Raw genomic sequence first — 48,682 nt, forward strand, 5'->3', positions numbered from 1 at the left:
CGCCGTCCGGTCGCCGGCCCCCCGGACCTCCCCGCGCGGGAAGTCCGGGGGGCCGGCGGGTTTCTGTTATCCCCCTGGTCGTGGCAGCGTCTCCTGTCCGAGGGCAGATACGTGTCACCCGGCCGGAGTCCGGGCCAGGACGGAGTGTGAGCAGCATGCGCGCAGGCGACCGGGTCGGTCCCGACCCCGCGTTGGTGAGTGCCGCGCGGGCGGGCGACCAGGCGGCACTCGACCGGCTGGTCGCGGAGTGCCTGCCGCTGGTCTACAACATCGTCGGGCGCGCCCTGGACGGGCACGACGACGTGGACGACGTGGTGCAGGAGACGCTGCTGCGGGTGGTCCGCGGCCTGTCCGACCTGCGCGACCCGGCGGCGTTCCGCTCCTGGCTGGTGGCCATCGCGGTCCGCCAGGTGCGCGACCGCGAGCAGGCGCGCAAGGCGGCGTGGCACCAGCAGACCGCCCTGGACGCGGCGGAGCTGATACCGGACCCGGCCTCGGACTTCGCCGCCGTGACGATCCTGCGGCTCGGGCTGACCGACCAGCGCCGGGAGATCGCGGAGGCCACCCGCTGGCTGGACCGCGACGACCGTACACTGCTCGCGCTGTGGTGGCTGGAGGAGACCGGCGACCTCGGCCGCTCGGAGCTGGCCGACGCCCTGGGCCTGACCCGGCAGCACGCCGCGGTGAAGGTCCAGCGGATGAAGGAACAGCTCGAAACCTCGCGCACGGTGGTGCGGGCGCTCGGCGACGCGGGCGGCTGCGCGGGTCTCACGCATGTGACCGGCGGCTGGGACGGTGTGCCGAGCCCGCTGTGGCGCAAGCGCTTCGCGCGGCACATCCGCGGCTGCCCGGACTGCGGGCAGCGCGGCCGGACGCTGCTGCCGATGGACCGGCTGCTCAGCGGGCTGCCGCTGCTGCCGGTGCCGCTCGGGATGCCGTTCAGCGCGCCCTTCGGCGGGCACGCCCCGGCGGCGCCCCCGCACACCGGCCCCGCGGGCCCGCCGCCCGCGCACTCCCCGATACCCCCCTCCCAGGCCGCTCCCCAAGCGGCGGCCCCGCGCACCGCTCCGCGACACCGCCCCCCACGGCGGAGCGGTGCGCCCCGGGGAATCCGCGGCAGGCTGCTGCACGGTCCGCTGAGCGTCCCGGCCGCCGCGATGGGCGCGGTCGCGGCGGTGGCGGCCGGAGCGCTGCTGGCCGTGCACCTGTCGGCCGACCGGTCCCCCGGCACCCCGGCCGCCGACAGCACGCCGATCCGTCCTTCGGTGACGATCTCGGCGCCCGCCACGACCGCCTCCCCCTCCCCCACGCCGTCCGCGACGAGGACCGGCGCCAAGCCGACGACGAAGCCGCCGCGCAAGCCCACGCCGACGACCCACGCGCCGCCGCCCGCGGCGCCGCCGCCGGTCGCGCCGGTCTCCTCGGTCCGCAAGGGCGTCGGGGTGTGGTCCTTCCCCGGTGTGAACACCGCGCTCGACCGGTCGGGCGCGGGCTGGTACTACACGTGGTCCACGACGCACGGCGGCATCAGCGGACCCGGCTTCGTGCCGATGATCTGGGGCGGTGACAGCGCGAGTCCGACGGCGCTGGCGCAGGCGAAGGCGGCGGGTCCGTACCTGCTGGGCTTCAACGAGCCGGACATGGGCGGCCAGGCGAACATGACGGTCAATCAGGCGCTGTCGCTGTGGCCGAAGTTGATGGCGAACGGCAAGGTGCTCGGCAGTCCCGCGGTCGCCTACGGCGGCGACACGGCCGGCGGCTGGCTCGACCGGTTCATGTCGGGGGCTCAACAGCGCGGCTACCGCGTCGACTTCATCGCCCTGCACTGGTACGGCGGGGACTTCACGACGCCGAACGCGGTCTCCCAGCTCAAGTCGTATCTGACGGCGGTCCACAACCGGTACAACAAGCCGATCTGGCTCACCGAATTCGCGCTGATCGACTTCGCCAACGGCGTCCGCTTCCCGACCGACAGCCAGCAGGCCGCCTTCGTGACGGCCGCGACGAAGATGCTCGACGGACTGCCGTGGCTCCAGCGGTACGCCTGGTTCGGGCTGCCCGCCGACGACAACAAGCCGAGCAGCGGGCTGTTCCACAGCGGTCCGGTGGAGACGGCGGCGGGGCGGGCGTTCGAGGCGGCGCGCTGAGCGGTCGCAGCGCGCCGCCTCACCCGGCGGGCCGCTCGAACCGCACCTCGGGCGTCCGCGCCCGCGGGTCGGAGGCGGCCAGCAGCCGCAGACCCTCCGCGTCGAGCGCGTCCCGGTCGGCCGGGCGCAGCGGCGCGAAGGGCGCGACGACGACGGCCGCGGTGTCCTTGGCACGCTCGAACCGCCAGGTGCCGCCGACGAATCCGTCGACCAGGACCGTGCCGCGGATGATGCCGTTGACGGTCATCACCCGCGGCCGGTGCTCGTCGGCGAGGACGCGGGTGCGGTCGGCGTGCGAGAGCAGCAGATTGTCGAAGTCGGCGACGAAGCGCGCGGAGACCTCGGTGGCGGGGTCGGTGAGTTCCGCGTCCGGCAGGTCGTACAGCTCCTTGCCGTCCTCGGCGGTGTAGGTCCGGCAGTCCAGCGCGGTGAAGACCTTCTTGAGGCCGGTGAGTCCGCACCACTTCTGCATGTCGGCGGGGGTGGCGGGGCCGTACGCGGCCAGGTAGCGGCGGACCAGCGCGGCCGGTTCCGCGGCGGTCGCGGCGGGGTCGGCCATCGGCTGTCCCAGCCAGTCGTCCAGCAGGGTGTAGGCGGGCTGGGCGCTCGCGCCCCACAGCCCGCGCGGCGGCACCTGTGCCAGCGGCGCCCACACCCGTAGCGCGTTGACCAGCGAGGCGGGGTCCGCGTCGGGCCAGCGGGCGCTCAGCGCGGTACGCAACTCGGCGGGTCCCAGCGGCCGTTCGGCCAGCGCCTCGCGGCCGTGCGCGACCAGTTCCGCGCGGTCGACGCCCGCGGCCCCGGCCGCCCACTGCGAGCCGCGAAATCCTCGGTCCAGCATCGGCTGGATCCACGGCCGCAGCCGCAGCGCGTCCGCGGCCGTCACCAGATGCACGGTGCCGCGCATCAAGACGACGCGCACCACCGCGCGTTCGGTGAGCAGCGTGCCCAACTCGTCGAAGCGGAAGCCGTTCAGCCGGGTCCACAGGCCCGGATAGGGCGAGGTGGGGTGCTGCGACTGGAGTCCGAGCAGATGGGCGACGGCGTCCTCGGCGGCTGAACGCCGCCGGTCCAGCAGAAGCTGGCGCGCGAGCAGGGTCCGGTTGAGAGTGCGGCGGTCGAGCGGCGTGAGCATGGCTCCTACGCTAGGGCCCGTCGCGGACAGTTGCTGTCCGCGACGGCGGGCGGGCGGTGCGGGCGGTGCGCGCGACGGCCGAGCCACTGGCCACCCTGACCTGCGGGAAGAAACGGTTTTCGGTCCCCGAACCAAGTGATGGGTGACAGGTGGCAGACAGCACAGGAGGTCCCCGCGTGCAGATACCCACGCACGAGCCCGGACGGAACCGAACCCCGTTCGGCGAGGTGTACGAGGCGCACTTCGACGCCGTTCTCGGCTTCATTACCCGGAGAACCACCGACCGGCACTTGGCCGCCGACCTGACCGCCGACGTCTTCGTGGCCGCGCTGGAGGCATTCGAGGGTTACGACCCCAGGCGCGGCACGCACCTCATGTGGCTCTACGGGATCGCCCGCAACACCACGGCCGCGCATGCCCGCCGCGCGGTACGTGAGCGGGACGCGGTGGCCGCGGTCAGCGGTCGGCGGCTGCTGGACGAGCAGGACATGCAGCGCTTCGAGGAGCGCATCGACGCCGAATGGGCGGCCAGGGAGTTGCTCGCCCGGCACGCCGGGCTCTCCGAGCCGCTGCGCGCGGTGATCGACCTCGTCGCTGTCGACGGTCTCACGACCAAGGAGGCCGCGAAGGTGCTCCGGATCTCCCAGGCGACCGCCCGGGTCCGCCTGCACCGCGCCCGCGCCGCCCTGCGTGCCGAATCCACCACCCCGTCCGCCGCATTCGATTCCCCCCTCACGGAGGTCACCCGATGAACACCCCGGTCGGATTCAAGCAACGCCTCGGTGCCGAGCTGGCCCTACTGGAACAGGTACGAGCCGAACAGCGGGAAACAGAGCGGGCATCCCGACCAAAGCCGCCGGTGGCCGCCCGCGGGATGCTCGCACGTCCCGCCGTACGTCGGACCGCGTTCGCGGGCCTGGCCGCGGGCGTGGCGGCCACCACGATCGTCGCGACCTCCTCCGTCCGGGGAGCGCAGCCCCGGCCGGTACACGCCATGACGGTCGCCCAGGTGCTGGACGCCGCCGCGGACAACGCCGCGAAGGGTCCGGGCAAGGAGCCGGGTCTCCACCAGTGGTTGTACACGGACGATGTTGTCTGCGTGACGACGTGCGGGCACGAGCGGTCCTGGTACCGGTACGACGGTCTCAAGAGCGCGTCGGTCGGCAAGTCCTTGGCGTCAGGAAACCGCACTGCCGTCCAGGTGCGCGATGTCTTCACCCCCTTCCGCTCGGGGAAGGTCGGGGACCATCCGCGGGAGACCCGCGAGGTTCTGTCCCGACTGCCCACCGATCCCCACGAGCTCCTCAGGCGGGTGAGTACTGACCCCTTCTTCAACAGTTCAGGAGAAGAGCCGGGCGCGGCCCCCACCAACGGAATATTCCACAGCCTGGGTGAACGGCCCCCGGCCGTCACACCCGCAGCGCAGTTCACCAGGATCCTCCACATTCTGCGGACCGCATCGACCGTCCCGCCCCGGATCAACGCCGCGCTGTACCACGCGCTGGCGCTGATCCCCGGAACCACGCTGGTCAGCACGCCGATGCGAGACGCGGCCGGTCGGCCGGGACTCGCCATCGCCTTCGATTTCCACGATCGGCAACGAACGCACGAGTACCTCATCCTGGACCCGAGCACGTACACCTACCGCGGCGACCGCGTCGACTGGCACGGAGAGAGCGACTTCTCCGATTCCTTCGCCCGCGTGACGACCGGCGTCGTCGACCATCCCGGCCAGATGCCCGGCGGCCCCGCCCCGGACCCCTCGGACATCGTGGAACTGCCCCCGGTCGTCCAGGCGCCGCTCAAAACACGCTGACCGACACCGCCAACAGGAGTTCGGGTCGCCCTGGACCCGGGCCCCGCAACGGCGGTGCGGCGAGGTCCGGGTGCGGGTCCCGATCGGGACCCGCACCCGGTCTCGGCGGGCCGGTGGCCGCTACGCGGCCGGGGAGCCCAGGCGGCGGGACGGGGTCTTGGGCTCGTGGTGGATCGGGGTGCGGGCGCCGGTGAGGGGGGCGCCGGAGCCGCCGCGCGAGTGGGCGACGATCTCGGCGGCGATCGACAGGGCGGTCTCCTCGGGCGTGCGGGCGCCGAGGTCGAGGCCGATCGGCGAGTGGAGCCTGGCCAGGTCGAGTTCGGTCACCCCGGTGTCGCGCAGCCGGTCCAGGCGCGCGAGATGGGTGCGGCGCGAGCCCATCGCGCCGATGTAGGCCAGCGGCAGCCGCAGCGCCCGCTCCAGCAGGGGGATGTCGAACTTGGCGTCGTGGGTGAGGACGCAGACCGCCGTACGGCCGTCCAGCCGCCGCTGCCGCGCCTCTGCCTCCAGGTAGCGGTGCGGCCAGTCGACGACCACCTCGTCGGCCTCGGGGAAGCGGCGGGCGGTGGCGAAGACCGGCCGCGCGTCGCAGATCGTCACGTGGTAGCCGAGGAACTTGCCCGCCCGTACCAGCGCAGACGCGAAGTCGATCGCCCCGAAGACCAGCATCCGCGGCGGCGGCACGCTGGCCTCGACCAGCAGGGTGAGCGGCGCGCCGCAGCGGCTGCCGTCCGCGCCGATCACGACGGTCCCGGTGCGCCCGGCGGCCAGCAGCGCGCGGGTCTCGGCCGCCGCCGTACGGTCCCGCTCGTCGTCACCGAGCGAGCCCGCGTACGCACCGGCGCCTTCGGCCTCGGACACCAGCAGCGCCCGGCCCAGCAGCTCCGCCGGGCCCTCGACCACACGGGCCACCGCCGCCGCCTCGCCGGAGACGGCCGCGGCCAGCGCCGCGACGACCTCGGGCCGTACCGCGGGGTCGATCCGCTGCACGAAGATGTCGATCGCGCCGCCGCAGGTCAGGCCGACGGCGAAGGCGTCCTCGTCGGAGTAGCCGAAGTGCTGGAGGACCGCGGCCGCGTCGGGGCCCGCGGCCAGCACCTCCCGGCACAGCTCGTAGACCGCGCCTTCCACGCACCCGCCGGACACGCTGCCGATGGCGTCGCCGCCGCCGTCGACGGCGAGCGCCGCACCGGGCTGGCGGGGGGCGCTGCCGCCGGTCGCGACGACCGTCGCGACGGCGAACGGACGCCCGAGACCGCACCAGCGGTACAACTCGTCAGCGATGTCCAGCATGGCGTTCCAGCTCCTTCTTCCTACAACTCACTCTTCCCGGCGGTCACTTGACGCCGAGCCAGCCCTCGATCGGGTGCAGGGCGAAATAGACGACGAAGACGGCCGTGAGAATCCACATGAACAGCCCCGGCTCGCGCCATTTGCCCTGCGCGGCCTTGATGGCGGTGTACGAGACGACCCCGGCGCCGACTCCCGCGGTGATGGAGTAGGTGAACGGCATGAGGGCGACGGTCATGAAGACCGGTACGGCCACGGCGCGGTCGGACCAGTCGACGTGCCGTGCGTTGCTCATCATCATCGCGCCGATCACGACGAGCGCGGCGGCGGCGACCTGGCCGGGCACGATCTGAGCCAGTGGGGTGAAGAACAGGCCGAGCGCGAAGAGGACGCCGGTGACGACCGAGGACAGGCCGGTGCGGGCGCCCTCGCCGACGCCGGTCGCGGACTCGATGAAGACGGTCTGCCCCGACGCTCCCGCGACGCCGCCGATCGCGCCGCCCGCGCCGTCGATGAACAGCGCCTTCGACAGGCCCGGCATCCGGCCCTTGTCGTCGGCGAGCCCGGCCTCGGTGCCGACGCCGATGATGGTGGCCATCGCGTCGAAGAACCCGGCGAGCACCAGAGTGAAAACGATGACGCCGACGGTCATACCGCCGATCGAGCCCCAGCCGCCGAACTCGACATGGCCGAAGAGCCCGAAGTCCGGCATCGAGACCGCGCTGCCCTCCAGCTTGGGCGCGCTGCCTCCCCAGTCGGCCGCCGTGAGGTCGCCCGCCGCGTTGACGATCACGGACAGGACGGTGCCGGCCACGATGCCGATCAGGATCGCGCCCGGCAGATTCCTGGCCTGGAGCATGAAGATCAGCAGCAGGGTCACGCAGAAGAGCAGCACGGGCCAGCCGCGCAGCTGGCCGCCGGCGCCGAGGGCGACCGGGGCCGTGCCGTGCGGGTCGCCCTTGCCGACGAAACCGGCGTTGACCAGGCCGATCATCGCGATGAACATGCCGATGCCGATGGTGATGCCGTGCTTGAGCGCCAGCGGTATCGCGTTCATGACGATCTCGCGCAGCCCGGTGACCACCAGCAGCACGATGACGCCGCCGTAGATCACGCACATACCCATAGCCTGCGGCCAGGTCATGTTCGGAGCCACTTGGGTGGAGATCACCCCGGCCACGCTCAGCCCCGCCGCGAGCGCGAGCGGCACCTTGCCGACGAAGCCCATCAGCAGGGTGGAGACAGCGGCGGCCAGCGCCGTCGCGGTGATCAGCGCGGCGTGGCTGAGCTTGTGCCCCGCCACGTCGGGTCCCGACAGCAGCAGCGGGTTGAGGAGCAGGATGTAGCACATCGCCATGAAGGTCGTGATGCCGCCGCGGACCTCGCGGGGGATCGACGAGCCTCGGGCCGAGATGTGGAAGTACCGGTCGAGCCAGGATCTCCCGGCGGGCTGTCGCGAGCCTTCGCCCGCGTCCTCCGCCGCCGTCCGCGGCTCTACTGGCGTCTGGGTCATGGTGCCAACTCCCAAGGTTCACAGGGGCACTCGTACGCGGTGTACGGGATTTGGGATCTGCGTGGCCTGCACGACCCGGGGGACGGCCCGAGACGAACAAGAAAGGGGGACCGGGGGGCGGGAGCCCCCCGGCCGCCTAGGTTCCGGTCAGGTGCTCCGGCCGGATCGGGGTCCGGTTCAACTCCAGCCCCGTCGCGTTCCTGATCGCCGCGAGGACCGCGGGAGTGGACGACAACGTGGGCGCCTCGCCGACGCCGCGCAGGCCGTAGGGCGCGTGCTCGTCGGCGAGTTCGAGCACGTCGACCGGGATGGTCGGCGTGTCGAGGATCGTGGGGATCAGGTAGTCCGTGAAGGACGGGTTGCGGACCTTGGCGGTCCTGGGGTCGACGATGATCTCCTCCATCACCGCCACGCCCAGGCCCTGCGTGGTGCCGCCCTGGATCTGGCCGACGACCGACAGCGGGTTGAGCGCCTTGCCGACGTCCTGGGCGCAGGCGAGTTCGACCACCTTGACCAGGCCCAGTTCGGTGTCGACCTCGACCACCGCGCGGTGCGCGGCGAAGCTGTACTGGACGTGGCCGTTGCCCTGTCCGGTGCGCAGGTCGAACGCGACGGTCGGGCGGTGCCTGAACTCCAGTTCCAGGTCGACGGCTTCGTCCTCCAGGACGTCCGCGATGTCGGCCAGCGCCTCGCCGCCGTCGGTGACGACCTTGCCGCCCTCCAGCAGGAGTTCGGCGGTGGCCCACGCCGGGTGGTAGGTGCCGAATTTGCGGCGGCCGGTCTCCAGCACCTTCTCGCGTACGGCTTCGCAGGTGTTCTTCACCGCGCCGCCGGTCATGTACGTCTGCCGGGAGGCGGAGGTGGAACCGGCCGAGCCGACCTGGGTGTCGGCGGGCTGGATGGTGACCTGGGTGACGCCGAGTTCGGTGCGGGCGATCTGGGCGTGCACGGTGACGCCGCCCTGGCCGACCTCGGCCATCGCGGTGTGCACGGTCGCGACCGGCTCGCCGTTGATGACCTCCATCCGCACTCGGGCGGTGGAGTAGTCGTCGAAGCCCTCGGAGAAGCCGACGTTCTTGATGCCGACCGCGTAGCCGACACCGCGTACGACGCCTTCGCCGTGCGTGGTGTTGGACAGGCCGCCGGGCAGCGCGCGTACGTCGGCGGCTCCCCCGGCCACCTCCCACTGGCGCTCGGGCGGCAGCGGGCGGGCCTTGACCCGGCGCAGCAGTTCGGCGACCGGCGCGGGCGAGTCGACGGGCTGGCCCGTCGGCATGAGCGTGCCCTGCTCCATGGCGTTGAGCTGGCGGAACTCGACCGGGTCCAGGCCGAGTTCGGCCGCGACCTTGTCCATCTGCGCCTCGTAGGCGAAGCACGCCTGGACCGCGCCGAAGCCGCGCATCGCGCCGCAGGGCGGGTTGTTGGTGTAGAGGGCCAGCGCCTCGATGTCGACGTCCTCGACGACGTACGGGCCGACCGACAGGGAGGCGGCGTTGCCGACGACGGCCGGGGAGGCGGAGGCGTAGGCGCCGCCGTCCAGCACGATCCGGCACTTGATGTGGGTGAGCTTGCCGTCGCGGGTCGCGCCGTGCTCGTACCAGAGCTTGGCGGGGTGGCGGTGGACGTGGCCGAAGAAGGACTCGAAGCGGTTGTAGACGATCTTGACGGGCTTGCCGGTGCGCAGCGCCAGCAGGCAGGCGTGGATCTGCATCGACAGGTCCTCACGGCCGCCGAAGGCGCCGCCGACGCCGGAGAGCGTCATCCGGACCTTCTTCTCCGGCAGCCCGAGGACCGGCGCGATCTGCCGCAGGTCGGAGTGGAGCCACTGGGTGGCCACGTAGAGGTCGACGCCGCCGTCCTCGCCGGGCACGGCCAGGCCGGACTCGGGGCCGAGGAACGCCTGGTCCTGCATGCCGAAGACGTACTCGCCGCTGACGACCACGTCGGCGCGGGCCGCCGCCGCGTCCGCGTCGCCGCGCACGATGGGCTGGCGGTGGACGATGTTGGGGTGCGGGACATGGCCGATGTGGTGGTCCTCGCGGCCCTCGTGGACCAGGACGGCACCCGGCGCGGTGGCGGACGCCTCGTCGGTGATCACCGGCAGGTCGACGTACTCCACGCGGATCTTCGCGGCGGCGCGGCGCGCGGTCTCCGGGTGGTCGGCGGCGACCAGCGCGACCGGCTCGCCGTGGTGGCGGACCTTGCCGTGGGCGAGGACCGGGGTGTCCTGGATCTCCAGGCCGTAGTTCTTCACCTCGGTGGGCAGGTCGTCGTAGGTGAGCACCGCGTAGACGCCCGAGGTGGCCAGCGCCTGCGAGGTGTCGATGGAGCGGATCTCGGCGTGCGCGACGGTGCTGCGCAGCGTGTAGCCCCACAGCATGTCCTCGTGCCACAGGTCCGAGGAGTACGCGAATTCGCCGGTGACCTTCAGGATGCCGTCGGGGCGCAGTGTGGACTCGCCGATGCCGCCCTTGGAGGCGGCGCCCTGAGTGAGGCTGGTGGGTGTCCGGGTGACGGACGAACCGGCGCCGGGCGCGGGTGTGTTGGGCATGCTCACACCGCTCCTTCGGTACGGGCGGCGGCCAGCCGTACGGCGTCGAGGATCTTCTCGTAGCCGGTGCAGCGGCACAGGTTGCCGGACAGCGCCTCGCGGATGTCGCCGTCGGACGGCTCGGGGACGCGTTCGAGCAACTCGTCGGCGGCGACCAGCAGTCCGGGGGTGCAGAAGCCGCACTGGACGGCGCCCGCGTCCACGAACGCCTGCTGGACGGTGGAGAGTTCACCGCCCTCACCGGCCAGGCCCTCGACGGTGACGACCTCGCGGTCCTGCGCCTGGCCCGCGGCGACCAGACACGAACACACCGGCACGCCGTCCAGGCGGACCGTGCAGGAGCCGCATTCGCCCTGCTCGCAGGCGTTCTTGGAACCGGGCAGGCCCATCCGCTCGCGCAGCACGTACAGCAGGCTCTCGCCCTCCCATACGTCGTCGGCTTCCTGCGGACTGCCGTTGACGGTGAAGGTCACGCGCATGGCTTGCTCCTGTCGTCCAGCTCGTGGGGCTCGTTGCCGCGGTACTGCTCCCAGGACCAGCCGAGCGTGCGGCGGGCCATGACGGCCAGCGCGTGCCGCCGGTAGGACGCGGTGCCGCGGACGTCGTCGATCGGGTTGGCGGCCCCGGAGACCAGCTCCGCGAACTGCCGGGCGACGGCGGGCGGGATCACCCCGCGGCTCTCCCACAGCCCGGCCTCGTCCAGCGCGGCGGCCAGGAACTCCTCGGCCGTCCGCGCCCGGATCGGGGTGGGCGCGGCCGAGCCGATGCCGGTGCGGACCTCGCGGATCTCGGGGTGCAGGGCCAGGCCGAAGGCGCAGACCGCGATGACCATCGCGTTGCGGGTGCCGACCTTGGAGAACTGCTGCGGCCCGGTCGCCTTCTTCAGCCGCACGGCGCGGATCAGCTCGTCGGGCTCCAGCGCGTTGCGCTTCACCCCCCGGTAGAAGTCGTCGATGGGGATCAGCCGGGTGCCGCGTACGGACTGCGCCTCGACCTCGCCGCCGCCCGCGAGCAGCGCCGGGTGGGCGTCACCCGCCGGGGAGGCGGTGCCGAGGTTGCCGCCGACACCGCCGCGGTTGCGGATCTGCGGGGAGGCGACGGTGTGGCTGGCCAGCGCGAGGCCGGGCAGCTCGGCTCTGAGGTTCTCCATGATCCGGGTGTACGGGACGGAGGCGCCGAGCCGGACGGTGTCCTCGGCCGCCTCCCACTCCTGGAGCTCACCGATGCGGTTCAGGTCCAGCAGAAACTCGGGCCTGCGGTGGTCGAAGTTGATCTCGACCATCACGTCCGTGCCACCCGCGATGGGCACAGCGGAGGGATGCTCGGCCTTGGCGGCGAGCGCTTCCTCCCAGCTGGCGGGGCGCAGGAATTCCATGGGGTTCTCTTCTCGAATCCGAGTGGGCTGTTCATGTCCTGTACACGCGGGGTGGCCCCAGTACACGGCTGTGGGGCCGTCCGGGTGCAGTCACCGAAAACATGAAGCGGTTGGCTGGCCAAGGGGTGGGTCTTGTAGATTCCTCCGAAAGGGTCCGCTCCGAAACCTCGCGGCAGCCCACCCGCAACACCGGTGTTCGACACTGCGACCCCGGGCTCCCGCGACGACGGCCGGGACCGCGACCACGACCCGGCAGAGGACAAGGCGACGACTATGCGGCTGCGCGCACTGCTGGACACCGAGGCCCTCGGCCTGCGGCTGCTCGGCGGCGAGGACGAGCTGGACCGTACGGTCCGCGGGGTGATGACCACGGACCTGCGCGACCCCAGCCGCTATCTGACCGGCGGCGAACTGGTCCTCACCGGTCTGGCCTGGCGGCGCGGCCCCGGCGACTGCGAGCCCTTCGTCCGGCTGCTGGCCGGCGCCGGGGTGGCGGCGCTCGCGGCGGGCGAGGCGGGGCTGAGCACGATCCCGCAGGATCTGGTGGCCGCCTGCGCCCGGCACCGGCTGCCGCTGTTCGCGGTGGACGAGACGGTGGCCTTCGCGACCGTCACCGAGTACGTGGTCCGGCAGGTCTCCGGCGGCCGGGCGGGTGATCTCGCGGCGGTCGTGGACCGGCACCGGCGGCTGATGTCGTCGGGGCCCGCGGGCGGCGGCCCCGACGCCGTGCTCGACCTGCTCGGCAGCGACCTGGACCTGCGCGCCTGGGTGCTGTCCGCGGTCGGCCGGGAGATCGGCGGCTCGGGCCAGTCGCTGGCCGCCTCGGCCCGCGCCGAGCTGGCCGGCGCCCAGCAGGCCGCCGCCCGCACCGCCCGGCCCGCGCCGCACCGCGTCGCGGTCCAGGGCGGCCGGATCTACTCGCTCTTCCCGGTCCGCGCGGGGGCTGAGGACGTACGGGCGACCGTACTGTCCGACTGGTTCCTCGCCGTCGAGGCGGACGCCGGAGAGTGGCCCGCGGAGCGCCTGGACCTGCTGCACGGCGTCACGCAGCTCATCGCGGTGGAGCGGGAGCGGCGGGACGCGGCCCGTACGGTACGGCGGCGGCTGGCCGCGGAGGTCTTCGAGCTGGTGCGCGGCGGGGCGCCGCCCGCCGAGATCGGCGCCCGGCTGCGGGCCGCGGCGCCCGTCCTGGTGCCGGGCGCGGGCGGCGCGCCGCAGTGGCAGATCGTGGTCGCCCGGGTCGACTGGGCGGGCGGCGACCTGGCGCCGGGGCCGGTGGCGCGGGACCTGCTGGAGGAAGTGCTGGTCGACCCGGCGGCGGCCGGGGCCGAGGCGACGGACCGGATCGCGGTGGCGCACCTGGACGACAAGGCGATGGCGCTGGTACCGCTGCCGCCGCCGGTCCCCGGCGCCCAGGAGGGCGGCGAGGACTCCCCCGCGACCCTGCACGCCGACCGGCTGCTCGACGTGCTGCGCGGCCCGCTCGGCCGCGGGCTCGCCGACGACGGACGGCTGACCATCGGCGTCAGCGCCGCCGTGCAGTCCGCCGAGGGGCTGCGCGGCGCCCTGGAGGAGGCCAGGCACGCGCGCCGGGTGGCCGCGGCCCGCCCCGGCCGGGTCTGCGTGGCCGGGCACGAGGAGCTGGCCTCCCACGTCCTGCTGCTGCCCTTCGTCCCCGACGACGTGCGCCGCGCCTTCACCGCCCGGCTGCTCGACCCGCTGCGCGCGTACGACCGCAGGCACCGCGCCGACCTCATCCCGACCCTTGGGGCGTTCCTGGAGTGCGACGGCTCCTGGACGCGCTGCGCCACCCGGCTGCACCTGCACGTGAACACGCTGCGGTACCGGATCGGGCGGATCGAACAGCTGACGGGGCGTGATCTGTCGCGCCTCGAGGACAAGTTGGACTTCTTCCTCGCGCTGCGGATGAGCTGACGGCACGGCGGTACGGGCGGCGCGCCCGCCGAAGCGGCCGTCGAATCTCCTTCACACGTTCACCTGTTGGACCGTCCTACCTGCCGAACAGGCATTAGTGATCCCGTTCACAAAAGGTGATCTCCAACCCCTTGGCGTGGACCCCCGCGCCATGTTGGACTTCGGCCACTGCACGTAAGCAGGAACTCGCACTCGCTCGACGACGCGCTTGGGGGAGAGACTGTGGCGGAAACCGCCCTGTCGGAATCGGTGGTCGGGGAACCGGACGTATGGCGGCTGCGGGCTCGCGGCTGCTGGGCGGAGGCGGCGACACTGCTCGCGCCGTTCTGCGCCGACCACGCCGGAGCCGCGCTACGGAGGGCGGAACTGCTGGTCGAGGGGTGTTTCTACCACCTCGACGGCTGGTCCGAGGCGGAGGACGCGCTGCGCGCCGCCGAGGCGCTGGCGGGCACCGACGAGGAGCGCGGCGCCGCCGCCTCCGAACGGGGGTACCTCGCGTACGGCGCGACGCTGTTCTCCGTACGCGACCGCGCCGACGAGGCCAGCTCCGCGTTCGGCCGCGCCGCCGCGCTGCTGTCCCCCGCCTCTCCCGGCAGGCCGCTGCTGGACTTCCGGCGCGGCCTGGTCGCCGAGAACATCGCCGCCAATCCGGCTGCCGCCCGCGCCGCCTACCGCCGCGCCCACGCCGGCGCCGTCGCCCACGGCGACGTCTTCCTGACCTCCTTCACCTGGCGCCACCTCGCCGGGCTCGCCGCCGCCGACGGCGAGATCGCCGAGGCCCGGCACGGCTTCGCGGAGTCCCTCCGCATCCGGGTCTCCCTCGGGCACCTCGTCGGCACGGCCCCGGCGCTGCTCGCCCTGGCCGATGTCGAGGACGAGCCCGAGGCCGCCCGGCTCCGCCTTGAGGCCGCCCGCCTCTACGCCCTCCTGGACGGCGTCCCCACCTGGCTCGCCCCGGCCTTCACGGCGGCCTAGGGCAGGCCCCCGCCACCGGCCCCGGCGGGGCGGTTCGGGCGTCTCCGGACACCTGCCGGTGGCGGCGGTCCGCGCGGTTGCGTTCCCCGGGGCGGCGCGGGGTCAGCCCCGGGTCCAGGCGCCTTCGGAAGCGGCCCGCAGGGCGTATTCGGTGAAGTCGCGCGGCGGACGCCCCAGGGCTTGCCGGACGCCGTCCGCGGTGTGGGCGTTGCGGCCGTCGAGGACTTCGGTGAACAGGTCGGTGAGGAGCGAGACCAGCTCGGCGGGAAGCCCGTGGGAGCCGAGCAGGGCGGCGTACTCGGCGGCCGGCAGGTGCGTGTACCGGATGTCGCGCCCCGTGGCGCGGGCGATCTCGGCGGTGGCCTCGCCGAAGGTGAGCAGGCGGGGCCCGGTGACCTCGTACACCTTCCCCTCGTGCCCCGGCGCGGTCAGCGCGGCCACGGCGACGTCCGCGACGTCCTCGGCGTCGACGAAGGGCTCGCCGACCTCACCCGCGGGCAGCGCGATCTCCCCGGCGAGCACCGGCTCCAGCAGATAGTCCTCGCTGAAGTTCTGGGCGAACCAGCTCGACCGTACGATCGTCCAGTCGGCGCCGCTGTCCTGGACGGCCCGCTCGCCGCGGAGCGCGCCCGGCTCGCCGCGGCCGGAGAGCAGGACCAGCCGCCGTACGCCCAGCTCCACGGCGAGCGCGGCGAAGGCGCCCACGTCGTCGGCGCCCTCGGGCGCGGCCAGGTCCGGGGAGTAGGCGATGTAGGCGGCGCGGACGCCGTCGAGCACCTTCGGCCAGGTCCCCCGGTCCTCCCAGAGGAACGGCGGCTCGCCCGCCCGCGAGCCGATCCGTACCCGCAACCCGTGCTCGCGCAGCCCGGCGGCGACGCGGCGGCCGGTCTTCCCGTTGCCGCCGAGGACCAGCACCGTCTCGTGTCGTGCGTCTGTCGTCGTCATGGGTCAAGCCAACGTCAGCGGCCCTCCCCCGGACCATGGCCGACCCGCTCACCGGCATACGCGGGCGTCTTCGGCCGTCTCGACCGGCTCAGCCGCGGGCGGCGCCCGAGAAGTGCTCCCTGACCAGCGCCTCGACGGTGTCGGTGTCCCCCGCGACGAGAGCGTCGAGCAGTACGGCGTGCTCGGTGGCGTCGGCGAGCAGCTCCGCCGGGGCCGGGCGGGCGGCGTGCGGCGGGCGCGGGACGGCCAGCGGCCACTGGGCGCGGCGGTGCAGCTCGTCGGCGACGGAGACGAGCTGGAGGTTGCCCGACAGGCCCAGCATCGCGCGGTGGAAGGCGCGGTCGGACTCGGCGTAGGCGGCCCGGTCGCCGAGGGCGGCGGCGGTCACGGTCGCCTCGGCCAGCGGGCGCAGCGCCTCCCACTGGTCGGCGGTGACGCTGCGGGCGAGGCCGAGGACGACGGGCACCTCGAGCAGGGCGCGGATCTCGGCCAGCTCCGCCAGGTCGCGGGCGCTGCGCTCGGTGATCCGGAAGCCGCGGTTGGGCAGCACCTCGACGGCGCCCTCGCGGGCCAGCAGTTGCATGGCCTCGCGGATGGGCGTGGCGGAGACGCCGTAGCGGCCGGCGAGGGCGGGCGCGGAGTGCACGGTGCCGGGCGGCAGCTCACCGCTGACGAGCGCGTGCCGCAGCGCTCCGAGCACCTGGTCGCGTACGGACAGCCGCTCGGGCATGCGCCGCGGCGCGGGCAGCTCCGGCTGCCCGGCGTGCGGGTGGTCGCCGCGTACCTGCTCGGCGCCCCCGGGTGCGGCTCGTTCCACGCGGCGTCCCTCTCCGTACTCCGTGAGCGTGACCGGCCGTCCTGGCCGTGACCGGTGACCAGTGCCTGGTGACGCCACTCGGGTGGCGCAGTGCGGTAAGCGTAACCCGCGCCGGTGGTGTCCCCGGCCGCCCGCGCATTACCCCCACGGGGTATCGCGCGGAGCGCCGTACGCGCGCCGGTCACCGCCCGCCGAGGGAAATTCCCCGCACCGGATTCCGTGCGACGCAGTGACGTCGGACAGGTCCGACGTCAGCTTCCGGAACCACGAGTGGACTGGCCCAACGGCCTTATCCCCCACCGGCATTGGACCAGTCCGAGAGGACGGACCGGGCTGGCGGAGCCGATCGGACGTGCGGTCTCGTTTATTCTTGTGCGACCTTGTTTACTCTCGGTTCGCTCTCGCCCATGGAGTCCGCATGGCCCTGTTCGATCTGCCCCTCGAAGAACTGCGCTCGTACCGGCCGGAGCGCCACGAGCCCGACGACTTCGACGCCTTCTGGAAGCGCACGCTCGACGAGGCGGCGCGGTCGGCTCCCGACGCCGAATTCCTGCCCGTCGACGCCGCGTTGACGGCCGTCGACGTCTTCGACACGACCTTCTCCGGCTGGGGCGGCCACCCGATATCCGCCTGGCTGGTCGTGCCGCGCGGCGCGGAGGGCCCCGTGCCGTGCGTGGTCCAGTACATCGGGTACGGCGGCGGGCGCGGCCTGCCGCACGACCATCTGGTGTGGGCCGCCACCGGCCGGGCCGTGCTGGTGGTGGACACCCGCGGCCAGGGCGCGGTGGGCCGCAACAGCGCGGGCTCGACGCCGGACCCGCACGGCGGCGGCAACCCGCAGGCCCCCGGCTTCATGACCCGCGGCATCCTGGACCCGGAGGCGTACTACTACCGCCGGGTCTTCACCGACGCCGTCCGCGCGGTGGACGTGGCGGCGGCCCATCCCGCCGTCGACGCCGGGCGGGTGTACGTGGCCGGCGGCAGCCAGGGCGGCGGCATCGCGACCGCTGCCGCCGGACTGCACCCGGGGGTCGCCGCGGCGCTGATCGACGTGCCCTTCCTGTCGCACTTCCGGCGCGCGCTGACCCTCACCGACCGGGACCCGTACCAGGAGATCGTGCTGTTCCTCGCGACCCAACGCGGCACGGACGACGACGTGTTCACGACCCTCTCGTACTTCGACGGCCTCAACTTCGCCGCCCGCGCGACGGCTCCGGCGCTGTACTCGGTGGCCCTCATGGACCAGGTCTGCCCGCCGTCGACGGTCTTCGCCTCGTACAACCACTGGTCGGGCAGCACGAAGGACATCAGCGTCTACCCCTGGAACGGCCACGAGGGCGGCTCCGCCGAACACCGCGCCACCCAGCTCCGCTGGCTCCGCGACCTGGAGGCGCAGCGGTAGCGGACCGACGCGACACGCCCGGCACGGGCGGCGGCCGGGGCGGGCCAGAGGGGATGGGCCGGAGGGGGGCGTGCGGGCACGCCTTTCCCCCGAATGCCGTAGTGGCAAACACCCCGGATTGCTCAAGAACCCTTCTCCATGAGTAAGGTAAGCCTTACCTCGTAACGATCTCGTGTCGCTCGAAACACCCGATGGTGAGCCGCATGCCCGTGTCCAGAATCCTGCCGCCCGCCGCACCGACCGGCTCGCCACTGACCATGGCGTACGACCGGCTCGCCCAGGTCTTCCCCGGCCTCGTCGTGACCGAGGCGACCGACGTGACCCAGCCGCTGCCGCACGGCCCCGGCTGGGTCGGGGCGCGCGAACTGGCGGACGGCGGCGCGGCGGCGGACGCCCTCACGGACACCGTCGCCGCCCAGGTCACGGCCGACCACGGCCGCCGCCCGCGGCCCGACGTGGCGGCGGCGCTGGCGCTGCACCGCTACGCGTGGCCCGCGTGCCTGCTCTTCACCGTGCCGTGGTTCCTCAGCCGCCGGGTGCCGCGGCTGGCGGTCACCGACGTGTCCTTCCACCGCGCGGCGGGCCGGATGACCGTACGGCCGCGCTCCTTCGCCTGCCTGCCGGACGACCCGGCCGCGGCGCTCCCCCACGCCCGCGTCGTGCCCGACGAGGCGGCACTGCGCGACGAACTGCGGGCCGCGCTGGCCGAGCATCTCGCGCCGCTGCTGGAGGGATTCGGGCCGCGGCTGCGGCGCGGACCGCGTGCGCTGTGGGGCATGGCGACCGACGAGATCACCGAAGGGCTCTGGCGCGTGGGGCAGTTGCTGGGCGAGGAGGAGCGGGCCGCGGCGGAGCTGGCCGCGCTGCTGCCCGGTGGCACTACGCCGTATGCGGGAGGCGCCGCATTCCGCGAACTGACGGTCCCGACCGGTACTGACGTACCGTCACCGCCCGTGAGCCGGACCCGGGACCGGCTCACCTGCTGCCGGTTCTATACGATCAGTCCGGCCGATGCCTGCACCACCTGCCCGCGGACCTGCGACGCGGACCGGATCAGGCGGCTGGTCTCGGCGGCCTGACGATCACGCTACGATCTCGCTCAACTGAGTTGTTGTGGCACGGAAGTTCGAGCAATCCATCCGAAGGCGTGCTCTTGGGCCATAACCTCTCCAGTCATCCGCGCTCTTCGCAAAGATGTCGCTCGTAAGCCGTCCCGCGGCCCGAGCGCGACGGAAGCGACACTAGGAATCGCACATGAGACTTACGGACATATCGCTGGACTGGGCGCTCTCGGGGGCCATCGGCCTGGTCGTCCTCGTGGCCTGCGTGCTCGTCTTCCGCAACCGCAAGGCGAGTTCGAGCAGCGCCGACGGCGCCCAGGTGGATTCGTGGGAGCGCAGTGAGGAGCGCCGTCGCCGCAAGGAGGCGATATACGGCAGCGCCTCGTACGTGCTGCTCTTCTGCTGCGCCGCCGTCGCCGCGGCCCTCTCCTTCCACGGCCTGGTCGGCTTCGGCCGGGAGAACCTCAACCTGACCGGCGGCTGGGAGTACCTGGTTCCGTTCGGCCTGGACGGCGCGGCGATGTTCTGCTCCGTACTGGCCGTGCGGGAGGCCAGCCACGGTGACGCTGCTCTCGGCTCGCGCATGCTGGTGTGGCTGTTCGCCGGCGCCGCCGCCTGGTTCAACTGGGTGCACGCGCCGCGCGGTATCGACCACGCCGGTGCTCCGCAGTTCTTCGCCGGGATGTCGCTCTCGGCCGCGGTCCTCTTCGACCGCGCGCTGAAGCAGACCCGCCGGGCGGCGCTGCGCGAGCAGGGGCTCGTACCGCGTCCGCTGCCGCAGATCCGCATGGTGCGGTGGATGCGGGCACCGCGTGAGACGTACGCGGCCTGGTCCCTGATGCTCCTCGAAGGCGTACGCACGCTGGACGAGGCGGTCGAGGAGGTCCGGGAGGACAAGCGGGAGCGCGAGCAGAACGTGATGCGCCGCCGCGACCACGACCGGCTGGAGCGGGCGCGCGTCAAGGCGCTCAACCGGCAGCACAGGAACTGGCCGCGTGGTGGCGGCCGGGGCGGCCGTCAGGTCGAACTGCCTCCGGCGGCCAGTGCCGCGGGCGGCAGCGGCCAGGCCGCATCGGAGCCTGCCATAGAGGCCCACGCGGCCGAACTCCCCGTCCGCGCCCGTCCGGCGCTCCAGCCGGTACGCGAGGACGCCGCGGCCCCCTTCACCATCGACCTGACGGCGGAGGACGACACGATGACCCTCCCCCGACTGGACTCCCTGGAACGCAAGCTGGAGGAAATGGAACGCCAATTCGGCTGAGCCGAAAGCCGGTTGTCGACTGCCGCCCACGGGTGGTGGGGCACGGGAGAGATACCCGGGTCCCCGCCCCGTGGGCGCTGTCACGCGCGGCGGGCGTCGACTTCGAACCAGACGACCTTGCCCTTGCCGCGTGAGTGCGCGCCCCAGGCGTCGGCCAGGGACTGCACGAGGAGGAGCCCGCGGCCCGAAGTGCCGTGGTCCTCGGGGGCGGTCGCCTGGGCCGGGAGCCTCGGGTGCCGGGCGAGGTCGTCGTAGACCTCGACGCGCAGCCGCTCCCCGGCCGTCCGCCCGGGGACGAGTGTGGCGGTGAGCACCGCCCCGTCGGTGGTGTGCTGCAGTGCGTTGGTGACCAGCTCGGTGGCGAGCAGCTCCGCCGTGTCGCAGAGCACGGGCACTCCCCAGTCCCGCAGATGCTCGCGCAGCAGGCGACGCACCTCGGCCACGGCCGGGAGGTCGGCGTGCCGCACCGTATGCCGCAGTATCTGCCCCGTGATGTCCGTCTGATCCCCCAGTTCCCCTGCTTCGGGCTCTTCCATGGCCCCGCTCCGGTCGCCGCCGCGATTCCCCGGTCGAACTTTCTTGCCGATAGGCATTCCCAGCCCCACAGGTTCCAGTCCTGCACGCGTGATCCCCTGATGTGTCCCGGATGCGCGCAGCCGACGTCACATCGGAGGTCTGCGGATCGCGCCGCCGCCGTCGCGGATTCTCGACCCGGGCAGGCACTCTGACCTCCACTCCCTAGAGAGGTCCGATGTATAGCCGACTCAGCGTTGTGAAAATCCTTGACACTACGCGGTCACGGCCTCCACTCTGTGGCGCACTCATCCCATGTGTCTCTTGGGTGTTGCGCCTGTGTTGTCGTCCCGTTGCCTCGGGAGGGGCCCGTGTACTCACCGCAAGGAAAACTCGGACGTCGGCGAATGATCCGACCACCCGCGCTCGTCACCACCGCACTTCTGGCGGCGGGCCTGCTCACCGCGGGCCTGCTCGTCCCCGCCGCCGCCCCGCCGGCCGCGGCGGCGACCGCGACCACGGCCTGGCAGAACGGCGGCTTCCATGTCGACACCCCCAATGTGATCCGCCGCTCGAACATCGTGCTCGGCTCGCCGAACACCGCCGCCGCGCAGTCGCTGCCGCTGGGCAACGGCTCGCTGGGCGCCGCCGCCTGGGCCGCGGGCGGCTTCACCGCGCAGCTCAACCGCGCCGACACCCTGCCGGGCCGCAAGTCCCCGGGCCAGGTGCAGATTCCGGGCCTGTCCGCGCTGACGAACGCGAGCGACTTCAAGGGCTCGCTGGACGTCTACACCGGTGTGCTCACCGAGTCCGGCGGCGGCATGACCCTCAAGTCCTGGGTGTCGGCGACCAAGGACGAACTGATCGTGGACGTCACCGGCGCCGATCCGGGCGCCCAGCAGACCGCGACGCTGAGCCTGTGGTCGGGCCGCGGTCCGCAGGCCGCCGTCTCGGGCACCGTCGGCACGCTGGCCGAGACCTGGGTGGACAACCAGGAGGCGGGCTCCTCGGGCCGTACCTTCGGCTCGCTGGCCGCGCTCTCCGCGGGCGGTCGCAATGTCACCGCCTCGGTGGTCAACTCCACCCAGGTGAAGGTCGCGTTCACCCCCAACGCCGACGGCTCCTACCGGGTGATCCTCGGCGCCCCGGCCTGGACCGGCGGCAACGCGGCGACCACCGCCGCGAATCTGCTCGGCTCCGACGCGACCGCCGCCGAGTCCTCGCTGCTGTCCTCCCAGCAGTCCTGGTGGTCCGGCTTCTGGGCCAACTCCGGTGTCCTTGAGGCGAATTCGGCCGACGGCACCGCGCAGTACATGGAGACGCTGCGCACCTTGTACCTGTACATGGAGGCCGCCTCGATGCGCGGCACCGTGCCGGGCAGCCAGGCGGGCGTGGCCGACATGTTCAACTTCGGCCAGGACCACCAGAACTGGACGCCGTCGGCGACCTGGCTGTGGAATCTGCGCACCCAGATCTCCGCGAACACCAGCAGCGGCAACTTCGCGCTGAACATCCCGATCTTCAACCTCTACCAGAACAACCTGGCCGCCATCGAGGCGTGGACCAAGCAGCAGATGGGCGGCACACCGGGTGCCTGCGTCCCCGAGGTCATGCGGTTCAACGGCAACGGCGGCGACCCGGGCAACGGCGCCAACGCGGCGTGCAGCCAGCCGGGCAGCCCCAACTGGAACGCCCTGAACATCACCTCGGGCGCCGAGATCAGCCTGTTCATCTGGCAGCAGTACCTGGCCACCGGCGACATCAACTTCCTGCGCACGTACTACCCGTTGCTGAAGTCGTCGGCGACCTTCCTGCTCAACTACCAGAAGGTCGGCTCGGACGGGAAGCTGCACGCGGTCGCCAACGCGCACGAGACGCAGTGGGCGGTGCAGGACCCGACGACCGACCTGGCCGCGGACGCCGCGCTCTTCCCCGTGGTGATCAAGGCGGCGCAGCTCCTCAACACCGGGGACACCGCGCTGATCTCGCAACTGACCACCGCGCAGGGCCAGATACCGGCGTGGGCGCGTACCGACTACGGCCGTACGCAGGTGCTGCCGCCGTCGGCGGACGCGTCGAACAACGACATCATCGCGTACTCGTACCAGCCGACCGCGCAGATCAGGAACAGCGAGAACATCGACCTGGAGCCGGTGTGGCCGTACAACCTGGTCACCGACGACCCGGGGTCGCTGCGGGACCTGGCGGTGCGCTCGTACAACCACCGGGCGGTGACCGGGGGCAACGACTGGAGCATGGACGCGATCGACGCGGCCAGGCTCGGGCTGGCCAGTGAGGTCGCGGCGAGGCTGACGTCGATCACCCAGAGCCACCAGGTGTACATCAACGGGCTGGCCGACCTCGGCAACACCGTCGGCACGGAGGCGTACATCGAGCAGGCGTCCGGTGTCGCGACCGCGCTGAACGAGGCGCTGGTGCAGGACTACGACGGGCTGCTGCGGATCGCCCCGGCCTGGCCGGCCGGCTGGGACGCGGCGGGCACGGTCTCGGTGCAGGGCAACACCAAGGTGGACGTGCAGGTCCAGAACGGCACCCCGGTCACGGTCGCCATCCAGGCCGGGTCGTCGCAGACCATGCGCGTGCGCAACCCCTGGCCGGGTCAGTCGGTGCAGGTGGTGAACGGTTCGAGCAACGCCGTCGTGGTCGCGCCGACCACCGCGGGCACCTTCAATGTGCCGGTCGCCTCGGGGCAGTCGTACCTCGTCGAACCGGTGGCCGCGCCGACCACGGCGCTGCCCTACGCGCAGGTCTCCGGCTCCCCCGCCACCGCCGCCAAGCACCTGGGCAATGTGCAGATCGGTCTGGACGGCGGCGGCACCGCGCCCGGCGGCGGCACGGTGGTCTCACTGCGCGCGCACGCCAACGGCCAGTACGTGACGGCGGACAACGCGGGCGCGGCGCCGCTGATCGCCAACCGTACGGCCATCGGACCCTGGGAGCAGTTCGACGAGATCGACCAGGGCGGCGGTTGGATCGCGCTGCGCGCGCACGCCAACAACAAGTACGTGACGGCCGACAACGCGGGCGCCGCCCCGCTGCTCGCCAAGGTCGACGCGGTCGGCACCTGGGAGCAGTTCCAGCTCGTGCGCAACGGCGACGGGAGCGTCAGCCTGCGGGCGCGGGTCAACAACCAGTACGTGACGGCCGAGAACGGGGGCGCGGCGGCGCTGATCGCGAATCGGGCGGCCATCGGGCAGTGGGAGGAGTTCGATCTGATCCAGAGTTGACGGCTTTTCCTCCGTCGGCCCCCTGTTCCGTCCGGCGGTACCCGTACAGCGACGGCTGATTGACCGGGCACCGCTGGACCGGGACGGGGGTCGAGCCGGTGGAACGTGCCGGTCGGGGTGTGCTGGAGGGCGCGGTCCTGGGTCACAACGGAGCCGAACGGGGCTACGGGCGCGGCACGTTGCGCAGATTGGAGCGCGCGAGCTGCACCATCTTGCCGACGCCGCCGTCCAGTACGACCTTGCCCACCGACAGCGCGAAGCCGCCGATCTGCTCGCCGGTGATCTTCGGCGGGATGGACAGGGCGTGCGGGTCGGTGACGACGTCGACCAGGGCGGGCCCCTTGTGCCGGAAGGCGCCACGCAGCGCGTCCCGCAGGTCCTTGGGCTTCTCGACCCGGACGCCGTAGGCCCCGGCGGCGTTGGCGATGGCCGCGAAGTCCGGGTTGTGGTTGGTGGTGCCGTACGCGGGCAGGCCCTCGACCATCATCTCCAGCTCGACCATGCCGAGCGAGGAGTTGTTGAACAGCACCACCTTGACGGGGAGTTCGTACTGGACGAGCGTCAGGAAGTCGCCCATCAGCATGGTGAAGCCGCCGTCGCCCGACATCGACACCACCTGCCTGCGGCGGTCGAGGAACTGCGCGCCGATCGCCTGCGGCAGCGCGTTCGCCATCGAGCCGTGCGTGAAGGAGCCGATGACGCGGCGCTTGCCGTTGGGCGTCAGATAACGGGCCGCCCACACATTGCACATGCCGGTGTCGACGGTGAACACCGCGTCGTCCGCGGCCTCTTCGTCGAGCACGGACGCCACGTACTCCGGGTGGATCGGCACGTGCTTGTCGACCTTGCGGGTGTACGCCTTCACGACGCCTTCCAGCGCGTCGCTGTGCTTCTTCAGCATCCGGTTGAGGAATTTGCGGTCGGACTTCTCCCGCACCTTCGGCGTCAGGCAGCGCAGCGTCTCGCCGACGTCGCCCCACACCGCCAGGTCCAGCTTCGAGCGGCGCCCGAGGTGCTCGGGCCGCACGTCGACCTGCACGATCGTCACGTCGTCCGGCAGGAAGGCGTTGTACGGGAAGTCGGTGCCGAGCAGGATCAGCAGGTCGCACTCGTGCATCGCCTCGTACGCGGCGCCGTAGCCGAGCAGACCGCTCATGCCGACGTCGTACGGATTGTCGTACTGGATCCACTCCTTGCCGCGCAGGGCGTGGCCGACCGGGGCCTTGACGCGTTCGGCGAAGGCCATCACCTCGTCGTGCGAGCCCGCGGTGCCGCTGCCGCAGAACAGGGCGACCTTGTTGGCGCCGTTGACGAGCCGGGCGAAGACGTCGAGTTCCGCGTCGCCGGGGCGGACGGTGGGGCGGCGGGTGACCAGGGCGTGCTCGATGCTGCGCTGCGGCGCGGTCTGGGCGGCGATGTCGCCCGGCAGGCTGATGACGCTGACGCCGCCGCGGCCCACCGCGTGCTGGATGGCGGTCTGGAGGACCCGCGGCATCTGCGCCGGGTTGGAGATCAGCTCGCTGTAGTGGCTGCACTCGCGGAAGAGCTGGTCGGGGTGGGTCTCCTGGAAGTAGCCGGTGCCGATCTCGCTGCTGGGGATGTGCGAGGCGAGCGCCAGCACCGGGGCCATCGAGCGGTGCGCGTCGTACAGGCCGTTGATCAGGTGCAGATTGCCGGGGCCGCAGGAACCCGCGCAGGCCGCGAGCTTGCCGGTGAGCTGGGCCTCCGCGCCCGCCGCGAAGGCCGCGACCTCCTCGTGGCGTACGTGCACCCATTCGATGGAACGGTTGCGGCGTACGGCGTCCACGACGGGGTTGAGGCTGTCGCCCACCACCCCGTACACGCGCTGTACGCCCGCGCGCACCAGCACGTCGATGAACTGCTCGGCCACGGTCTGCTTCGCCATCGGGCCCACCTGTCCTCGTCGGTGACTCCTCTCATCTCACCGGGAAGTGGGTGGCCCCGCATCCGGGAGCGCCGGGGCCCGCCCGGTCACGCGTCCCAGACGGTCACCGCCGTCCGGTCGTCGGCGTAGCCCTTGACGCGGGTCTGGGCGTCGGCCAGATACGCGGCCATGCCGGGCGGTCCCGCGCCCCAGCGGCCTGCCAGGTGGACGGCCAGTGCGGGCTCGCCGCGCAGCGGTTCCGCGAGGCCGCCGCTGCACATCACCAGCGCGTCGCCGGGCTGCGCGACGGTGGCCCGGAAGCGGAACGGCGCCGCCGTCTCGTCCGGCGCCAGGTCCAGGTCCTGCCAGGTGTCGTCCCTGATCCGGAACAGTCCGCCGTCGCCGACGCCGAAGAACAGCCGGGTCCGGCACTCCGGGTCCGCGGGCAGCAGCAGACAGCGCAGCGAGGCGGTGTACGTGCCCTCGTCCAGGCCCAGGTCCTCGCCGCGGGCCCGCAGGCGTCCGTAGCAACGGTCGGTCAGCCGGTGCAGGCCCGACTTGAGCGAGCCTCTGCGGGCCGCGCGCAGGTCGTCAGAGAGCCGGTTCCTGCTCCGGCCGACCGCGCCCGCGATCCACCGCACCGCGTCCTGCGCCGCCTTGTGCGCGTCGTCCGCCGCGCGGGCGCCGCTGGCCATCGCGACCAGCAGCAGCGCCTCGTCGCCGCTGCCGAAGCGGGCCGTGAGGAGGGCGTCCCTGCGGGGCTGGCCCCGGTACCGCGCCGAGTCGCCGCGCAGCGACACCGTCCGGACCGTCATGCGGCCGTACCGCGCGCCGTCCAGCACCGTGTCCGCCACCAGGGCGCCGAGGTCGTCCGGTTCCGCCTCCGGCCACGCGGTCGGCTCCGCCGCGTACGTCGGCGGTCCCCCGCCCACCACCTCCGGCTCCGCGACCTCGTCCCGCGCCCCCACCGCCGCCACCCACCCGGGCGGCAGCTCCGGCGCCCACCGCACCTCCCCTTCCACGAACGCCGTCTCCCGCCCCCACCCCGCCGCCGACCCGGCCCCCTTCCCTGCGCCCTCGGTCGCCCCGGTCCCGGCCTCGGCACCGTCCCGCTCCCCCGCCTGCCCCTTCCGCCCGCCGACCGGCACGCCGACCGGCACGCCGACGACCGCGGGCCCCGCCCACGGACGGCGGGGCTCGACCGAAGCGGACGGCTGTGGGGGATTGGGCTGTTCGGACTCCGACCCGTCGGACTCGCCCGGCACCGCCGGGACAGACTCGGCGTCAGCCGCCTGCGAAGGGCGTGACGGATCGGGCTCCGGCTCGACCGGTTCGGCCTCGGCCGCAGGTGTCTCCGGAGAAGGACCCGGCTGGGCCAGTGCCTCCGGAGAAGGACCCGGCTGATCGTTCTGCGCTGCGGTCGGCACACCCACGGCAGTCGGACCCACCCAGGGACGGCGGGGTTCGGCCGGGACGGACGGCTGCGGGGGGCTCGGCTGATCGGGCTCCGATACGGCGGGCGGCGGGGCCGCCCAGGAGCGATCGACCTCCGCCTCGGGCGGGACAGCCCAGGGAGAGCCGGGCTCCGGGGAGGCGGTGGGGGCCTCCCGGTCGGCCGGGACAGGCTCGGCGTCAGCCGCCTGCGAGGAGGGACCCGCCTGGGCGGGCTCCGCCTCGGTCGGGGGGACCCACGGGCGGCGGGGCTCGGGCGGGGCGGACGGCTGCGGGGGAATGGGCTGGGCGGGCTCGTCCGGTGTCGCAGGGGCGGGTGGTTGGGCCGCCGAAGGGGAACGATCGGGGGCCGGTCCGGGCGGGGCGGTCTGCGGGCTCGGGGGTGCGCTCGGCGTGGTCGGGGCGGGCGGCCAGGGGTAGTTGGGGTCCGCCGCGCCGGTCGGGGCGGTAAACGGGCGGTGGGGCTCGGCCTCGGGGCGGTCCGCCTCGGGGGTGGCCCAGGAGTTGTCGGAAGGGGGCGGCTCGGGCGCGGGGCGGCGGGCTGCCAGGAGTTGGTCGAGCGCCGAGTCGGTCGGCGACGGCGGTCCGGAATCGTCCGGCTCGGCCGGTGCCGGTTCGGCCGTCTCGGGGGTCGGGGCCTGCCAGGCGGTGCGGGGCCAGAGGGCAGGCTCGTCCGGGGAAGCGGGCGGGGGGTCCTCGACGGCGAAGGTCGGGGTGGCCGACCATGCGTCCCATGAGGCTCCGGGCGTATCGCCCTCCGGGGCCTCCGGCTCTTCGGCGACGGGCTCCGGCGCCGGTGCCGGCTCGGGGGCGGCCGAAGGTGAGCGGGTCCACCAGGAGTCGGACGCGGGGCGCGGCGCCTCGCGGGGCTCCGGGGCGGGGGCCGACGGCTCGGGGCGTTCGGCGAAGGTGGGAGCGGACGACCAGGCGTCCCAAGGGCGTTGCTCCGGCCGGGGCGGCGGAGTGGGCTCGGGCGCGGCGGCCTCCGGAGCCTCTTCCGGTGGCGGCGGCGCCGTGCCGAAGGTCGGCTCGGCCGACCAGGCGTCCCACGCGGGAGCGTCATCGACCGGCGGCGCGTCCGGCGCGGCGATCGACGGCTTGGCGGGTGGTTCGGCCGAGGACTCGACCGGCGGCTCGACCGGCCGCTCGGCTGGCACCACGTCGGCCGGCACCACGTCAGCCGGTACCTCGTCGGCCGGTACCTCGTCGGCCGGTACCTCGGGCGACGCGTCCTGCTGAGCCGGAATCGACACCGAAGCGGGCTCCGGAGCCGAGACCGGCGCCGTGGTCGGGACCGGCGCCGGAGGCGCACCCGGTGTGCGCGGCGGCCCCGGCCAGGAAGGGGGCGGAGGCGGCGGAGTGGGCCGACGCAGTCGCAACGTGTCGGCGGCCGGCGTCGGCGGAGGAGGCGCCACCGCGTCCAGCGCCGTATCGAAGTGCGCGTCGACGGAATCCGGCGTGGCGGACGGCGTGGCCGCGTCGTCGTCGTACAACTGACGCCACCAGTCGTCCTCTTGGCTGCTGTGGGAGTCCCCCTGCTGGCTCATGCCCTTATTGTCCACCGCGCGGGCCGCCGGGAAACGTGGAACCGCCGGGCCGGCCCCGCCCCCACAGCAGGGCCGCCCGGCGGAGTCGCCGTCCCCGGCCGGGACCTCGGGAAAGATCCTCCGGGGACCGCACCGAGACCTTCGGACGCGTCCGGAGACTTCTTCCGGGGGCTGCCACGGACACCGTCCCCGGCGCCCTCCGTCCCGCCTCCCGCGAAGCCACCGGAAAGCTCCCCGTGAAGCTCCCCGTCAAGCTCTCCGCAAAGCTCGGTGTCGATCACACTGGCAGAGCGGACCTGCGGGAGTACAAGATGACCAAGGCGGGAAACCGCCGTGGCTCATTTCCGCCACCGTCACCATCACCGCAGGGAGGGGGCTCCGTGCTCGGCGCCATCGGTCTGGACGAAGCGCAGGAATCGGCCTACCGGGCGCTGGTCGGCCTGGGCGCGGCCGAGGTCGGCGACCTGTCGCACCGCCTCGGGCTGAACGAGGAGGACGCGGGCCGCATCCTGCGCAGGCTGGAGGGGCACGGGCTGGTCGCGCAGTCGTCGGCGCGGCCCGGCCGCTGGGTCGCCGCGCCACCGGCCGTGGCGCTGTCGGCGCTGCTGACCCGGCAGCGGCACGAGTTGGAGCAGGCGGAGCTAGCCGCCGCCGTCCTGGCCGCCGAGTTCCGCGCGGAGGCGACGGAACCGGCCGTGCACGACCTGGTCGAGGTGGTCACCGGAGCCAACGCGGTGGCGCAGCGCTTCCTGCAACTCCAGTTCGGCGCGGAGAGCGAGGTCTGCGCCCTGGTCACCGACCGCCCGGTGGCCATCACCGGGACGGAGAACGACGCCGAGCAGGAGGCGTCCCGACGCGGCGTCACGTACCGCGTGGTGCTGGAACGTTCCGTCGTGACGAGCCCGAGCGGTTTCACGGAGGTGTCCGCCGCGCTCGGCAGGAACGAACAGGTGCGGGTGGTGGACCGGGTGCCGACCAAACTGGTGGTGGCCGACCGGTCGTTGGCGATGGTGCCGCTGACCCGCCGCCTCGCCCAGCCCGCCGCGCTGGTCGTGCACGCCAGCGGGCTGCTGGAGTCGCTGATGGGGCTGTTCGAGGGAGTGTGGCGGCAGGGGATGCCGCTGAGCCTGGACGGGACGGGCACCGTGGCCGAGGAGTCCCCCGAAGCGCCGGACAGCACCGACCTGCGCATCCTCTCGCTGCTGCTGGCCGGTCTGACGGACGCCTCGGCGGCCAAGCAGCTCGACCTCGGGCTGCGCACCGTGCAGCGCCGGGTCAAACGGCTGATGGAGATCGCCGAGGTCACCACCCGCCTCCAGCTCGGCTGGCACGCCTACGAACGCGGCTGGGTGGCACGCGGCGACACGGACGTATGAGCGCGGGGCCGTACGCGGCGGACGCGGTGACCGGCGACCGGGCCGACGGTCCCGCCGGAAGGGTGAGCGCGCCACCGGACGGTTGACGGGGCGGCGGACCGACGACATCCCCACGGCGTACGGACGGCGTACGAGCGGCGTACGCGAGTGGTCCTGCGGGTCTCGGACAGGTCTCGCCTTGCGCCCCGAGGGTGATCCGCCCGGCGGACGGGCGCGTCATCGGGCAGGGTGGGCTCATGGGGACCGCACAGGTGTGCCTGATCGGCGCGGTGATGCTGCTCGGACTCGTCGGTGTGCTGGCCCCCGGCGTGCCGGGGACGCTGCTCTGCTGGGCCGCCGTCATGTGGTGGGCGACGCAGGAGCACACGAGCCTGACCTGGGGCGTACTGGCCGGGGCGACCGGTCTGCTGGCCGTCGTGCAGGTGGTGGTGTGGCTGCTCCCGGCGCGCCGGATCCGCGATTCGGGCATCACCTGGCACACCGTGCTGGTCGCGGGCTCCTTCGCCATCGCCGGTTTCTTCCTGATCCCCGTGCTGGGCGCGGTCCTCGGCTTCGTCGGCACGATCTACGCGACCGAGCGCGTGCGCCTCGGCGGCCACCGCGCCGCCTGGACCGCGACCCGCACCGCGATGCGCGCGGTGGGCGGCTCCGTCCTGGTCGAACTCCTGGCGTGCCTCGTCGTGGCGGGCGCGTGGCTGGGCGCGGTGATCGCGGGCTGACCGGCACCCGGCCCCGCGCTCAGGGGAGGCGTACGGGGTGTGCGGTCGTACGGACATACGTATGGCCGTACGACCGCGCGTCCCCACTCGGCCTAGGTCCTGGATAGGTCAAAGGTCCAATGGCCCGGTGCGCTCACCCGTGTGAGGGTGAGGGCATGGCGATCAAGACACCCAGGACAGCGCTGACCGAGGCCGAGCTGCGCTATCTGCGCACGCAGCGCCTCGGGCGGCTGGCGACCGTGGACGCGCAGGGCCGTCCGCAGGCCAATCCGGTCGGCTACTTCCTTCGCCCGGACGGCACGGTCGACATCGGCGGCTACACGATGGGCGCCACGAAGAAGTGGCGCAATGTGGCGGCGAACCACTATGTGTCGCTGGTCGTGGACGACATCGCGGGCACCGACCCGTGGACGGTGCGCGGGGTCGAGATCCGCGGCACCGCCGAGCAGGTCGTGGGCCCGCACGACCTCGGCGCGCAGATGAGCGACGAGTTGATCCGGATCCACCCGTACTCGATCATCGGCTGGGGCCTGGAGGACTGACCCCGCGCGCCGGACCTCGCCGGGCGTCGCTCGCACCACCGTCGCCCGGCCCGCACAAGGCGCACACAAGGCACACCCGTCTCACCTGCCGAACCGACACGGAGAGCGCTCTCACGCCGCGCCGGGGGACCCGTTACGCTGTGCGCGTACCGGCCCCCGGTTTTCTGTTATTTCCGCGTGAAGGAGACGTCCCTTGTCCGACCCGAGCTTCGCGCCGCGTCCTACGCTGGAGGCCGTCGCCGCGCGGGCCGGGGTGTCGCGTGCCACCGCCTCACGGGTGGTCAACGGCAGCGAAGGGGTACGGGCGCCGCTGGTGGAGCGGGTCCGCAAGGCCGTGGACGAGCTGGGATATGTACCCAATCAGGCGGCCCGCACGCTGGTGACGCGGCGCAATGACGCCATCGCGGTGGTGGTCGCCGAGCCGGAGACGCGGTTCTTCACCGACCCGTTCTTCGCGCAGCAGGTGCGCGGGATCAGCAAGGAACTCACCGCGCGGGACAATCAGTTGGTGCTGCTGCTGACCGAGGGGGCCGCGGATTACGAGCGGGTCGGCCGCTATCTGGCGGGCGGTCACGTCGACGGCGCGCTGATCTTCTCCCTGCACACCGACGACTCGCTGCCCGTGCTGGCCCGCAGGGCCGGAGTGCCCACGGTGATCGGCGGGCGGCCCGGCTGGACCGACTTCGACAGCGACCACGGCACGTTGTACGTGGACTGCGACAACCGGGGCGGTGCGCGGGACGCGGTCCGGCACCTGCTGAGGATCGGCCGCCGCCGGATCGCCCACATCGCGGGGCCACTTGACCAGACGGCGTCGGTGGACCGGCTGGACGGGTTCCGTGACGTGCTGCCGGAGACCGACCCGCGGATGATCGCCGAGGGCGACTTCACCCCGGAAGGCGGCGCCCGCGCCATGGCCGAACTCCTCCAGCGCTGCCCCGACCTGGACGCCGTCTTCGCCGCCTCCGACGTCATGGCCTCCGGCGCCCTGCGCGTCCTGCGCACCTCAGGACACCGCGTCCCCGACGACATCGCCGTCGTCGGCTTCGACGACATGGTCTCCGTCGCCGAATGGACCGACCCGCCCCTGACCACCGTCCGCCAGGACATCGAGGAAATGGGCCGCCTCATGGCCCGCCTCCTCCTGCGCGCGGTGGCGCCGCCGACGGGCCCGCAGAGCGTTCCCGCCCTGTCCTCCATCGTCACGCCGACGCACCTCGTGGTCCGCGCCTCCGCCTGAGCGCCGAATCCCGGCCCGAGCACCACGCTTCCCCCTGAGCGCCGCACCGCCCCCGTCCGAGGGCACTCGGCACCGCCCGACTCCGCCTGACATACCGTCACTTCATCGGATCGAACCCACGCGCGAACACCGGTCCCCCACCTGTGGGTTGGGAACGTCGGGCGAAGGGAAGGTCACGAACAGGTAGCGAAGGTGAGGGCACGGTGAAGGCCGTGCCGGAGGCGAGGAGGTCCGACATGGCATACAGCGTGATTCTCGGCGTCGTGATCGTCGTGCTCGTGGTCGCCTGTGTCGTCGGCTCGTTCTGGAGTGCGGGCAGCCCGATCGCGGTGCGGCGCCGCCACCAGCAGGGTCCTGGCGGCGGCGCCGGATAGGGTCCGCGCCCGTACGGTCGGCCGTACGGGACCGGGTTCAGGACCGGCGGCGGTGGCCGCCGCCCCCGCCGCGCTTGCGCTCGTACATCTCCCGGCCCGCCGCGGTCCGTTGCTTCCACTCGCGCCGCATCTCGGAGCGCAGCCGCTGGTCGGTGCGTGAGGCGATCCACGCGTTCTCGCGCAGCAGCTTGCGGTAGCTCTCCAGACGGCGGTGCTGCAAGGTGCCGTCCTCCAGCGCGGCCAGGACAGCGCAGCCCGGCTCCGACTGGTGCGAGCAGTCCTGGAAGCGGCAGTCGCGGGCCAGTTGCTCGATCTCGGAGAACACCTGGTGGAGCCCGGACTCCGCGTCCCACAGGCCGACCCCGCGCAGCCCCGGCGTGTCGATCAGCACCCCGCCCTGCGGCATCGGCAGCAGGTCACGCGTGGTCGTGGTGTGCCGGCCCTTGCCGTCGGAGTCCCTGGTGGCCTGCACCTCCTGCGCTTCGCGCCCCAACAGGGCGTTGGTGAGCGTGGACTTGCCCGCGCCCGACTGGCCGAGCAGCACCGAGGTGCCGCCCGCCAGCAGCTCCGACAGCGCCTCGATCCCCTCCCCGGTCGTGGCGCTCACCACCAGGACCGGCACTCCGGGCGCCGCCGATTCGGCGTCCTCCAGCAGATAGGTGGTGTCCGGCACGAGGTCCGCCTTGGTCAGCGCGACCACCGGTTGCGCGCCGCTCTCCCAGGCCAGGGAGAGGAAGCGTTCGAGGCGCCCCAGATCGAGGTCGGCCGCCAGCGACACCGCGATCACCGCGTGGTCGATATTGGCCGCGAGCACCTGGCCCTCGGAGCGCTTGGACGACGCCGACCGTACGATCGCGGTCCTGCGCGGCAGCAGCGCCCGTACCGACGGGCCCTTCGGCTGCGCCGGGTCCGGGTCGAACGCCGCCCAGTCCCCGGTGCACGCCACGAGCATCGGATCCGGCGAGTGCACCGGATCGGTGTCGGCGCGGACCGTCAGCAGACCGTCCGCGCCGTCGGGGACGACGACGTCGCACATCCCCCGGTCGACCCGCACGATCCGCGCGGGCACCAGTCCGTCCGCCGCGTACGCCGAGAAGGCGTCGTCCAGCAGCGAGTCCCAGCCGTACGGGACGAGTGAGGACCAAGAGGAGGACGACGACGAGAAGGAAGAAGACGAGAAAGACAAGGGAAACCCTTCCAACAGGGCCCCGGCACCGCGCGTCCGATCGGCGCGGCAGAAGAAGAGAGGTCAGCCGGAGACCACAGAGGTGAACTGAATGAACTTCCGCATCTGGGCAGCGCCCATCACCAAGGCAGTCATCGAGTCACACCTCCTGGCCGTACTCACGAGCCGACAGCGGCGAGCCACTTCCGCGGCTTCCGTTCCAACACCAGGGACCGTAGCCCCTCCCCCACCGCCTCCGCCACCGAATTAACGCCCGCCGCCGCGGGCGGGCAGAGAGCGCCGGAGCAAAGCGGAGGGATCTCCGGTAGTGGTACGGTCGAAGAAGCGGAGTGACCTCCGCTTGTTCTGGTGTCGCACGGGAACGGGATGCTCATGGCTTCCAGCGGGATGACCTCGGACGGGACGACGGCCGGCGGGGCGCGGCGGGCCGGAGGGGCGGGGGCGCTGGCCGGGCGGACGGTGTCGCGCGTCGGGTACGGGGCGATGCAACTGACCGAGCGGGCCGGGCGGGCCGCCGCGGTCGCCGTACTGCGGCGGGCGGTCGAACTCGGGGTGGACCACGTCGATACGGCGCAGTTCTACGGCGACGGCTTCGTCAACGGGGTGATCCGCGAGGCGGTCGGGTCCGAGGACGAGGTGCTGGTCGCCAGCAAGGTGGGGGCCACACCGGATTCCGGCGGCCCGGTGCACCTGCGACTCGCGCAGAAGCCCGAGGAGTTGCGGGCGGCCGTGGAGGACAATCTCGCGAGCCTCGGCCTCGACCGGATCCCGCTGGTGAATCTGCGCCGCACCGATGTCGGGCCGGGCCTGCGGGCCGAGGGCGACCAGGTGGTCGAACTCGACGACCAACTCGCGACGATGGTGGCGCTGCGCGACGAGGGCAAGATCGGCGCGATCGGGCTGAGCAGCGTGAGCCTGGACAATCTGCGCCGGGCGATCCCGGCGGGCATCGCGTGCGTGCAGAACGCGTACAGCCTCGTGGCGCGCGACGACGAGGACATGCTGGCCCTCTGCACCGCGCAGGACATCGCGTGGGTGCCGTACTTCCCGCTCGGCAGCGCCTTCCCCGGCCTGCCGAAGGTGACCGACGAACCGGCGGTGATCGCCGCGGCGCGGGCGCTGGGCGCCACGCCCTCCCAGGTCGGCCTGGCCTGGCTGCTGCACCACGCGCCGAACGTCCACCTCATTCCGGGCACGTCGAACACCGCCCACCTCGAAGCGAACGTGGCCGCGGGCGCGCTCACGCTCGACGCCGCGACCCTCGCCGCGCTGGACGCCGTCCCGACCCGGCCGAACGACGCCCCGCTCACGTAACGCGGGGCGCGCGGCCGGACTCCCTCAGCGCGCCCCGAGGCTGGAGCCGCGCACGACCAGCTCCGGCTGGAGGACGACCTGGCGGTGCTCGTGGCCCTCGGGGTCCGCCGTCTCCTCCAGCAGCATCTCGGCGGCGAGCCGCCCCATCGCGACGGCGGGCTGCCGGACCGAGGTCAGCGGTACGGCCGCGGCGGCGGCGAATTCGATGTCGTCGTAACCGACGATGGCCATCTCCTCGGGGACCGCGATCCTGGCGGCGAAGACCGCCTGGAGGACCCCGAGGGCCAGCAGGTCGTTGGCGCAGAAGACGGCGGTGGGCCGGGGCGCCAGGCCGAGCAGCCGGGCTCCGGCGTCGCGGCCCGCCGAGACGTCCAGCCGCTCGGCGGACACCTCGGTCAGCGACTCGGGCGGCAGTCCGGCCTCGGCCAGCGCGGCGAGCGCCCCGGCGCGGCGGTCGCGGACCTGCGGGAGTTCGGGCGGGCCGCCGACGTAGACGATCGAGCGGTGTCCCGCGGCGATCAGGTGCTGGGCGGCGAGGCGTCCGCCGACGACATCGTCCACCGAGACCGAGCAGACGGCGACGTCGGCGGAGACCCGGTCGACCAGGACGTACGGAATGCCCTGGCTGCGCAGCGTCTTGAGGCTGTGTCCGGTCGCGTCGGCGGGGGTGACCAGCACGCCGCGCACCCGCTGCTCGGCGAAGAGCGACAGGTACTCGACCTCCTCGCTGGTGCTCTGCGCGCTGTTGCAGACCATGACGCCGAGTCCGGCGGCGCGGGCGGCGCGCTCGGCGCCGCTGGCCACGTCGACGAAGAAGGGGTTGCCCATGTCGAGGACGAGCAGCGCGACGATACGGCTTGCCCCGGCCCGCAGTTGGCGGGCGGACTCACTCCGTATGTAGCCGAGGCGGCTGATGACCGACTGCACCCGGGTCCTGGTCTCCTCGGACACCAGGTCCGGGCGGTTGATCACATTGGAGACGGTCCCGACCGAGACACCCGCCTGCCGTGCCACGTCCTTGATCCCAACCATGGGCTCCACTGCTCCGTCCCGCCCGCCGCAGGCAGGGCTCCTCGTAACGCTCATCCGGCGTCGGCGCGACGTGCTCGACGTTCACCCGGAATCAACGCATTGAACTTATTCAAGCACAGTGCGTGCTGGTTGATCCGGCACGAACTGAATCGTTCCAACCTCTCATGTTCACGGAAGGTGGAACACCTCGGTGAGCGGGACCATCGCCGCGTCGGGCGCGACGCCGTCCAACTCCTCGAAGAAGCCCGCCATTTCCGCCTGCCAGCGGGCGTTCACCTCCGTACCGTCCATGGCGGCGCGCGCCCGCTCGAAGTCCTCGGTCTCCAGATAGCCGACGAGCAGGCCGTCCTCGCGCAGGAACAGCGAGTAGTTGTGCCAGCCGGCGGCGGACAGCGCCTCACGCATCCGCGGCCAGACGTCCGCGTGCCTGGCACGGTACTCGTCCAGTCGTTCCTGACGGACCTTCAACACAAAGCAGACGCGCCGCACTTGAGGATTTCCTTCCGCACACCGCCGGCCCGGACCCACAGGGCCGGCGGTCCAACTGCCTTACTGGATGGTGCCGTCGGCTCAGAAGTTGAACTGGCCGATGTTCGCCTTGTCGAAGACGGTCGGCTTGCCGAGGACGATGACGCTGTCCTTGCCGACGGTGAAGGTGCCCATGTCGCCCGCGGTGAAGGTCTCACCCTCGGCACCGGTGATCTGGCCGGAGGCCAGCGCGACGGCGGTGTAGCCCGCGAGCGCGCCGAGCTTGGCCGGGTCCCACAGCTCAAAGGACTGCACGGTGCCGTTGTTGACGTACGCGCGCATGTCGTTGGGCGTGCCCAGGCCGGTGAGCTGGACCTTCCCCTTGTACTTGGAACCGCTCAGGTACTGCGCCGCGGCCTTGATGCCGACCGTGGTCGGGGAGATGATCCCCTTCAGGTTCGGGTACTGCTGGAGCAGGCCCTGGGTCTGCTGGAACGACGCCTGCGCGTCGTCGTTGCCGTAGGCGACCTTGACGAGCTGGATGTCCTTGTACTCCGGCTTCTTCAGCTCGTCCTTCATGAAGTCGATCCAGGTGTTCTGGTTGGTGGCCGTCTGGGCCGCCGACAGGATCGCGATCTGGCCCTTGTTGTTGATCTGCTTGGCCATCAACTGGACCTCGGTACGGCCCAGGTCCTCCGCGCTGGCCTGCGAGACGAACGCGTCACGGCAGTTGGTGTTGGTGTCCGAGTCGTACGTCACGACCTTGACGCCGTTCTTGCGCGCCTGGTTCAGCGCGGTGCACAGCGCGCCCGGGTCCTGCGCGGACACCGCGATGGCGCTGACCTGCTGCTGCGTCAGGGTGTTGACGTAGCTGACCTGGCCCGCGGTGTCGGTGCCGCTGCTGGTGCCGACCTCCTTGTACTTCTCGCCGAGCGCCTCGACGGCCTTCTTGCCGCCGTTGTCGGAGATGGTGAAGTACGGGTTGTTCACCTGCTTGGGCAGGTAGGCGATGGTCAGGCCCTTCTTGACGGGCGCGTTCGGGTCGGCGGAGGCCGACGCCTTCGTACCGGATCCGGCGGAGGCCGATTCCGAGTCCGAGCTGGACTTCTTGGTGGTGCCGCCACAGGCAGCGGCGCTGAGCGCGACGACGGCGACAACGGCGACCGCGGCCGCGGCGCGACGGGCGGGGGCGGTTCTGTACGACATGCGGGTGTCCTTTCGATGCCGCACTCGCGGCAGGTGACGACCAGGTGAGGGTGTTCGGACGACGTGCGTGGTGCGGGGGGTCAGGTGGCGGCCAGTGCGGCCGGTGGTGGCGCGTCGGCGGTTCTGCGCCGGGCTCGCGCCCTGCCCACCTGCCGGGCCACCCGCGGTGCCAGTACCGAGATCACCAGCAGGACTCCGGTGATCAGGATCTGGGACTGCGCGGAGACGTTGATCAGACTCATCACGTTCTGGAGCGCGCCGAGCAGGAACACTCCGGCGATCGCGCCGCCCAGCGTGCCCTTGCCGCCGTCGAAGTCGATGCCGCCGAGCAGCACACCGGCGATGACGGACAGTTCGAGGCCGGTGGCGTTGTCGTAGCGGGCGCTGGCGTAGTGCAGGGCCCAGAAGACGCCGGTGAGCGCGGAGATCGTGCCGGTGGCGACGAACATCGACAGCTTCAGCCGCTTGGTGCGGATGCCCGCGAAGCGCGCGGCCTCCTGCGAGGCGCCGACCGCGAACAGCGAGCGGCCGACCGGGGTGGCGTGCAGGACGACGACCGCGATGACCAGCAGGACGGCCCACGGGATGGCGGCCTGCGGGATGAAGGTGCCGCCGATCCGCGCGGAACCGAAGTCCAGGTACTGCTGCGGGAAGTCGGTCACCGAGTCGGAGCCGAGCACGATCTGCGCGATGCCGCGGTAGGCGGCCAGGGTGCCGATGGTGACGGCCAGCGAGGGCAGTCCGAGCCGGGTCACCAGCAGGCCGTTGACCAGGCCGCAGACCACGCCGAGCAGGATGCACAGCGGGATGATCATCTCGATGGCCATGCCGTCGTTCCACAGCTTGCCCATGACGGCGCCGGACAGGCCCGCGGTGGAGCCGACCGACAGGTCGATCTCGCCGGAGATCACCAGCATCGTCATCGGCAGCGCGATGAGCGCGATCGGCAGGGTGTTGCCGATCAGGAACGACAGATTCAGCGCGTTGCCGAAGTTGTCGACCAGGGAGAAGGAGCAGAGCAGCAGGACGACGAGCAGGGCTCCGACGACGGTGTCCCAGCGGAACGCGTCCCGCGCCCAACCGGTCGCCGTACGGCCCGCGGTGGCGGGCTTCGCGCTCGCGGACGGCTTCGTACCGGCGGGCGGGTTCGTACCGGCGGACGGCTTCGCGGCCTTCGCCGGACCGGTGGATTTCGTTGGCTCAGGCATGAGTTGTCGCACTCCTTGTCTGTGCGGCCCGCTTACGGAGCACCGCCGCGACCCGCAGCGCGACCACCCGGTCGACGGCGATGGCCAGCAGCAGGAGGACGCCGTCGATGGCCTGCACCCATACGGAGCTGACGCCGATCGAGGGGAGCACGCTGTTGATCGAGGTCAGCAGCAGGGCGCCGAGCGCGGCGCCGTACAGGCTGCCGGAGCCGCCGGTGAAGGCGACGCCGCCGACCACCACGGCGCTGACGACGGTGAGTTCGTAGCCGCTGCCGGTGCCGGAGTCGACATTGCCGAAGCGGGCGAGGTAGAGAGCGCCCGCCAGGCCCGCGAGGGCGCCGCAGACGATGTATGCGGTGAGGATGCGCTTGCGGACCGGCACACCGGCCAGCCGCGCGGCCTCCGGGCTCGAACCGAGCGCGTACAGGTCGCGACCGCTGCGGTAACTGCGCAGGTAGTACGCGGCGATGATCAGCACGACCGCGGTGAGCAGCGCGAGATACGGAACGGCGCCGAGGCCGTTGTGCCCGAAGCTGCCGAAGCCCGACGGGAGGTCGGCGGCGGTGATCTGCTTGGAGCCGAACCAGATCGAGTCCAGGCCGCGGATGATGTAGAGCGTGCCGAGGGTGACGACCAGCGCGGGCACCTGGCCGAGGCTGACCAACAGGCCGTTGACGATGCCGAATCCGGCGCCGAGGGCGACCGCGATCAGGATGGCGACCAGCGGATTGCCGCCGCCGCGCAGGAACTCGCCCGCGGCGAAGGCGGTGATGCCCAGCGTGGAGCCGACCGACAGGTCGACGTTCCGGGTGATCACCACCATGGCCTGGCCGACCGCGACGAGCACCAGGATGGTCGCGTTGAGCAGCAGGTCCTTGATGCCCTGCTGGGACAGGAAGGCGCTGTTGTCGAGCTGGGTGGCCAGCAGCATCAGCACCAGGACGACGAGGATGGCCAGTTCCCTGACCTTCAGCACCCGGTCGAGGAGGCCGCCGGTGGAGGCGGTGTCCGGCGGCGCGGCCGACGCCGGTTTGGCGGTCATGGTCATGCCGCGTTCCTTCCGCGGCCGGTGGCCGCTGCCATGACGGATTCCTCGGTGGCGTCCGCGCGCGGGATGTCGGCGGCCAGCCGGCCCTCGTGCATCACCAGGACACGGTCGGCCATGCCGAGGATCTCCGGGAGGTCGGAGGAGATCATCAGGACGGCGAGGCCGTCGGCGGCGAGCTGCGAGAGCAGCCGGTGCACCTCGGCCTTGGTGCCGACGTCGATGCCGCGGGTGGGCTCGTCGACGATCAGCACCCGGGGGTCGGTGGCCAGCCACTTGGCCAGCACCACCTTCTGCTGGTTGCCGCCGGACAGCGTGCCGACGACATCGGCGAGCCGGGCGTACTTCACCTGGAGGCGCATGGCCCAGTCGACGGCGCGGCTGCGCTCGGCGCCGCGGTCCATCAGGCCCGCGCGGGTGGTGGCCTTGAAGCCGGTGAGATTGATGTTGCGCTCGATGGACATCTCCATGACCAGGCCCTGTTCGCGGCGGTCCTCGGGTACGAGGGCCAGGCCCGCGGCCATGGCGAGGCTGGGGGCGCCGGACTTCAGCGGGCGGCCGTCGACCTCGACCTCGCCCGCGTCCCAGCGGTCCACGCCGAAGACGGCGCGGGCCACCTCGCTGCGCCCGGCGCCGACGAGTCCGGCCAGGCCGACGATCTCGCCGCGCCTGACGTCGAAGGACACGTCGGTGAAGACGCCTTCACGGGTCAGCCTGCGCACGCTCAGCGCGACGTCGCCGACCTTGGCGTCCTGCTTGGGGTAGAGCTCGTCCAGGTCACGGCCGACCATCCGGCGGACCAGGTCGTCCTCGGTGAGGCCGTCGACCGGCTCGCTGGCGATCCAGGCGCCGTCCCGCAGGGTGGTGACCTGCTGGCAGAGCGCGAAGACCTCTTCCAGGCGGTGCGAGATGAACAGGACGGCGGCGCCGTCCTCGCGCAGCGCCCTGACGACGCCGAAGAGCCGGGCGACCTCGCTGCCGGTGAGGGCGGCGGTGGGCTCGTCCATGATCAGCACGCGGGCGTCGAAGGAGAGCGCCTTGGCGATCTCGACGAGCTGCTGGTCGGCGATGGACAGGCCGCGGGCGGGCTGGTCGGGGTCGAGGTCGACGCCGAGCCGCTTGAAGAGTTGCTCGGTGGCCTTGTGCACGGCCTTGTGGTCGACCCGGCCGAGCGAGCGGCGCGGCTGGCGGCCGACGAAGATGTTCTCGGCGATGGAGAGGTCGGGGAAGAGCGTGGGCTCCTGGTAGATGACGGCCACACCGGCGTCGCGCGCGTCGGCCGGGCCGTGGAAGACCACCGGCGCGCCGTCGAGCAGTACCGTTCCGGTGTCCGGTCGGTGCACCCCGGCCAGTGCCTTGATCAAGGTCGATTTGCCGGCGCCGTTCTCCCCCGCGAGGGCGTGCGCCTCACCCGCGTACAGCCGCAGTGAGACGTCGCGCAGTGCCCGTACCGCGCCGAAGGACTTGCTCACCCCCTCCAGCGCGAGGACCGGAGTCCGTTCCGGTTCGGGGTCGGTCATTGATGTCTCCTGGATCTCCCGGTCTTGCGCCGCGGGGTGAAATGTTTCAATGGAGTTGCCGGGACGTTAGCCCCGCTTGATCAGGCCGTCAAGAGTCCGTGGAAGCCATTTCGGGAGATCAACCCCCGACGGACGGCCAATCGCGGCTGGAAAGAGACCCTCTAGCAGCGCGTCCGGCTCATGTGACACGATTCAATAACGGCGACCGACCCGCCATCGGGTTCTCGTCATGACCATTGACATGGCGCAGTGTCGCCTTTAAGGTGAGCCGTCAAATGAAACGATTCACAGAGGTTGCCATGACAGACCTGTCGGCCGTGAAGGCGGCGCTGAAGTCCCAGCGGATCGAGACCCCTTCGTGGGCCTACGGCAACTCGGGCACCCGTTTCAAGGTGTTCAGGCAGGAGGGCGTGCCGCGTAACCCGTACGAAAAGCTGGACGACGCGGCCCAGGTGCACGCGGCCACCGGCGTCGCGCCCATCGTCTCCCTGCACATCCCCTGGGACCTGGTGGACGACTACGCGGCGCTCGGCGCGTACGCGAAGGAGCGCGGCCTGACCCTGGGCGCGATCAACTCCAACGTCTTCCAGGACGACGACTACAAGCTCGGCTCGGTCACCAACGCCGACCCCGCGATCCGCCGCAAGGCCGTCAGCTATCTGCTGGAGTGCGTCGACATCATGGACGCCACCGGCTCGCGCGACCTGAAGCTGTGGTTCTCCGACGGCACCAACTACCCGGGCCAGGACGACATCGTCGCCCGCCAGGACCGGCTCGCCGAGGCGCTGTCCCAGGTGTACGACCGGCTCGGCGACGACCAGCGGATGCTGCTGGAGTACAAGCTCTTCGAGCCCGCCTTCTACACCACGGACGTCCCCGACTGGGGCACCTCCTACGCGCACTGCCTCAAGCTCGGCGACAAGGCGCAGGTCGTCGTGGACACCGGCCACCACGCGCCGGGCACCAACATCGAGTTCATCGTCGCGTTCCTGCTGCGCGAGAAGAAGCTCGGCGGCTTCGACTTCAACTCCCGCTTCTACGCCGACGACGACCTCATGGTCGGCTCCGCCGACCCCTTCCAGCTCTTCCGGATCATGCACGAGGTCGCCAAGAACGGCGGTCTGAAGCAGGAGACCGGCGTCGCCTTCATGCTCGACCAGTGCCACAACATCGAGGCGAAGATCCCCGCGATCATCCGCTCGGTGATGAACGTCCAGGAGGCCACCGCCAAGGCACTGCTGGTCGACCTCGACGCTCTCGGCGCCGCCCAGCGCGCCGGTGACGTACTGGAGGCCAACGCCGTACTGATGGACGCCTACAACACCGACGTCCGGCCGCTGCTCGCCGAGGTGCGCACCGAACTGGGTCTCGACCCCGACCCGATGGCCGCCTACCGCGGCTCCGGCTGGGCCACCCGCATCACCTCGGAACGCGTCGGCGGCGAACAGGCCGGCTGGGGCGCTTGATTTTTTAAGGCTCGGTTCACCGCCAGCAGTTTTTTCAAGGCTCGGTTCACCGCCAGTTTCTTCAAGGCTCGGTTCACCTCCGCTGCGCTTAGTCGATGTCGACGGTCGATCGTGCTCGGTTGCTCGTTCCTCACAACCTGCGCGCGTTCTCCCTTTCAACAGCGACCGCTCCGCTTCGGTTCACTCGCCGGCCCTCCTGACGGCGAGCCCACGCGGCCGACCGGCTTCGCGACGCGCAGTGGAGCCTCCGAGCCGGTCGAGCTCGTCGCACCCGCACCCGTACTCATTCCTCCGAAGGACACCGCATGGCTTCCGCCTCCAGTTCCGACGACAGCACGGTCGGGGCGCTGCTCGGCCGTTCGAACCGGCTCGGATCCGATCCGCGCAACACCAATTACGCGGGCGGCAACACGTCCGCCAAGGGCACCGCGCCCGACCCGGTGACCGGGGCCGACACCGAGCTGATGTGGGTCAAGGGGTCCGGCGGCGACCTCGGTACGCTCACCGGCTCCGGTCTCGCGGTGCTGCGCCTGGACCGGCTGCGCGCCCTCGCCGAGGTCTATCCGGGGGTGGAGCGCGAGGACGAGATGGTCGCCGCCTTCGACTACTGCCTGCACGGCAAGGGCGGCGCGGCGCCGTCGATCGACACCGCGATGCACGGGCTGGTGGACGCGGCGCACGTGGACCACCTGCACCCGGACTCCGGTATCGCGCTGGCGTGCGCGGCCGACGGCGAGGCGCTGACCAAGGAGTGCTTCGGCGACACCGTGGTGTGGGTGCCCTGGCGCCGCCCCGGCTTCCAGCTCGGACTGGACATCGCGGCGGTCAAGGAGGCCCACCCGGAGGCGATCGGCTGTGTGCTGGGCGGGCACGGCGTCACCGCCTGGGGCGCCACCTCGCAGGAGTGCGAACGCAATTCGCTGTACATCATCCGCACCGCGGAGACCTTCCTCCAGGAGCGCGGCAAGGCCGACCCGTTCGGCCCGGTGCTCGACGGGTACGAGCCGCTGCCGGAGTCCGAGCGGCGCGCACGGGCCGCCGCGCTGGCACCGCTGCTGCGCTCGATCGCCTCCCAGGACCGGCCGCAGGTCGGCCACTTCACCGACTCCCCCGAAGTGCTGGACTTCCTGTCGCGCGCCGAGCACCCGCGGCTGGCCGCGCTGGGCACGTCCTGCCCGGACCACTTCCTGCGCACCAAGGTCCGCCCGCTGGTCCTCGACCTGCCCGCGGGCACGGCCCTCGACGAGGCCGAGGCCCGGCTGCGCACGCTGCACGAGGAGTACCGCGCCGAGTACGCCGCCTACTACGAGCGGCACGCCTCGCCCGACTCCCCCGCCATGCGCGGCGCCGACCCGGCGATCGTCCTCGTGCCGGGCGTCGGCATGTTCAGCTACGGCAAGGACAAGCAGACCGCGCGCGTCGCGGGCGAGTTCTACGTCAACGCCATCAACGTGATGCGCGGCGCGGAGGCCGTCTCCTCGTACAAGCCGATCGAGGAGTCGGAGAAGTTCCGTATCGAATACTGGGAGCTGGAGGAGGCCAAGCTGCGGCGGATGCCGAAGCCGAAGCCGCTGGCCACCCGGATCGCGCTCGTCACCGGTGCCGGGTCCGGCATCGGCAAGGCCATCGCCCAGCGGCTGGTCGCCGAGGGCGCCTGCGTGGTGGTCGCGGACCTCGACGCGGGCAACGCCGCCGCCGTGGCCGAGGAGCTGGGCGGTCCCGACAAGGCCGTCGCGGTCACCGTGGACGTCACCTCCGAGGAGCAGATCGAGGCGGCCTTCGCCGACGCGCTGCTCGCCTTCGGCGGGGTCGACCTCGTCGTCAACAACGCGGGGATCTCGATCTCCAAGCCGCTCCTGGAGACCACCGCCAAGGACTGGGACCTCCAGCACGACATCATGGCCCGCGGCTCCTTCCTCGTCTCCCGCGCCGCCGCGCGCGTCATGATCGAGCAGAAGCTGGGAGGCGACATCGTCTACATCGCCTCCAAGAACGCGGTCTTCGCCGGGCCCAACAACATCGCCTATTCGGCCGTCAAGGCCGACCAGGCCCACCAAGTGCGTCTCCTCGCCGCCGAGTTGGGTGAGCACGGGGTGCGTGTCAACGGCATCAACCCCGACGGGGTCGTCCGTGGTTCCGGCATCTTCGCCGGCGGCTGGGGGGCCAAGCGGGCGGCCGTCTACGGCGTCGAGGAGGCCAAGCTCGGGGAGTTCTACGCGCAGCGGACGCTCTTGAAGCGGGAAGTTCTTCCCGAGCACGTCGCCAATGCCGTCTTCGCCCTCGCCGGCGGGGAGCTGACCCACACGACCGGGCTTCACATCCCCGTCGACGCGGGCGTCGCAGCCGCCTTCCTCCGCTAGGGCGTGTCACCCTGCGCAGGGCCGGTGTTCAAGGGCACGGCCCTACGCGTTCGCCCTGCGCAGGACGTGCCCCGTCAGGGGCGCTGGGGGCACCTTCCGGCCGAAGGCCGGGAGGTGCCCCCAGCGCCACTAAAAGATCGGCGCAACGCCCAAACGCAAGGACACCGCACACGGGCCGCGCCCCCAAAAGATTCGGCCTAACGCCTCGCGTAGGAGAACCGTCCCGGGGCGCGGGGCGGGAAGAATGAAGGACCGCACTCCGCAGGAGTGGCCGTATAAGGAGAGGCATGATCGGCGAACCCCCAGGCGCAAGCCCAGCCGCAGGCGTGTTCGCGGCGGCGGACCTCGGCGCGACGAGCGGCCGCGTCGTCGTGGGCCGGGTGGGCGGCGGGGAACTGGCCCTCACGGAAGTGAACAGGTTCGCGAATGTGCCGGTGCGGCTGCCGAGCGGGCTGCACTGGGACCTGCCGGGCCTGTTCACCGGCGTTCTGGACGGACTGCGCGAGGCGGCGAGGTCGGGCGCCGCGGTGGCGTCCGTCGGCGTGGACACGTGGGCGGTGGACTACGGTCTGCTGGACGCGGACGGCGCGCTGCTGGGGATCCCGTACCACTACCGGGACAGCCGTACGGCGCAGGTGGCGCCGCGGGTGCGGGACGAGGTCGGCGCGCAGGAGCTGTACGCGGCCAACGGCCTCCAGCACCTGCCGTTCAACACGGTGTTCCAGCTCGCGGCGGCGCGCGGCACGGTCCAACTGGCCGCCGCGCGGACGCTGTTGCTGATCCCCGACCTGGTGACGCACTGGCTGACCGGCAGTGTCGGTGCGGAGGTCACCAACGCCTCGACGACGGGCCTGCTGGACGCCCGTACGGGCGAGTGGTCGCGGGACCTCGCCGACCGGATCGGCCTGGACCCGGCGTTGCTGCCGCCGCTGCGGCAACCGGGCGACAGCGCAGGGGAGTTGCTGCCGCACATCGTGGCGGCGACGGGTCTGGCGGCGGGGACGCGGGTCACCACGGTGGGCTCGCACGACACGGCCTCCGCGGTGGCGGCGGTACCGGCCACCGCGCCGGGTTCCGCGTACATCTCCTGCGGCACCTGGTCGCTGGCCGGGCTCGAACTGGACGCGCCGGTGCTCAGCGCGGCGTCGCGGGCCGCGAATTTCACCAATGAGCGCGGGATCGACGGCACGTTCCGCTATCTCAGGAACATCATGGGAATGTGGCTGCTGGAGGAGTGCCGTCGGGTCTGGGCCGCGCGCGGCGAGCCCTCCGAGCTGGCGTCGCTGCTCGCGGACGCGGGCCGCGCGGAGCCGTTCGGCGCGGTGATCGACCCGGACGCGCCGGAGTTCCTGGCACCGGCCGACATGCCCGCGGCCATCGCGGACTACTGCGTGCGTACGGGGCAGCGCCCGCCGGAGAGCCGGGGCGCGCTGGTCCGCTGCGTGCTGGAGAGCCTGGCGCTCGCGCACCGCAGGGTGCTGCGCAAGGCCGCCGAACTCGCCGACCGGGAGATCACCCACATCCATCTGGTCGGCGGCGGCAGCCGCAACGAACTGCTGTGCCGCCTCACCGCGGACGCGTCCGGGCTGCCGGTGATCGCCGGGCCCACCGAGGCGACCGCGCTCGGCAACATCCTCGTCCAGGCCCGCACCCACGGCCTCGTCGGCGATCTGGCCCGGATGCGGCAACTGGTCGCCGACACGCAGGAGTTGCGCCGGTACGAGCCGCGCGGTGACCTGCGCGCCTGGGACGCGGCGGACGCCCGTATCTCCGGTGCCCTCGCCGCCCCCTGACCGTCCGTCACCCGCCCAACCGCCGTCCGTCATCCGCCCGCACGACCCCGAGGGAGCCGCGATGCGTGCCGCCCTGTTTCTCACCTGCGTGAACGACACGCTCTATCCACGGACCGGCCAGGCCGTCGTCGCGCTGCTGACGCGGCTCGGCGTCGAGGTGGACTTCCCGATGGGGCAGACGTGTTGCGGCCAGGCGCACTACAACACCGGTTACCGGCACGAGGCGGAGCCTTTGGCGCGCCGCCAGGCGCGGGTCTTCGCCGGATACGACTACGTGGTCACGCCGTCGGGCTCCTGCGCGGCGATGGTGCGGGACATCTACCCGCGCCTCGGCGAACGGGCCCGGGAGGAGGGCCGCGGCGACGAGTTGAGCGAGGCGCTGGCCGACGTGGTGCCCAGGACGTACGAGTTGACGGAGTTCCTGGTGGACGTGCTGGGGGTGACGGATGTGGGCGCGTACTTCCCGCACACGGTGACGTACCACCCCACCTGTCACGGGCTGCGGATGCTGGGGCTCGGTGAGCGGCCCCGGCGGCTGTTGGAGGCTGTGAAGGGGCTTGAGCTGCGGGAGTTGGAGGGTGCGGAGGAGTGCTGCGGCTTCGGCGGCACCTTCGCCGTGAAGAATCCCGACGTCTCGGCCGCTATGGCCGCGGACAAGGTGCGGCACGCGGAGGAGACCGGCGCCGACGTGCTGTGCGCGGCCGACAACTCCTGCCTGATGCACCTGGACGGCACGATGTCCCGGCAGCGCACCGCCATCCGCCCGGTGCACATCGCGGAGATCCTGGCCAGTACGCGGGAGCACCCGCTGACGGTCCCGACCGCCGGGGTTCCGGTCCATGTCGCCACGGGCGGCGCGCGCAATGGAGGAGTGGTCCGATGAGTGGTACGTATCTGGGTCTGCCGTCGTTCCCGAAGGCCGCCGCCTCGTCCACGAAGGACACCCAGCTCCGCGCGAACCTCAC

The 48,682-nt window shown here is 72.3% G+C and carries 37 protein-coding genes; 19 read left to right on the forward strand and 18 right to left on the reverse strand.

The features are described from left to right. Positions 1–155 precede the first annotated feature (155 nt). Positions 156–2,147, forward strand: coding sequence for a sigma-70 family RNA polymerase sigma factor (locus ACIP4Z_RS25330; RefSeq protein ID WP_401311719.1), 1,992 nt, complete (start codon positions 156–158; stop codon positions 2,145–2,147). A gap of 19 nt (positions 2,148–2,166) precedes the next feature. On the opposite strand, the gene ACIP4Z_RS25335 is transcribed toward ACIP4Z_RS25330, so the two are convergent. Beyond that, positions 2,167–3,282: a winged helix DNA-binding domain-containing protein gene (locus ACIP4Z_RS25335; protein WP_401311722.1), complete on the reverse strand. Its 1,116-nt coding sequence runs from the start codon at positions 3,280–3,282 to the stop codon at positions 2,167–2,169. A gap of 176 nt (positions 3,283–3,458) precedes the next feature. Between ACIP4Z_RS25335 and ACIP4Z_RS25340 the strand changes: the two genes are divergently transcribed. Together ACIP4Z_RS25340 and ACIP4Z_RS25345 are read left to right on the forward strand one after the other, a co-directional pair. After that, complete coding sequence (locus tag ACIP4Z_RS25340) at positions 3,459–4,034, forward strand: RNA polymerase sigma factor (RefSeq protein WP_355338887.1); 576 nt, start codon at positions 3,459–3,461, stop codon at positions 4,032–4,034. Further along, a complete protein-coding gene (locus ACIP4Z_RS25345) occupies positions 4,031–5,098 on the forward strand; it encodes a CU044_5270 family protein (RefSeq protein WP_401311725.1) in 1,068 nt (355 codons plus the stop codon). The genes ACIP4Z_RS25340 and ACIP4Z_RS25345 overlap by 4 nt, the downstream gene beginning before the upstream one ends. 120 nt (positions 5,099–5,218) lie before the next feature. Here ACIP4Z_RS25345 and ACIP4Z_RS25350 read toward each other — a convergent pair whose 3' ends face one another. From ACIP4Z_RS25350 to ACIP4Z_RS25370, 5 genes are all read right to left on the reverse strand, one after another. Beyond that, positions 5,219–6,391, reverse strand: coding sequence for an XdhC family protein (locus ACIP4Z_RS25350; RefSeq protein WP_401311728.1), 1,173 nt, complete (start codon positions 6,389–6,391; stop codon positions 5,219–5,221). Positions 6,392–6,434: 43 nt separating this feature from the next. Then, a complete protein-coding gene (locus ACIP4Z_RS25355; RefSeq protein ID WP_401311731.1) occupies positions 6,435–7,901 on the reverse strand; it encodes an NCS2 family permease in 1,467 nt (488 codons plus the stop codon). A gap of 136 nt (positions 7,902–8,037) precedes the next feature. Next, positions 8,038–10,452, reverse strand: a complete 2,415-nt coding sequence (locus ACIP4Z_RS25360) for a xanthine dehydrogenase family protein molybdopterin-binding subunit (RefSeq protein ID WP_401311734.1) — start codon at positions 10,450–10,452, stop codon at positions 8,038–8,040. A gap of 2 nt (positions 10,453–10,454) precedes the next feature. Further along, positions 10,455–10,931: a (2Fe-2S)-binding protein gene (locus ACIP4Z_RS25365; RefSeq protein WP_355338872.1), complete on the reverse strand. Its 477-nt coding sequence runs from the start codon at positions 10,929–10,931 to the stop codon at positions 10,455–10,457. Next, positions 10,922–11,827, reverse strand: coding sequence for a xanthine dehydrogenase family protein subunit M (locus tag ACIP4Z_RS25370; RefSeq protein ID WP_355338869.1), 906 nt, complete (start codon positions 11,825–11,827; stop codon positions 10,922–10,924). Before ACIP4Z_RS25370 ends, ACIP4Z_RS25365 begins: the two co-directional genes overlap by 10 nt. A 273-nt stretch (positions 11,828–12,100) precedes the next feature. On the opposite strand from ACIP4Z_RS25370, the gene ACIP4Z_RS25375 reads away from it, so the two are divergent. Further along, positions 12,101–13,762 (forward strand): PucR family transcriptional regulator, encoded by a 1,662-nt coding sequence (locus ACIP4Z_RS25375; protein ID WP_401311804.1) that lies wholly within the window; start codon positions 12,101–12,103, stop codon positions 13,760–13,762. A 222-nt stretch (positions 13,763–13,984) separates the two neighbouring features. Continuing rightward, the gene (locus tag ACIP4Z_RS25380; protein WP_391049409.1) at positions 13,985–14,737 is read left to right on the forward strand and encodes a hypothetical protein; all 753 of its coding nucleotides are present in this window, start codon (positions 13,985–13,987) and stop codon (positions 14,735–14,737) included. Between the two features lie 102 nt (positions 14,738–14,839). Here ACIP4Z_RS25380 and ACIP4Z_RS25385 read toward each other — a convergent pair whose 3' ends face one another. Further along, on the reverse strand, positions 14,840–15,682 hold the full coding sequence (locus tag ACIP4Z_RS25385; RefSeq protein WP_355338860.1) for an NmrA family transcriptional regulator: 843 nt from the start codon (positions 15,680–15,682) through the stop codon (positions 14,840–14,842). 88 nt (positions 15,683–15,770) lie between these two features. Further along, positions 15,771–16,499, reverse strand: coding sequence for a GntR family transcriptional regulator (locus tag ACIP4Z_RS25390; RefSeq protein WP_355338857.1), 729 nt, complete (start codon positions 16,497–16,499; stop codon positions 15,771–15,773). A gap of 418 nt (positions 16,500–16,917) precedes the next feature. Here ACIP4Z_RS25390 and ACIP4Z_RS25395 point away from each other — a divergent pair, with 418 nt between their 5' ends. The 3 genes from ACIP4Z_RS25395 (at position 16,918) to ACIP4Z_RS25405 (ending at position 20,223) form a co-directional block, all read left to right on the forward strand. Beyond that, positions 16,918–17,901, forward strand: coding sequence for an acetylxylan esterase (locus ACIP4Z_RS25395; protein WP_355338853.1), 984 nt, complete (start codon positions 16,918–16,920; stop codon positions 17,899–17,901). A gap of 203 nt (positions 17,902–18,104) precedes the next feature. Then, a complete protein-coding gene (locus ACIP4Z_RS25400; RefSeq protein WP_401311740.1) occupies positions 18,105–18,980 on the forward strand; it encodes a (2Fe-2S)-binding protein in 876 nt (291 codons plus the stop codon). Positions 18,981–19,155: 175 nt separating this feature from the next. Further along, positions 19,156–20,223, forward strand: coding sequence for a DUF2637 domain-containing protein (locus ACIP4Z_RS25405; protein ID WP_355338847.1), 1,068 nt, complete (start codon positions 19,156–19,158; stop codon positions 20,221–20,223). An 80-nt stretch (positions 20,224–20,303) separates the two neighbouring features. Here ACIP4Z_RS25405 and ACIP4Z_RS25410 read toward each other — a convergent pair whose 3' ends face one another. Further along, positions 20,304–20,759 (reverse strand): ATP-binding protein, encoded by a 456-nt coding sequence (locus ACIP4Z_RS25410; protein ID WP_355338844.1) that lies wholly within the window; start codon positions 20,757–20,759, stop codon positions 20,304–20,306. A 384-nt stretch (positions 20,760–21,143) separates the two neighbouring features. Here ACIP4Z_RS25410 and ACIP4Z_RS25415 point away from each other — a divergent pair, with 384 nt between their 5' ends. After that, positions 21,144–23,984, forward strand: a complete 2,841-nt coding sequence (locus tag ACIP4Z_RS25415) for a fascin domain-containing protein (protein WP_401311744.1) — start codon at positions 21,144–21,146, stop codon at positions 23,982–23,984. 163 nt (positions 23,985–24,147) lie between these two features. Here ACIP4Z_RS25415 and ACIP4Z_RS25420 read toward each other — a convergent pair whose 3' ends face one another. Next, positions 24,148–25,890, reverse strand: a complete 1,743-nt coding sequence (locus ACIP4Z_RS25420; RefSeq protein ID WP_355338838.1) for a pyruvate dehydrogenase — start codon at positions 25,888–25,890, stop codon at positions 24,148–24,150. 86 nt (positions 25,891–25,976) lie between these two features. Next, positions 25,977–28,868 carry a protein phosphatase 2C domain-containing protein gene (locus ACIP4Z_RS25425; protein WP_401311747.1) on the reverse strand — a complete coding sequence of 964 codons (2,892 nt, stop codon included), beginning with the start codon at positions 28,866–28,868 and terminating at the stop codon, positions 25,977–25,979. Positions 28,869–29,248: 380 nt separating this feature from the next. Between ACIP4Z_RS25425 and ACIP4Z_RS25430 the strand changes: the two genes are divergently transcribed. The 5 genes from ACIP4Z_RS25430 to ACIP4Z_RS25450 all read left to right on the forward strand — a co-directional run bounded on the left by ACIP4Z_RS25430 (position 29,249) and on the right by ACIP4Z_RS25450 (position 33,119). Further along, positions 29,249–30,244, forward strand: a complete 996-nt coding sequence (locus ACIP4Z_RS25430; RefSeq protein WP_401311750.1) for a helix-turn-helix domain-containing protein — start codon at positions 29,249–29,251, stop codon at positions 30,242–30,244. 236 nt (positions 30,245–30,480) lie between these two features. Continuing rightward, positions 30,481–30,963 (forward strand): DUF456 domain-containing protein, encoded by a 483-nt coding sequence (locus ACIP4Z_RS25435; RefSeq protein ID WP_188282878.1) that lies wholly within the window; start codon positions 30,481–30,483, stop codon positions 30,961–30,963. 155 nt (positions 30,964–31,118) lie between these two features. Continuing rightward, positions 31,119–31,505: a PPOX class F420-dependent oxidoreductase gene (locus ACIP4Z_RS25440; RefSeq protein WP_355350185.1), complete on the forward strand. Its 387-nt coding sequence runs from the start codon at positions 31,119–31,121 to the stop codon at positions 31,503–31,505. Positions 31,506–31,698: 193 nt separating this feature from the next. Beyond that, complete coding sequence (locus tag ACIP4Z_RS25445) at positions 31,699–32,745, forward strand: LacI family DNA-binding transcriptional regulator (protein ID WP_355350182.1); 1,047 nt, start codon at positions 31,699–31,701, stop codon at positions 32,743–32,745. A gap of 236 nt (positions 32,746–32,981) precedes the next feature. Then, the gene (locus ACIP4Z_RS25450; RefSeq protein WP_188282881.1) at positions 32,982–33,119 is read left to right on the forward strand and encodes a hypothetical protein; all 138 of its coding nucleotides are present in this window, start codon (positions 32,982–32,984) and stop codon (positions 33,117–33,119) included. A 37-nt stretch (positions 33,120–33,156) separates the two neighbouring features. Here the strand turns inward: ACIP4Z_RS25450 and rsgA are convergent, their stop codons facing one another. Next, positions 33,157–34,305, reverse strand: coding sequence for a ribosome small subunit-dependent GTPase A (gene rsgA, locus ACIP4Z_RS25455; protein ID WP_391163570.1), 1,149 nt, complete (start codon positions 34,303–34,305; stop codon positions 33,157–33,159). Positions 34,306–34,677: 372 nt separating this feature from the next. Here rsgA and ACIP4Z_RS25460 point away from each other — a divergent pair, with 372 nt between their 5' ends. Further along, positions 34,678–35,619, forward strand: coding sequence for an aldo/keto reductase (locus ACIP4Z_RS25460; RefSeq protein WP_401311756.1), 942 nt, complete (start codon positions 34,678–34,680; stop codon positions 35,617–35,619). A gap of 24 nt (positions 35,620–35,643) precedes the next feature. Here the strand turns inward: ACIP4Z_RS25460 and ACIP4Z_RS25465 are convergent, their stop codons facing one another. The 6 genes from ACIP4Z_RS25465 to ACIP4Z_RS25490 form a co-directional block, all read right to left on the reverse strand. Then, positions 35,644–36,660 carry a LacI family DNA-binding transcriptional regulator gene (locus ACIP4Z_RS25465; RefSeq protein ID WP_355350172.1) on the reverse strand — a complete coding sequence of 339 codons (1,017 nt, stop codon included), beginning with the start codon at positions 36,658–36,660 and terminating at the stop codon, positions 35,644–35,646. Positions 36,661–36,819: 159 nt separating this feature from the next. Beyond that, positions 36,820–37,140 carry an L-rhamnose mutarotase gene (locus tag ACIP4Z_RS25470; protein ID WP_188282885.1) on the reverse strand — a complete coding sequence of 107 codons (321 nt, stop codon included), beginning with the start codon at positions 37,138–37,140 and terminating at the stop codon, positions 36,820–36,822. Between the two features lie 81 nt (positions 37,141–37,221). Beyond that, positions 37,222–38,325, reverse strand: a complete 1,104-nt coding sequence (gene rhaS / locus ACIP4Z_RS25475; protein WP_391049393.1) for a rhamnose ABC transporter substrate-binding protein — start codon at positions 38,323–38,325, stop codon at positions 37,222–37,224. Positions 38,326–38,405: 80 nt separating this feature from the next. Further along, a complete protein-coding gene (locus ACIP4Z_RS25480; protein ID WP_401311761.1) occupies positions 38,406–39,533 on the reverse strand; it encodes an ABC transporter permease in 1,128 nt (375 codons plus the stop codon). Further along, positions 39,526–40,581 carry an ABC transporter permease gene (locus ACIP4Z_RS25485; RefSeq protein ID WP_401311764.1) on the reverse strand — a complete coding sequence of 352 codons (1,056 nt, stop codon included), beginning with the start codon at positions 40,579–40,581 and terminating at the stop codon, positions 39,526–39,528. The genes ACIP4Z_RS25480 and ACIP4Z_RS25485 overlap by 8 nt, the downstream gene beginning before the upstream one ends. After that, positions 40,578–42,098: a sugar ABC transporter ATP-binding protein gene (locus tag ACIP4Z_RS25490; RefSeq protein ID WP_355350157.1), complete on the reverse strand. Its 1,521-nt coding sequence runs from the start codon at positions 42,096–42,098 to the stop codon at positions 40,578–40,580. Before ACIP4Z_RS25490 ends, ACIP4Z_RS25485 begins: the two co-directional genes overlap by 4 nt. Before the next feature lie 299 nt (positions 42,099–42,397). On the opposite strand from ACIP4Z_RS25490, the gene rhaI reads away from it, so the two are divergent. The 4 genes from rhaI (at position 42,398) to ACIP4Z_RS25510 (ending at position 48,600) form a co-directional block, all read left to right on the forward strand. Further along, positions 42,398–43,564, forward strand: a complete 1,167-nt coding sequence (gene rhaI, locus ACIP4Z_RS25495; RefSeq protein WP_188282894.1) for an L-rhamnose isomerase — start codon at positions 42,398–42,400, stop codon at positions 43,562–43,564. A 305-nt stretch (positions 43,565–43,869) separates the two neighbouring features. Then, positions 43,870–45,924, forward strand: a complete 2,055-nt coding sequence (locus tag ACIP4Z_RS25500; RefSeq protein WP_401311768.1) for a bifunctional aldolase/short-chain dehydrogenase — start codon at positions 43,870–43,872, stop codon at positions 45,922–45,924. A gap of 287 nt (positions 45,925–46,211) precedes the next feature. Next, positions 46,212–47,717, forward strand: a complete 1,506-nt coding sequence (locus ACIP4Z_RS25505; protein ID WP_401311771.1) for a rhamnulokinase family protein — start codon at positions 46,212–46,214, stop codon at positions 47,715–47,717. A gap of 61 nt (positions 47,718–47,778) precedes the next feature. Then, positions 47,779–48,600 (forward strand): (Fe-S)-binding protein, encoded by an 822-nt coding sequence (locus tag ACIP4Z_RS25510; protein WP_355350145.1) that lies wholly within the window; start codon positions 47,779–47,781, stop codon positions 48,598–48,600. Positions 48,601–48,682 lie beyond the last annotated feature (82 nt).

The sequence above is a fragment of the Streptomyces sp. NPDC088910 genome, from assembly GCF_044749865.1.
GTDB lineage: Bacteria > Actinomycetota > Actinomycetes > Streptomycetales > Streptomycetaceae > Actinacidiphila.

Bases quoted from the DNA above. Each gene is read 5' to 3' on its own strand.
- ACIP4Z_RS25330 (WP_401311719.1), top strand. From the start codon at position 156: ATGCGCGCAGGCGACCGGGTCGGTCCCGACCCCGCGTTGGTGAGTGCC.
- ACIP4Z_RS25335 (WP_401311722.1), bottom strand. From the start codon at position 3,282: ATGCTCACGCCGCTCGACCGCCGCACTCTCAACCGGACCCTGCTCGCG.
- ACIP4Z_RS25345 (WP_401311725.1), top strand. From the start codon at position 4,031: ATGAACACCCCGGTCGGATTCAAGCAACGCCTCGGTGCCGAGCTGGCC.
- ACIP4Z_RS25350 (WP_401311728.1), bottom strand. From the start codon at position 6,391: ATGCTGGACATCGCTGACGAGTTGTACCGCTGGTGCGGTCTCGGGCGT.
- ACIP4Z_RS25355 (WP_401311731.1), bottom strand. From the start codon at position 7,901: ATGACCCAGACGCCAGTAGAGCCGCGGACGGCGGCGGAGGACGCGGGC.
- ACIP4Z_RS25360 (WP_401311734.1), bottom strand. From the start codon at position 10,452: ATGCCCAACACACCCGCGCCCGGCGCCGGTTCGTCCGTCACCCGGACA.
- ACIP4Z_RS25365 (WP_355338872.1), bottom strand. From the start codon at position 10,931: ATGCGCGTGACCTTCACCGTCAACGGCAGTCCGCAGGAAGCCGACGAC.
- ACIP4Z_RS25370 (WP_355338869.1), bottom strand. From the start codon at position 11,827: ATGGAATTCCTGCGCCCCGCCAGCTGGGAGGAAGCGCTCGCCGCCAAG.
- ACIP4Z_RS25375 (WP_401311804.1), top strand. From the start codon at position 12,101: ATGCGGCTGCGCGCACTGCTGGACACCGAGGCCCTCGGCCTGCGGCTG.
- ACIP4Z_RS25385 (WP_355338860.1), bottom strand. From the start codon at position 15,682: ATGACGACGACAGACGCACGACACGAGACGGTGCTGGTCCTCGGCGGC.
- ACIP4Z_RS25395 (WP_355338853.1), top strand. From the start codon at position 16,918: ATGGCCCTGTTCGATCTGCCCCTCGAAGAACTGCGCTCGTACCGGCCG.
- ACIP4Z_RS25400 (WP_401311740.1), top strand. From the start codon at position 18,105: ATGCCCGTGTCCAGAATCCTGCCGCCCGCCGCACCGACCGGCTCGCCA.
- ACIP4Z_RS25405 (WP_355338847.1), top strand. From the start codon at position 19,156: ATGAGACTTACGGACATATCGCTGGACTGGGCGCTCTCGGGGGCCATC.
- ACIP4Z_RS25410 (WP_355338844.1), bottom strand. From the start codon at position 20,759: ATGGAAGAGCCCGAAGCAGGGGAACTGGGGGATCAGACGGACATCACG.
- ACIP4Z_RS25415 (WP_401311744.1), top strand. From the start codon at position 21,144: ATGATCCGACCACCCGCGCTCGTCACCACCGCACTTCTGGCGGCGGGC.
- ACIP4Z_RS25420 (WP_355338838.1), bottom strand. From the start codon at position 25,890: ATGGCGAAGCAGACCGTGGCCGAGCAGTTCATCGACGTGCTGGTGCGC.
- ACIP4Z_RS25425 (WP_401311747.1), bottom strand. From the start codon at position 28,868: ATGAGCCAGCAGGGGGACTCCCACAGCAGCCAAGAGGACGACTGGTGG.
- ACIP4Z_RS25435 (WP_188282878.1), top strand. From the start codon at position 30,481: ATGGGGACCGCACAGGTGTGCCTGATCGGCGCGGTGATGCTGCTCGGA.
- ACIP4Z_RS25440 (WP_355350185.1), top strand. From the start codon at position 31,119: ATGGCGATCAAGACACCCAGGACAGCGCTGACCGAGGCCGAGCTGCGC.
- ACIP4Z_RS25450 (WP_188282881.1), top strand. From the start codon at position 32,982: ATGGCATACAGCGTGATTCTCGGCGTCGTGATCGTCGTGCTCGTGGTC.
- ACIP4Z_RS25460 (WP_401311756.1), top strand. From the start codon at position 34,678: ATGGCTTCCAGCGGGATGACCTCGGACGGGACGACGGCCGGCGGGGCG.
- rhaS (WP_391049393.1), bottom strand. From the start codon at position 38,325: ATGTCGTACAGAACCGCCCCCGCCCGTCGCGCCGCGGCCGCGGTCGCC.
- ACIP4Z_RS25480 (WP_401311761.1), bottom strand. From the start codon at position 39,533: ATGCCTGAGCCAACGAAATCCACCGGTCCGGCGAAGGCCGCGAAGCCG.
- ACIP4Z_RS25485 (WP_401311764.1), bottom strand. From the start codon at position 40,581: ATGACCATGACCGCCAAACCGGCGTCGGCCGCGCCGCCGGACACCGCC.
- ACIP4Z_RS25490 (WP_355350157.1), bottom strand. From the start codon at position 42,098: ATGACCGACCCCGAACCGGAACGGACTCCGGTCCTCGCGCTGGAGGGG.
- rhaI (WP_188282894.1), top strand. From the start codon at position 42,398: ATGACAGACCTGTCGGCCGTGAAGGCGGCGCTGAAGTCCCAGCGGATC.
- ACIP4Z_RS25500 (WP_401311768.1), top strand. From the start codon at position 43,870: ATGGCTTCCGCCTCCAGTTCCGACGACAGCACGGTCGGGGCGCTGCTC.
- ACIP4Z_RS25505 (WP_401311771.1), top strand. From the start codon at position 46,212: ATGATCGGCGAACCCCCAGGCGCAAGCCCAGCCGCAGGCGTGTTCGCG.
- ACIP4Z_RS25510 (WP_355350145.1), top strand. From the start codon at position 47,779: ATGCGTGCCGCCCTGTTTCTCACCTGCGTGAACGACACGCTCTATCCA.